At 51.4% G+C, this 57,263-nt stretch carries 55 protein-coding genes and 1 pseudogene (1 of these 56 cut by a window edge); 39 read left to right on the forward strand and 17 right to left on the reverse strand.

The features are described 5' to 3' along the window. Both accB and aroQ read right to left on the reverse strand, forming a co-directional pair. Positions 1-349, reverse strand: the 5' portion of a protein-coding gene (gene accB / locus CEK71_RS10215) for an acetyl-CoA carboxylase biotin carboxyl carrier protein (RefSeq protein WP_088619292.1). Its footprint begins 98 nt before the window's first position; the window shows 349 of its 447 coding nt (coding positions 1-349); its start codon is at positions 347-349; the stop codon falls past the left edge of the window. A 5-nt stretch (positions 350-354) separates the two neighbouring features. Then, positions 355-801 (reverse strand): type II 3-dehydroquinate dehydratase, encoded by a 447-nt coding sequence (aroQ, locus tag CEK71_RS10220; protein WP_088619293.1) that lies wholly within the window; start codon positions 799-801, stop codon positions 355-357. Positions 802-986: 185 nt separating this feature from the next. Here aroQ and ubiG point away from each other — a divergent pair, with 185 nt between their 5' ends. From ubiG to CEK71_RS10290, 13 genes are all read left to right on the forward strand, one after another. Then, positions 987-1,694: a bifunctional 2-polyprenyl-6-hydroxyphenol methylase/3-demethylubiquinol 3-O-methyltransferase UbiG gene (ubiG, locus tag CEK71_RS10225; RefSeq protein WP_198328553.1), complete on the forward strand. Its 708-nt coding sequence runs from the start codon at positions 987-989 to the stop codon at positions 1,692-1,694. A gap of 6 nt (positions 1,695-1,700) precedes the next feature. After that, complete coding sequence (locus CEK71_RS10230) at positions 1,701-2,381, forward strand: HAD family hydrolase (RefSeq protein WP_088619295.1); 681 nt, start codon at positions 1,701-1,703, stop codon at positions 2,379-2,381. Continuing rightward, a complete protein-coding gene (locus tag CEK71_RS10235; protein WP_088619296.1) occupies positions 2,372-3,100 on the forward strand; it encodes an SDR family NAD(P)-dependent oxidoreductase in 729 nt (242 codons plus the stop codon). The genes CEK71_RS10230 and CEK71_RS10235 overlap by 10 nt, the downstream gene beginning before the upstream one ends. A 25-nt stretch (positions 3,101-3,125) precedes the next feature. Then, positions 3,126-3,674: a putative Fe-S cluster assembly protein SufT gene (gene sufT, locus CEK71_RS10240; protein WP_088619297.1), complete on the forward strand. Its 549-nt coding sequence runs from the start codon at positions 3,126-3,128 to the stop codon at positions 3,672-3,674. A 244-nt stretch (positions 3,675-3,918) separates the two neighbouring features. Next, positions 3,919-5,670 (forward strand): bifunctional diguanylate cyclase/phosphodiesterase, encoded by a 1,752-nt coding sequence (locus CEK71_RS10245; RefSeq protein WP_088619298.1) that lies wholly within the window; start codon positions 3,919-3,921, stop codon positions 5,668-5,670. Between the two features lie 215 nt (positions 5,671-5,885). Continuing rightward, positions 5,886-6,905 (forward strand): beta-N-acetylhexosaminidase, encoded by a 1,020-nt coding sequence (nagZ, locus tag CEK71_RS10250; RefSeq protein WP_232463801.1) that lies wholly within the window; start codon positions 5,886-5,888, stop codon positions 6,903-6,905. A 9-nt stretch (positions 6,906-6,914) separates the two neighbouring features. Then, complete coding sequence (locus tag CEK71_RS10255) at positions 6,915-7,466, forward strand: hypoxanthine-guanine phosphoribosyltransferase (protein ID WP_088619299.1); 552 nt, start codon at positions 6,915-6,917, stop codon at positions 7,464-7,466. 4 nt (positions 7,467-7,470) lie between these two features. Then, entirely contained in the window at positions 7,471-8,211 is a 741-nt protein-coding gene (locus tag CEK71_RS10260; RefSeq protein WP_088619300.1) for an S-methyl-5'-thioinosine phosphorylase, read from the forward strand. Positions 8,212-8,232: 21 nt separating this feature from the next. Then, a complete protein-coding gene (locus CEK71_RS10265) occupies positions 8,233-8,718 on the forward strand; it encodes a DUF6882 domain-containing protein (protein WP_088619301.1) in 486 nt (161 codons plus the stop codon). A 340-nt stretch (positions 8,719-9,058) separates the two neighbouring features. Then, on the forward strand, positions 9,059-9,715 hold the full coding sequence (gene nth / locus CEK71_RS10275) for an endonuclease III (RefSeq protein WP_088619302.1): 657 nt from the start codon (positions 9,059-9,061) through the stop codon (positions 9,713-9,715). Between the two features lie 163 nt (positions 9,716-9,878). Then, a complete protein-coding gene (locus CEK71_RS10280; protein WP_088619303.1) occupies positions 9,879-10,490 on the forward strand; it encodes an HvfA family oxazolone/thioamide-modified RiPP metallophore in 612 nt (203 codons plus the stop codon). A 159-nt stretch (positions 10,491-10,649) separates the two neighbouring features. Then, positions 10,650-11,501: an HvfB family MNIO-type RiPP peptide maturase gene (locus CEK71_RS10285; protein ID WP_088619304.1), complete on the forward strand. Its 852-nt coding sequence runs from the start codon at positions 10,650-10,652 to the stop codon at positions 11,499-11,501. 8 nt (positions 11,502-11,509) lie between these two features. After that, positions 11,510-12,256, forward strand: a complete 747-nt coding sequence (locus CEK71_RS10290) for an HvfC family RiPP maturation protein (RefSeq protein ID WP_088619305.1) — start codon at positions 11,510-11,512, stop codon at positions 12,254-12,256. Between the two features lie 63 nt (positions 12,257-12,319). Here CEK71_RS10290 and CEK71_RS10295 read toward each other — a convergent pair whose 3' ends face one another. Both CEK71_RS10295 and thiO read right to left on the reverse strand, forming a co-directional pair. Next, a complete protein-coding gene (locus tag CEK71_RS10295; RefSeq protein ID WP_088619306.1) occupies positions 12,320-13,333 on the reverse strand; it encodes a quinone-dependent dihydroorotate dehydrogenase in 1,014 nt (337 codons plus the stop codon). 69 nt (positions 13,334-13,402) lie between these two features. Then, on the reverse strand, positions 13,403-14,503 hold the full coding sequence (gene thiO / locus CEK71_RS10300) for a glycine oxidase ThiO (RefSeq protein ID WP_088619307.1): 1,101 nt from the start codon (positions 14,501-14,503) through the stop codon (positions 13,403-13,405). Positions 14,504-14,859: 356 nt separating this feature from the next. Between thiO and CEK71_RS10305 the strand changes: the two genes are divergently transcribed. The 5 genes from CEK71_RS10305 (at position 14,860) to CEK71_RS10325 (ending at position 18,020) form a co-directional block, all read left to right on the forward strand. Further along, entirely contained in the window at positions 14,860-15,804 is a 945-nt protein-coding gene (locus tag CEK71_RS10305; RefSeq protein ID WP_232463802.1) for a porin family protein, read from the forward strand. A gap of 139 nt (positions 15,805-15,943) precedes the next feature. Then, entirely contained in the window at positions 15,944-16,198 is a 255-nt protein-coding gene (locus CEK71_RS10310) for a type II toxin-antitoxin system Phd/YefM family antitoxin (protein ID WP_088619308.1), read from the forward strand. Beyond that, positions 16,191-16,466 (forward strand): Txe/YoeB family addiction module toxin, encoded by a 276-nt coding sequence (locus CEK71_RS10315; RefSeq protein WP_088619309.1) that lies wholly within the window; start codon positions 16,191-16,193, stop codon positions 16,464-16,466. Before CEK71_RS10310 ends, CEK71_RS10315 begins: the two co-directional genes overlap by 8 nt. Before the next feature lie 22 nt (positions 16,467-16,488). Then, entirely contained in the window at positions 16,489-17,448 is a 960-nt protein-coding gene (gene pip / locus CEK71_RS10320) for a prolyl aminopeptidase (protein WP_088619310.1), read from the forward strand. Next, the gene (locus CEK71_RS10325; RefSeq protein ID WP_088619311.1) at positions 17,445-18,020 is read left to right on the forward strand and encodes a UbiX family flavin prenyltransferase; all 576 of its coding nucleotides are present in this window, start codon (positions 17,445-17,447) and stop codon (positions 18,018-18,020) included. The genes pip and CEK71_RS10325 overlap by 4 nt, the downstream gene beginning before the upstream one ends. A 423-nt stretch (positions 18,021-18,443) precedes the next feature. On the opposite strand, the gene CEK71_RS10330 is transcribed toward CEK71_RS10325, so the two are convergent. Beyond that, positions 18,444-19,901: a M48 family metalloprotease gene (locus tag CEK71_RS10330; RefSeq protein ID WP_088619312.1), complete on the reverse strand. Its 1,458-nt coding sequence runs from the start codon at positions 19,899-19,901 to the stop codon at positions 18,444-18,446. Between the two features lie 216 nt (positions 19,902-20,117). On the opposite strand from CEK71_RS10330, the gene tusD reads away from it, so the two are divergent. The 3 genes from tusD to CEK71_RS10345 all read left to right on the forward strand — a co-directional run bounded on the left by tusD (position 20,118) and on the right by CEK71_RS10345 (position 21,292). Then, entirely contained in the window at positions 20,118-20,507 is a 390-nt protein-coding gene (gene tusD / locus CEK71_RS10335) for a sulfurtransferase complex subunit TusD (protein ID WP_088619313.1), read from the forward strand. 1 nt (position 20,508) lies between these two features. Continuing rightward, positions 20,509-20,865 carry a sulfurtransferase complex subunit TusC gene (gene tusC, locus CEK71_RS10340; protein ID WP_088619314.1) on the forward strand — a complete coding sequence of 119 codons (357 nt, stop codon included), beginning with the start codon at positions 20,509-20,511 and terminating at the stop codon, positions 20,863-20,865. Positions 20,866-20,956: 91 nt separating this feature from the next. After that, positions 20,957-21,292 (forward strand): ASCH domain-containing protein, encoded by a 336-nt coding sequence (locus CEK71_RS10345; RefSeq protein ID WP_088621573.1) that lies wholly within the window; start codon positions 20,957-20,959, stop codon positions 21,290-21,292. Positions 21,293-21,387: 95 nt separating this feature from the next. Here CEK71_RS10345 and CEK71_RS10350 read toward each other — a convergent pair whose 3' ends face one another. Continuing rightward, the gene (locus CEK71_RS10350; RefSeq protein ID WP_088619315.1) at positions 21,388-22,938 is read right to left on the reverse strand and encodes an oligosaccharide flippase family protein; all 1,551 of its coding nucleotides are present in this window, start codon (positions 22,936-22,938) and stop codon (positions 21,388-21,390) included. Positions 22,939-23,061: 123 nt separating this feature from the next. Here CEK71_RS10350 and CEK71_RS10355 point away from each other — a divergent pair, with 123 nt between their 5' ends. The 7 genes from CEK71_RS10355 to CEK71_RS10385 all read left to right on the forward strand — a co-directional run bounded on the left by CEK71_RS10355 (position 23,062) and on the right by CEK71_RS10385 (position 30,455). Then, positions 23,062-23,685, forward strand: coding sequence for an acyltransferase (locus tag CEK71_RS10355; RefSeq protein WP_232463803.1), 624 nt, complete (start codon positions 23,062-23,064; stop codon positions 23,683-23,685). A 107-nt stretch (positions 23,686-23,792) separates the two neighbouring features. Beyond that, entirely contained in the window at positions 23,793-24,284 is a 492-nt protein-coding gene (locus CEK71_RS10360) for an SRPBCC family protein (protein WP_088619317.1), read from the forward strand. Positions 24,285-24,286: 2 nt separating this feature from the next. Then, positions 24,287-24,748, forward strand: a complete 462-nt coding sequence (locus CEK71_RS10365; protein ID WP_088619318.1) for a PAS domain-containing protein — start codon at positions 24,287-24,289, stop codon at positions 24,746-24,748. Between the two features lie 69 nt (positions 24,749-24,817). Next, entirely contained in the window at positions 24,818-25,666 is an 849-nt protein-coding gene (locus CEK71_RS10370; RefSeq protein WP_088619319.1) for a sterol desaturase family protein, read from the forward strand. A gap of 81 nt (positions 25,667-25,747) precedes the next feature. Further along, positions 25,748-27,013 (forward strand): glycosyltransferase family 4 protein, encoded by a 1,266-nt coding sequence (locus CEK71_RS10375; protein WP_088619320.1) that lies wholly within the window; start codon positions 25,748-25,750, stop codon positions 27,011-27,013. Then, positions 27,010-28,236, forward strand: a complete 1,227-nt coding sequence (locus tag CEK71_RS10380; protein ID WP_088619321.1) for a glycosyltransferase family 4 protein — start codon at positions 27,010-27,012, stop codon at positions 28,234-28,236. The genes CEK71_RS10375 and CEK71_RS10380 overlap by 4 nt, the downstream gene beginning before the upstream one ends. Positions 28,237-28,262: 26 nt before the next feature. After that, entirely contained in the window at positions 28,263-30,455 is a 2,193-nt protein-coding gene (locus tag CEK71_RS10385) for a hypothetical protein (RefSeq protein ID WP_157679127.1), read from the forward strand. A gap of 54 nt (positions 30,456-30,509) precedes the next feature. On the opposite strand, the gene CEK71_RS10390 is transcribed toward CEK71_RS10385, so the two are convergent. Beyond that, the gene (locus CEK71_RS10390) at positions 30,510-34,544 is read right to left on the reverse strand and encodes a beta strand repeat-containing protein (RefSeq protein ID WP_157679130.1); all 4,035 of its coding nucleotides are present in this window, start codon (positions 34,542-34,544) and stop codon (positions 30,510-30,512) included. 328 nt (positions 34,545-34,872) lie between these two features. Between CEK71_RS10390 and CEK71_RS10400 the strand changes: the two genes are divergently transcribed. Both CEK71_RS10400 and corA read left to right on the forward strand, forming a co-directional pair. Then, the gene (locus CEK71_RS10400; RefSeq protein ID WP_232463804.1) at positions 34,873-36,081 is read left to right on the forward strand and encodes a hypothetical protein; all 1,209 of its coding nucleotides are present in this window, start codon (positions 34,873-34,875) and stop codon (positions 36,079-36,081) included. Positions 36,082-36,090: 9 nt separating this feature from the next. Beyond that, entirely contained in the window at positions 36,091-37,080 is a 990-nt protein-coding gene (gene corA / locus CEK71_RS10405) for a magnesium/cobalt transporter CorA (protein ID WP_232463805.1), read from the forward strand. 467 nt (positions 37,081-37,547) lie between these two features. Here corA and CEK71_RS10415 read toward each other — a convergent pair whose 3' ends face one another. Then, the gene (locus CEK71_RS10415; RefSeq protein WP_088619327.1) at positions 37,548-37,928 is read right to left on the reverse strand and encodes a hypothetical protein; all 381 of its coding nucleotides are present in this window, start codon (positions 37,926-37,928) and stop codon (positions 37,548-37,550) included. A gap of 258 nt (positions 37,929-38,186) precedes the next feature. Between CEK71_RS10415 and CEK71_RS10420 the strand changes: the two genes are divergently transcribed. From CEK71_RS10420 to CEK71_RS10440, 6 genes are all read left to right on the forward strand, one after another. After that, on the forward strand, positions 38,187-39,125 hold the full coding sequence (locus tag CEK71_RS10420; protein WP_088619328.1) for a glycosyltransferase family 2 protein: 939 nt from the start codon (positions 38,187-38,189) through the stop codon (positions 39,123-39,125). Between the two features lie 120 nt (positions 39,126-39,245). Then, positions 39,246-42,503, forward strand: coding sequence for a response regulator (locus tag CEK71_RS10425; RefSeq protein WP_088619329.1), 3,258 nt, complete (start codon positions 39,246-39,248; stop codon positions 42,501-42,503). 220 nt (positions 42,504-42,723) lie between these two features. Continuing rightward, entirely contained in the window at positions 42,724-44,058 is a 1,335-nt protein-coding gene (locus CEK71_RS10430) for a hypothetical protein (protein WP_088619330.1), read from the forward strand. Positions 44,059-44,421: 363 nt separating this feature from the next. Further along, positions 44,422-44,751: a hypothetical protein gene (locus CEK71_RS23155; RefSeq protein WP_088619331.1), complete on the forward strand. Its 330-nt coding sequence runs from the start codon at positions 44,422-44,424 to the stop codon at positions 44,749-44,751. After that, a complete protein-coding gene (locus CEK71_RS22545; RefSeq protein WP_157679133.1) occupies positions 44,748-44,918 on the forward strand; it encodes a hypothetical protein in 171 nt (56 codons plus the stop codon). Before CEK71_RS23155 ends, CEK71_RS22545 begins: the two co-directional genes overlap by 4 nt. A gap of 11 nt (positions 44,919-44,929) precedes the next feature. Then, a complete protein-coding gene (locus CEK71_RS10440) occupies positions 44,930-45,445 on the forward strand; it encodes a YMGG-like glycine zipper-containing protein (protein WP_088619332.1) in 516 nt (171 codons plus the stop codon). 224 nt (positions 45,446-45,669) lie between these two features. On the opposite strand, the gene CEK71_RS10445 is transcribed toward CEK71_RS10440, so the two are convergent. From CEK71_RS10445 to moaC, 6 genes are all read right to left on the reverse strand, one after another. Beyond that, positions 45,670-46,026 (reverse strand): exosortase system-associated protein, TIGR04073 family, encoded by a 357-nt coding sequence (locus CEK71_RS10445; RefSeq protein ID WP_088619333.1) that lies wholly within the window; start codon positions 46,024-46,026, stop codon positions 45,670-45,672. A gap of 182 nt (positions 46,027-46,208) precedes the next feature. After that, positions 46,209-47,873 (reverse strand): glutamine--tRNA ligase/YqeY domain fusion protein, encoded by a 1,665-nt coding sequence (locus tag CEK71_RS10450; protein WP_088621574.1) that lies wholly within the window; start codon positions 47,871-47,873, stop codon positions 46,209-46,211. 563 nt (positions 47,874-48,436) lie between these two features. Beyond that, the gene (locus CEK71_RS10460; protein WP_088619334.1) at positions 48,437-50,014 is read right to left on the reverse strand and encodes a PhnD/SsuA/transferrin family substrate-binding protein; all 1,578 of its coding nucleotides are present in this window, start codon (positions 50,012-50,014) and stop codon (positions 48,437-48,439) included. After that, positions 50,001-52,103, reverse strand: a complete 2,103-nt coding sequence (locus CEK71_RS10465; protein WP_088619335.1) for a PP2C family protein-serine/threonine phosphatase — start codon at positions 52,101-52,103, stop codon at positions 50,001-50,003. The genes CEK71_RS10460 and CEK71_RS10465 overlap by 14 nt, the downstream gene beginning before the upstream one ends. A gap of 342 nt (positions 52,104-52,445) precedes the next feature. Continuing rightward, positions 52,446-53,495 carry a UDP-3-O-(3-hydroxymyristoyl)glucosamine N-acyltransferase gene (lpxD, locus tag CEK71_RS10470; RefSeq protein WP_088619336.1) on the reverse strand — a complete coding sequence of 350 codons (1,050 nt, stop codon included), beginning with the start codon at positions 53,493-53,495 and terminating at the stop codon, positions 52,446-52,448. Positions 53,496-53,563: 68 nt separating this feature from the next. Beyond that, the gene (moaC, locus tag CEK71_RS10475; protein ID WP_088619337.1) at positions 53,564-54,040 is read right to left on the reverse strand and encodes a cyclic pyranopterin monophosphate synthase MoaC; all 477 of its coding nucleotides are present in this window, start codon (positions 54,038-54,040) and stop codon (positions 53,564-53,566) included. Positions 54,041-54,114: 74 nt separating this feature from the next. Here moaC and CEK71_RS10480 point away from each other — a divergent pair, with 74 nt between their 5' ends. Genes CEK71_RS10480 through CEK71_RS10490 form a run of 3 tightly spaced genes read left to right on the forward strand, consistent with a single transcriptional unit; the run spans position 54,115 to position 55,372 of the window. Further along, positions 54,115-54,348 (forward strand): MoaD/ThiS family protein, encoded by a 234-nt coding sequence (locus CEK71_RS10480; protein ID WP_088621575.1) that lies wholly within the window; start codon positions 54,115-54,117, stop codon positions 54,346-54,348. A gap of 2 nt (positions 54,349-54,350) precedes the next feature. After that, positions 54,351-54,806, forward strand: coding sequence for a molybdenum cofactor biosynthesis protein MoaE (locus CEK71_RS10485; protein WP_088619338.1), 456 nt, complete (start codon positions 54,351-54,353; stop codon positions 54,804-54,806). Beyond that, complete coding sequence (locus CEK71_RS10490; RefSeq protein ID WP_332455537.1) at positions 54,806-55,372, forward strand: IMPACT family protein; 567 nt, start codon at positions 54,806-54,808, stop codon at positions 55,370-55,372. The genes CEK71_RS10485 and CEK71_RS10490 overlap by 1 nt, the downstream gene beginning before the upstream one ends. Before the next feature lie 83 nt (positions 55,373-55,455). Here CEK71_RS10490 and CEK71_RS10495 read toward each other — a convergent pair whose 3' ends face one another. The 3 genes and pseudogenes from CEK71_RS10495 to CEK71_RS24305 all read right to left on the reverse strand — a co-directional run. Next, a complete protein-coding gene (locus tag CEK71_RS10495) occupies positions 55,456-56,481 on the reverse strand; it encodes a hypothetical protein (protein ID WP_088619339.1) in 1,026 nt (341 codons plus the stop codon). A gap of 152 nt (positions 56,482-56,633) precedes the next feature. Continuing rightward, positions 56,634-56,834, reverse strand: a complete 201-nt coding sequence (locus CEK71_RS22550) for a hypothetical protein (protein ID WP_157679136.1) — start codon at positions 56,832-56,834, stop codon at positions 56,634-56,636. Between the two features lie 215 nt (positions 56,835-57,049). After that, positions 57,050-57,169 (reverse strand): annotated as a pseudogene (locus CEK71_RS24305) (IS701 family transposase); the annotation flags it as partial. Between the last annotated feature and the right edge of the window lie 94 nt (positions 57,170-57,263).

A 57,263-nucleotide genomic window follows, 5' to 3' on the forward strand; every position in this document is an offset into this window, starting at 1 on the left:
TAAGAATTTTCATCGCTTCGATAATGCACAATGTGTCGCCGGTTTGGACAGTTTGGCCAATTTCGACAAACACTTTGGTGCCGGGTGAGGCGGAACGGTAAAATGTGCCGACCATTGGCGATTTGACGACATGGCCGCTGACCGCCGTTTCTTCGGCAGGGGCGATTGCAGGGACGGCAGGAGCGGGAACTGGGCTGGCCGGGAGCATTTGTTGCGGGTAGGCAATCTGGGTAGGTGCGGCGGAATAGCGGCTGATGCGGATGCTTTCTTCGCCTTCTTGCACTTCCAGTTCGGCGATGCCCGATTTTTCGACCAACTCGATCAGTTTTTGAATTTTTTTAATATCCATTGTTTTTATTGTCTCTCGGCTAATAGTTGATGCGCGGCCTGCAAGGCCAATGCGTATCCGGTTGCTCCCAGTCCACAAATAACGCCTTTGGCAATATCTGAAAAATAGGAATGTTTTCTAAAAGGCTCACGTGCATATACGTTGGAGAGGTGAACCTCTATAAAAGGGATTTGCGTTGCCAGCAGCGCGTCACGGAGCGCGACGCTGGTATGGGTAAAGGCGGCTGGGTTGATGATGATAAAATCAACGCCGTCACGGTAGGCCTGGTGGATAAGCCCGATGAGTTCATGTTCGGCGTTGCTTTGGTAAAACGGCAAGCGATGGCCAAGCCCGTCGGCCTGCTCTGTTAAGGAGGCCTGGATATCCGCCAAGGTTTTGTTTCCGTAATGGCTAGGTTCGCGCAGTCCCAAAAGGTTGAGGTTGGGGCCATTTAGTACGGTGATGGTTGCCATTAAAGTAGGTGCTGGTTGACGGGGTTAGTGGGTCATTTAGCCCTACAATTTTACCGTTTTAGCAGATTTTGTCCATCTATTGTTTTTTGCCTAAAATAGCCCACCGCAAGAAAAACATCGCGTAAAATGACGAATAACCTAGCAATAGAGTAAACTAATGACAATTGATTATAGCGTTTGGCACAATGATGACAACAGATAACGTACACTTACATGAAATCCATAAATTCGGCGCTATGGCCGAGCGTTGGTGGGATCCGCAAGGCGAATTTAAAACCTTGCATGACATTAATCCCTTGCGGCTGGCGTTTATCCAACGCTATGCCAATCTGGCGGGCCAGCGCATCGTTGATATCGGTTGCGGCGGCGGCATTTTAACTGAAGCGTTGGCGCAACACGGCGCCCATGCTCTCGGCATCGACTTGAGCGAGGAGTTGGTGGATATTGCCGATTTGCATGGCTTGGAGTCCGGCAGTACCGCCAGATACCAAAAAATCAGCGCCGAAGCTTTGGCCGAACAGGAGCCGGCCGGATTTGACCATCTGACTTGCATGGAAATGCTTGAACATGTCCCTGATCCGGGTTCAATTATCACGGCGTGTAGCCGCTTGGTAAAGCCGGGCGGCAAGGTGTTTTTTTCGACATTAAACCGCCAGCCTAAGGCTTATCTGTTAGCCATTTTGGCGGCGGAGCATCTGCTGCAAATGGTGCCTAAGGGAACGCACGATTATAAGACTTTCATTAAGCCGTCTGAGTTATGCCAGACGGCACGGACAGCGGGTTTAAGTTTGCAGGGTATGGTCGGTATCGGCTATAACCCGCTGAATAAGCAATTTAGTTTGGGTAAAGACATCGGCGTGAATTATATCGCCGTTTTTGAGCGTACCGGGTAAACCGTTATGGCGACTGATTTTAAGCTCGCTTGTGTGCTGTTTGATTTGGACGGCACTTTAGTGGACACGGCGCCCGATTTGCTGGCTTGCCTTAACCAGGCTTTCCGTCAGCACGGTTTTGCCACGGTTGATCCGGTGGCGGTCAGGCCGTTCATCTCCTACGGTGCGGCGGCGATGATTAAAGATTGCCTAGGCGATAGCGCCACGGCGGCTGAGCAAGAGGCGTTGTTAAACACGATGCTGGAGTGCTACCAAAACAACATCGCCGAATACAGCGTATTTTTTAGCGGTATGGCCGAGACTTTAGCGGCACTGGAAGCGCGTGGCCTCAAGTGGGGAGTGGTGACTAACAAGCGCGAACGCTTCACGTTACCGTTAATGGCGGCCTTGCAATTGGCAGGACGTGCGGCCTGTATCGTCAGCGGCGATACCACGGCCCACCCTAAGCCCCATGCCGAACCGATGCTGGAAGCGTGCCGCCGGGCGGCCGTGCAACCGTGGGAGTGCGTTTATGTCGGTGATGCCCATCATGATATTGTCGCGGGTAAAAATGCCCAAATGAAGACGCTGGCGGCGGTTTATGGTTATCTCAAACCGGATGACAGGCCGGAAACATGGGGAGCCGACGCGCTAATTAGTGCTCCGACAGAACTTTTAACTTGGATAGATACCGCTTTATGTTACTGAACGATAATGTTATTTTGATCACAGGTGCGGGCGGCGGCTTAGGTTCGACAGCGGCTTTGGCTTTAGCCAAGCACGGTGCGCATATCATTTTGCTGGACAAGCAAATCCCCAAACTGGAAGCGGTTTATGATGCCATTACTGATGCGGGCGGACCGGAGCCGATTATGTATCCGTTTGATTTGGCCGGGGCGAATGAAAGCGACTATCAGGAGTTGGCGGATAGGATTGAGGAAAAATATGGGGCTTTGCAGGGCTTGCTGCATTCGGCGGTCGAGTTCAGCCATTTTACGCCGCTGTCACAAATCAGCACCAAGGATTGGTGGCAAAGCCTGCATGTCAATCTGAACGCGCCTTTTTTGCTGTGCCGGATGTTATTGCCGTTATTGGAAAAAAGCCCGCACGCTTCGGTAGTAATGACCTCCGATTCTTCGGCCCGCACTGCACCGGCCTATTCGGGCGCCTACGGCGTGGCCAAGATCGCTTTGGAAGGTTTTGCGAAAATTCTGGCCGAGGAATTGGAATCCGCCAATACCGTCAGGGTCAATACGCTGATTCCGGGGCCGGTCAATTCGCCGCTCAGAAAGCGGGCGTATCCTGCCGAAGATAAAAGCCGTCTGCCGGCTATGGAGTCGTTGGCGGCGGTTTACCTATACCTGTTTAGTGCGCAGAGTCTTGGGGTGACAGGGCAAACGATAGACGCGCGTACGTTCCATTTATAAAAACACGATTGAATAAGAAGCGACTATGACAGATAAAGAAAGCGTTGTTTTAACCCGTGATGTCGATATTGTCACCATCCCCGACGGTACCACCGGGATGTTACGGCAAGGGATGATGGTCACTGTCCATCAGGCCTTGGGCGATAGCTTTACCGTCATCACCGACTATGGGCACATGGTGCGTATTGCCGGAGGCGATGCCGATGCCTTAGGGCGGCAGCCGCAGCGGTTGCAAACCTTGGTGTCGGAGGACAGTGCCGAGGCGATCGAACAAAATTGCTGGGAAGTGATGCGTACGGTGTATGACCCGGAAATTCCGGTTAATATCGTCGAATTGGGTCTGGTCTATTATTGTAAGGTCACGCCCATGACGGACGGCCATTATGCCGTTGAGGTCATTATGACCCTGACGGCGCCAGGTTGCGGCATGGGGCCTGTGATCCAAGGCGACGTCGAGCGGGGTATCCGTGCTTTGCCCGGTGTCGGCAGCGTTAATGTCGAAGTTGTCCTAGATCCGCCCTGGTCGCGTGACATGATGTCGGAAGTGGCTAAATTGCAGTTGGGTTTGTATTGAAAAATAGGCCGCCCTGCGTAGCTCTTCAGATTTAAATCGTGGAGAGATTATTTTTAAGGTAGTTCTTATTTACTTGAGGAAAAATAAGTGCTAAAGTTTTTATATGCCGGGTATTTTAAGGGGTGCTTTGTCGGTAAGTGTGACGCAGTTGGCAGATCCCATGAAATTCTTGGTGATTTCTTGCTATTGCCGCCAACAAATTCTATCCTTAGCGCCTTTAGGCATTTACAATTAAAAACAGCAGATGTCCGCCTTACATGACGAATTAGTCAAGATCCTTGAGAATGAGCACCTGACACCTTATTTTCAGCCTATCGTTTCTGTTACGCACCAAAAAATTATCGGTTATGAGGCGCTGATACGCGGCCCTTCGGGTAGCCCGTTGTATACGCCTTTTGTGCTGTTCGCCACGGCGGATCAAGTTAATTTAAGCGGTAAGTTGGAATATTTGTCGCGTGAAATTAGCCTAAGGCATTATGCCGATTTGAATTTGCCGGAAAAGCTGTTTATTAATGTTAGCCCCAATGTCTTGTTACATCCGGATTTTAAGGAGGCGATTACCCGCCATTTCCATGCCCACCTGGGGCTTAAGCCGGCTTCGGTAGTGATCGAAATTACCGAGCATCAGGTTACCGATAATTATGAACGGATGCGCGACGTGATCCGGCACTGCCGTGACATGGGGTTTCAGATTGCCCTGGATGATTTGGGGGCCGGTTATTCGGGGCTGAGATTATGGACGGAAGTGCGGCCTGATTATGTCAAAATCGACAAGCATTTTATTGAAGGCCTGCACAATGATGCCGTCAAAACCCATTTTGTCCGCTCCATCCAAACTATTGCCAGTTCCATGCACTGCCAAGTGATTGCTGAAGGGGTCGAGACCACCGATGAGTTTAGGGCGCTGGAGCGTTTGGGTATCCGCTATATGCAGGGGTTTTATTTTGCCAAACCAGCTTCCGTGCCTTTAGGGGCGTTGGATGCGGCGTTATTTCAGATGACCGGAAGCCGGCGCGTCTCAATCCAACCTTTGCGGATGGTGGCGGTCGCACAGATTACCCAACATCTCAGCGCCTTGCCGTCTGGCACTTCAGTGGCTGATGTGCTGGACTGGTTTCAGCATAATCCAGAATTGAATTTTTTGCCGATAGTCGATGGCGTACAAGCGGTGGGGGTTCTGTTGCGCGAGCGGTTTTTTGCCAAACTGTTTTCTAGCCGGTATGGTTTAGAGTTATATGGCAAAAAAAGTGTCCGGTCGTTTCTCGATAAGCCGCCGTTAAGTTTTGATCAATATACTCCTGTGGAAATTGTCAGTCAGCAGCTTACCTCGAATGCCGACCATGATAAGGTGTTTATTGTCACGCATAACGGTGAGTATGCCGGTATCGGCACGGTTTGGGATTTGTTGGAAGAAATTACCCGCCAACAAATCCACCATGCCCAACATGCCAATCCGCTAACATTATTGCCGGGTAGTGTGCCGATTAATGATTATATTAACCGTTTATTGGCGGAACAGCAGGCTTTTGCGGTGGGTTATTTTGACTTGGACAATTTCAAGCCTTTTAACGATGTCTATGGCTACAATGCGGGCGACGGTATTATCAAAGCGGTCGCCGATACGTTACAACGCGCGGTGAGTAGCCGTTGTGGGTTGGTAGGTCATATTGGCGGCGATGATTTTATTGTCGTGTTCACGGGTGAAGATTGGCTGGGTTGTTGCGAAGAGATGTTGGCCAGTTTTGCCGAACAAGTGCCGCACCATTACCGTGCCGACGATGTTAAGGCAGGGGGGATCTATGCCGAAGACCGCGCCGGTGCCGGCTGTTTTTTCCCGCTGATCAGTTTGTCGGTAGGCGTTGTTGCCCCCAATATGACAGAGCGCTGCCAATCTCATGTCGAAGTTGCCGATTTGGCCGCCGTTGCTAAAAAGTCCGCCAAACAAATAACGGGAAATAGCTGTTTTGTTAGCCGCGGCCAGAAGGTTTTGCAATAAAAGCATTTGCCGCTGGTTATGTTGAACCTTTCAGCTTCTTGCAGGTAGTATTAAGGATGCAAAGAAACTTATCGCTATGAGGTTGCCTTCCATCGATAATGTGCTTAAAACTATGGCTTTCTAATATGTTTAGGTAGGCGATAAAACTTCACCGCCTATCTTGATATGGATAGGCTTGATACGACAAACATAATCTAATCTGTTAAACAATAACTATGAAAGAACCTCTCCCTATCGGGGCGGTCATGCTCGACCTTGCCGGCTTGGCCTTAACCGCACACGAACACGATTTGCTTGGGCATCCCAATGTCGGTGCGGTGATTTTATTCGCGCGTAATTTTCAAGATGCCGACCAAGTGGCCGCGCTTATAAGGGCTATCCGGGCGGCGCGGCGCGGGGATATTTTGATCGCGGTCGATCAAGAAGGCGGTCGGGTACAGCGGTTTCGGGACGGTTTTACCCGCTTGCCGCCGGTAGCCCGTTTTGCCGAAAATAAAGCCTTGGCGCAATCGGCAGGCTGGCTGATGGCGGCGGAATTGCGGGCTGTCGATGTGGATTTTAGTTTCGCACCGGTGCTGGATGTTGATTGCGGCATCAGCACCATTATCGGCGATCGGGCTTTCTCCCGCGATCCTTTGGAAGTCGTCGAGTTGGCCGGGCTGTTTCGCCAAGGCATGAAAGTGGCGGGCATGGCGGCGACCGGCAAACATTTTCCGGGTCACGGGGCGGTAGCGGCCGATTCGCATCTGGCCTTACCCGTTGATGAGCGGGACTTGGAAACTATCCGTATGCAAGATTTGCAGCCGTTCCGGCAATTGATTGCGGCAGGTATGGAGGCGGTGATGATGGCGCATATCGTCTATCCTAATGTCGATCCCTTGGCCGCAGGCTTTTCGCCGTTTTGGATAAAACAAATCTTACGCCAAGAACTGGCCTTTAATGGGGTCGTCTTTAGCGACGACTTAAGCATGGAAGGGGCCGCTTCGGTAGGGGGCTTCCCCGAACGCGCCCGCCTTGCCCAGGCGGCGGGTTGCGATATGATTTTGGTGTGCAATAACCCTAGCGCCGCCGAACAAGTCTTGGAGACATTGCCGGTCACCGATGACCCTGTCCGTGAGCAACGCTTATTACGGATGAAAGGCAAGCCGTTAATGGGCCGTGAACAACTGCACCAAGCGCAAAAATGGCAGATCATTAGTGGCCTTATTAAACAGTTTACCGAACAATTATCATAACTATCGCTCATGCTTAACGACATTCAATTTATCCAAGACCATGCCGAGCTACTGCACAGCCAACAAGAAGTCGAAGCGGCATTAGATGCTATGGCGGCGCAAATCAACCGCCAATTGGCCGGCACTAACCCTTTGGTGTTGTGTGTGATGAATGGCGGTGTGGTGGTGGCGGGACAGTTGCTGACCCGTCTGACCATGCCTCTGAATGTCGATGCCATTAATGCGAGCCGCTACCGGAACCAGACTTCCGGCGGTACGGTTGAATGGGTGCTGAAACCGCGCTTGCCTTTGCAAGGCCGCACTGTGTTGCTTATTGATGATATTCTGGATGAGGGTATTACCTTGGCGGCAATCCATGCCTTTTGTTTGGGACAGGGTGCAGTGGCAGTCTATTGCGCGGTCTTGGCCGATAAACTGTTAGGGCGTGCCAAACCGATTCGGGCGGATTTTGTCGGCCTTGAGGTTGTTGACCGCTATGTGTTCGGTTACGGTATGGATTATAAGGGCTATTTGCGCAATGCCCCCGGCATTTACGCTTGCCCAACAGACAATCAGGAGTAGATGTATGACGAAATTGGCTTTTATCGGCGGCACAGGCCTGACCCAGCTCAGCGGTTTTAATATCAGTCGGCGTGAAACCTTAAAAACCCCTTACGGCAATCCTTCCGCCGAGTTTCTTATTGGTGAGTTTAATGGTCATCCGGTGATTTTTTTGGCGCGGCACGGTAATCCGCACACCCTTGCCCCGCATAAAATCAATTATCGGGCGAATATCTGGGGCTTAAAGCAATTGGGTGTTGAGGATATTGTCGCGGTTGCCGCTGTCGGTGGCATTACCGAAGCGATGGTACCGGCGCATATCGCCTTTCCTGACCAACTCATTGATTATACTTATAATCGGATCCAGACATTTTTTGAAGACGAAAATTATCCGGTCACCCATATCGACTTTACTTTCCCGTACAGCCCCAGTTTGCGTAATGCCCTGATCGGCGCGGCCGCCCAGGCCGGTATCGCCATTAGTCCGCAGGCAACGTATGGCTGTACCCAAGGCCCGCGTTTGGAGACTATTGCCGAAATTGCCCGTATGGAGCGTGACGGTTGCGATGTAGTGGGCATGACCGGAATGCCGGAAGCGGCGTTAGCCAGGGAATTGGGGATGAATTATGCCTCGGTGTCAGTGATTGCCAATTGGGCGGCGGGGAAAAGTGCGGGCGAAATCACCATGGCGGAGATTGAGCAAAATCTGCATCTGGGTATGGCCAATACCGCCCAGCTTTTGCAGGCCTTTATTGCCGGGCAGTAGCTCCGGGTCTGGGTGATAGCGATGACTAACGAAGAATTTGGTGATTTGCTGACGCAAGCCTTGGCTGAGCTGACTGTCAAGCAAGATCACTTACAGGACGTTTATGACTTGGGCCAATGGGCGAGTTGGTGGTGTGACCAGGAAGCCGAGCTGTTGCAGTTTTTTGACGGTAATGACCGAGTTGCGGTTGAAGCGGACATTATCAATTTGGGCAGTTATTCTGCACCCAACCACAGTTGGAAATGGGGTTGGAGCAATCCGTCCATATTGAAGTCTTTGCGCGAAAAGGCCTTGCCCATTAAGGAGCTGGCAAAAATAACCGGTTTCCCCCTGTTTGCCAATGAAGCGGCGTTTGAGTTGGATGAGCCGATGGTGTGGGAAATGATGGCGATTGTCGTTAAGCATTTGGGGGCGATGGGCTGTTACCGCGCCCCTACCGAAAATGGTCTGTATATCTTTTTGGCGATCAACGCCTTGCGGATACTGACACCTAGGACATTGCACTGATGCCGGGTGTTTGTTTACTGATGTTGCACAGACCTATTCTGCGATTTAAAAAAACAAATAATGAGTCGCTATCGCGAGGTTTTTTAATCGGGTTTTCGCACCCGAAGGCGAGATACTTTCTTTTGCTCCGCCAAAAGAAAGTATCCAAAGAAAAGGCGGCCCGATTGCCGCTTGATCCTGCGCTTCTCGGTTTTGTCGGGGGTCGGCAGAGAGGGCTCCTGCCCACCTGCCGACGCGCGGCATCCCTGCCGAGCCCCTTCGGGCTGATCCCGACAAAACCTGCGATGCTCGGCGCGGCAAACGGGATAAAAGCGACGTTACTGCGTAACGTTAGTTATTTATGAACGCCAGCAAACGCTTGGCGTTGTTTGAGCGCCTCGCCGCCGCGATTCCTGAACCGGCCACCGAGCTGAATTACCGTACCGATTTTGAATTGCTGATTGCCGTAGTGCTGTCTGCGCAAGCGACCGATAAGGGGGTTAATAAGGCGACCGCGCAGTTGTTCCCGGTCGCCAATACTCCGGCAAGTCTGCTGGCGCTGGGGCTGGATGGCTTAAAAGCGTATATTAAAACTATTGGCCTATTTAACAGCAAGGCCGCAAATATCATGACTTTATGCCAGCAATTGTTAGACAGGCATGGCGGGCAAGTGCCAAATACCCGTGAGCAATTGGAAGCGTTAGCGGGGGTAGGGCGTAAAACGGCTAATGTGATTCTTAACACGGCGTTTGGGCAGCCGACCATCGCTGTCGACACCCATATTTTCCGGGTCGCCAACCGAACCCGTCTGGCAGTCGGCAAAAATGTCCTGCAAGTGGAACAAAAGTTAGATAAATCGACTCCAAAACACTATAAGCAAACCGCCCACCATTTGCTGATTTTGCATGGGCGCTATACCTGCACCGCCAGAAAGCCGCGTTGCAGCCAATGCGTGCTGGCTGACTTATGTGAATATCCAGAGAAAACGTCTGCCGCTCAGGTGCTTAGTGTCCATTAGCCTAGATTGGACAGGCATTTTGGCGGCGGATACCCCGATTTAAACATTGTAATTTTTTGCAATCCCCTTATATTTACCGCGTGTTCGGGTATACTTGGACATGCACGGCGACACGGGCCCCGTGCCGTTTTATTACACAACCCACTTTTAGGAAGGATTTACCATGAAAATAACTAACAATAAATCACCGTTGATCGCTGCTATGGGCGTAGCCATCATGTCCTCTTTTTCAGCCTCTGTCAGTGCGGAAACTAACCCTTTCGGCATGACTGAGTTGTCATCCGGTTATATGCAGCTTGCCGAAGCAAAGCCTGCTGAAGCCAAACCAGCGGAAGCCAAGCCAGCCGAAATGAAATGCGGCGCGTCCATGAATATGGGCGGTACGGCAAAAGCGGCCGAAGGCGCTTGTGCGGGTGCTAAAACGCCTGCGAAAGCCGCTGAAGGCAAATGCGGTGAAGGTAAGTGCGCGGCCATGATGGAAGGCGAAAAAATGAAAAAAGGCATGGAAGCCACTTGCGGTGAAATGATGAAAGGTAAAGAAGGCAAATGCGGTTCGGCTAACGGCAAAATGCCAGAAGGCAAGTGTGCGGCGCAATGCGGCGAAGCCATGCAAAAATGCCCAACCGAAAAAGCTAAAGACGGTTCTTGTGGTGCGCAAATGAAAGGTTGCGGTGAAGCGATGCAAGGCTGTGGCGAGATGATGAAAGGCAAAGAAGGCGCTTGTGCCGCCACTAAAGCTGTACCTGCCGTGCCTGCTGCACCTGCGAAACACTAAAAGGTTTATAAGCCAGGATGGTTTGGGGTAATTATATCGGTTAAGACTTTTCAGGTTACCAAAACTTGGATGGCTACAAATATTTCATGCCCCTTCCTAAATGGGGGGATAGCGGTTGCTGTCCTCCCTTTTTCCTTTAATTTTTGCACAGGTGTTCTGATGGACACGATACAACCCGCTTTGAAGGGGGCTGGCTTAGGCTTGCGGCGTAGTTTTTTGAGTGAAGTTGTCGGTTCGCCGCCTGCTGCGGTCGATTTTTATGAAGTCGCCCCCGAAAACTGGATAACCATGGGCGGTAAGCTCGGCAAGCAATTTCGTGCCATGACCGAACGCTGTGCTTTTGTCTGTCATGGTTTGTCGCTGTCTTTAGGCAGTACTGACCCGCTCGATGAGACCTTTGTTCTGGCTGTTAAGCGGTTCATGCGTGAGCATGGCATCAGGCTTTATAGCGAACATCTGAGCTATTGTAGCCAAGGCGGGCATTTGTATGATCTGCTGCCTATTCCTTTTACCGCTGAGGCTGTCCGTCATGTCGCGGCACGCATCAGGCGCGTACAGGATATTCTTGAGCAAAAAATGGCGATTGAGAATGTGTCTTACTATGCCGCCCCCGGTCAGGAAATGACTGAACTCGAATTTTTTAATGCCGTTGTGCAGGAAGCCGATTGTGACGTGCTGTTAGATGTGAATAATATTTATGTCAACAGTGTCAATCACGGCTATGATGCCGAGGCCTTTTTAAAGGCCATTCCCGCACAGCGTATTGTCTATGCCCATATTGCCGGGCATTATGTGGAAGCCGAAGATTTTTTGGTGGACACCCACGGTGCGGAAATTATCGACCCCGTGTGGAAATTGCTGGGCAAGGCTTACGAATGGCATGGCGTGTTTCCGACCTTGCTGGAGCGTGATTTTAATATCCCTCAGATGGCCGAACTGATCCGCGAAGTCGATACGATCAAATCCATACAAGCGGCATGGCAGCACCATCATGCCCAACAATCCGCTTAAGGGCTGCGATGAAAACCGATTTTGCCGCGACGCAACGCAAATTTGTCGCCCATATCCGCGACCCCGACCACCAGCCTGTGCCTGCCGATGTGCCGCCACCGCGTATGGCGATGTATCGGGAGTTGTTGTTTAATAATATCGACAATTTTTTGGCCAGCAATTTTCCGGTGATAAGGCAATTGCTTGATGATGCCCAATGGTACGCGTTGGCGCAGGATTTCTTCGCCCGCCATGCTTGCAGTTCGCCGTATTTCTCGCAGATACCTGAAGAGTTTTTGGCTTATCTGCAACAGGAGCGCGATAATGCCGGGGACTTTCCGTTTTTGCTGGAGTTGGCGCATTATGAGTGGGCGGAAATGGCGGTCGCCGTTGCCCAAGAACCCAATCCGGCCATTACCCTGCTGCCGGACGACTTGGCGAGGCAGGTGTTAGCCTTATCACCCGTCGCTTGGCCTTTAGCCTATCAATACCCCGTCCATAAAATCGCCCCGACGTTTTTACCTACCGAAGCCCCCGCCCAAGCGACGTTTTTAATCGTCTACCGTAACGTCTTGGATGATGTCCAATTTCTGGAGATTACGCCGATGACCTACCGCCTGTTAGCGCTCTTGCAGGATAATGGGCAAAGCCCAGCCATTGCCAGCCTTGAGCAAATTGCCGCCGAAATGCAGCATCCCCAACCTGAGTTGGTGATTAACGGCGGTTTGCAGATATTAAGGGGCTTGGCGGAAAAGGGTATTGTAATTGCCGCTTAGCGTGGTTTAAGCCAGCCGTTCACGGTACGGCAAGGTTTTTCGCCTTGCCGTAATGGCAGTAGCCTAGAGTCCTGCTAGCACGTCCGCCACTAGCTGTGGGCCGCGATAAATTAATCCGCTATACACTTGCACCAAGCTTGCGCCTGCCGCGAGTTTTTCTTGGGCATCTTCCGCACTGATAATCCCACCTGCCGCGATGATCGGCACCGTCCCATTCAGTTCTGCCGCCAAGCCGCGCACGACATAAGTCGCCTGCTCCTTAACCGGCGCACCGCTCAAACCGCCGGTTTCCTTCGCTAAGGCATGGCCCGCGATGTTGGCGCGGGCGATGGTGGTATTAGTGGCGATGACCCCGTCAATGGCGTAGCTTTTTAAGAGCTGGGCGATGTGGCGGATTTCTTCGTCGCTTAAATCAGGGGCTATTTTCACCACTAAGGGCACATAGCGGCCTTGTTCTTGGTGCAGCCTGAGCTGCTCTTCTTTTAGGTGGGCGATGAGGTTTTTGATCTCGTCGCCTTGCTGTAACTGGCGTAAGTTTTGGGTGTTGGGTGAAGAGATGTTAATGGTGATGTAACTGGCGAGCGGGTAGGCTTTGCGTAGTCCAATCAGGTAATCGTCCGCCGCATCGGCAATCGGGGTGTCAAAATTTTTGCCGATGTTAATGCCCAATATGCCACGGTACGCGCTCTTGCTGACTTGTTGCAGCAAATGGTCTATGCCCAGATTATTAAAGCCCATGCGGTTGATGATGGCTTGGTGTTCGGGAAGCCGGAACAGGCGCGGCTTGGGGTTGCCGGGTTGGGGGCGCGGTGTGACGGTGCCGATTTCGATAAAGCCGAAGCCTAAGGCGGCGAGGGCATCAATATAATCGCCGTTTTTGTCTAAACCTGCGGCCAGCCCGACCGGATTTTTAAAGGTTAAACCCATAATTTCGACGGGGTGGTCGGCCAAGCGAGGGGTGGTTAGCTGGGCTAGTCCGGTGCGGTGTGCGGTTTGGAGCAGTTTTAAGGTGACTTCGTGGGCGGTTTCCGGGTCTAGCGCAAAGAGCAGGGGACGTAATAGCGGGTAAAGGTTCATAAGGTGGGCTTATAGGTAATACGGGGGCAAAAGACGATGCTGTTGTCCCCGTTGGTTTTAAAAAGGGGGTTATTGCAACCTGCCGAATTGGTATAGCTCAGGGTTGACGTGGGGCTGGCGGTTTAGCACTAAATCGGCCAGCAATTGTGCCGAGGCCGGCCCCATGACCAAACCATTGCGGAAATGCCCGGCATTGATGCTGACGTTATCAATATCAGGGTGTCGGGCGATATAGGGTATGCCTTGGGTTGTGCCTGGGCGTAAGCCTGCCCAATGTTTGACCAAAGGGTAGTTGTGCAGCGCGGGCAACAGGTTTAAGGCAAACTGGTTCAGGTCGGTTTTGGCGGTGGCGGTAGTGGTTTTGTTAAAGTCGTCATGTTCGACGGTACTGCCGACCAGAATTTTGCCGTCACGGCGGGGGATCAGATAATGGTCGCCTTCCAGCACCATAAACGGCAAGGTGTCGGGCTGGGCATCGAACAGCAGCATCTGGCCTTTAATCGGGGCAATATCGGGTAAGGTGTCGGTAAGCCCTGCAAACAGGCGTTGGTACAGGCCGCCGCTCCACGCGCCGCTGGTGATGGCCAGATGGTTGACGGCAAAGCGTCCGCGCGTGGTGTCAATGGCTTCGACGTGCTGGTTACGGCAGTGCAGGCCGGTCAGTTCGCAGTGTTCATAAACCGTGATGCCTTTGTTACGCAAATCTTGTTGCAAGGTTTTTAGCAGCCGGGGATTGCGTACTTGGGCAATGTCAGGTAACCATAACGGCTTACTGGGATTGCTGTTGAGATATGCAAAGTAGGCTTCCTCCGGCGCACTATAAGTAACGCCATAGCGTTGGCACCAGCTTATTGCCGCCTGATCATCGGGGTTTTGGGTGATTAACATGCCGCAGGGGGTCCATTCGGGATCCAGTCCGGTATCGGCGAACAATTGCGCCATCAGATTAGGGTAGATTTTCAGGCTTTGCAATACCAGGTCGCTAATGGCTTCGGCTTGTCGCCAAGGGTAGATTGGCAGTAAAATGCCGCCGCCGGCCCAAGAGGATTCTTGGCCGATAAAGCCTTTTTCAATGAGCGTGACGCGGGCGCCGGCGTTATGGAATTCGCGGGCGGTCAGTAAGCCGATGATGCCGCCGCCGATAAGGGTAATGTCTGGAGTTAGGGTCATGGATGTCTGTAAGTGTAAGTGTGCCGCCCCAGTGGCTCTGCTTGGCGTTAAGGCCAAAGTTAGTAAAGTAGTGGGGTAAAGGCGCGTTCAGTGCCGATTATAAGCCAAACTGACAGTGTCCGAAAAAGTATTGCGGGCCTTGGGTGGGGGGATTATTTGTTGTTTTTCGCAGACATAAGGCTTGTTTTAGCTGATTTTTGCTGTTACCTGTTGATAAATAATAAAATATTTGTTAATAAAAAGTTACGTTAATGCTTGTGGGGAAATAGATTTACTGCTAACATGTGTTCCGTCACAGACATTTTGTTGTATTTTAACAAAAGATAACTATAAACAACCTTCACGAGGTCGAAACGATGATGAAAAAAACTAAATTAGTTCTTGCTATCGCTACCGCAACATTAACCATGGCAGGCCTGTTAGTTGCGCCGCAAGCGGATGCAAAATCTAAAGCCAAAAAATACAAACGCAGTGTCACCAGCAGCTACTCCACTAGCAGCTCAGTGCAACGTTATGCAGTGCCTAGCTCCAATGCCCGTGTTGAAGCCTTAGAAGCGCAATTGCAAGCCATGCAATATGAAGTGCAATCTTTGCGCTCACAAGTTAACCGCCCTGCGGTTGACCCAGATTCTGCCAAAGTCCAAGAGTTGGACCAATGGATGAACACGGTTAAGGCTGAGCCTAAGTCTAACGCCAAAAACAATATGGTATTCTTCCGTGGCGGTTATGGTCACGCAGACAGCAACAGAGGCGGCACATTGGATCCTACCGCAGCAGGCGGCAATTCAGGTGGTGTATTGAATGGCGCGATCGGCAATCAAGATGCATGGTACTTTGGCGCTGGTTTTGACTGGAGCCTGAATGACAATCTGTTTGGCATGATGAGCGGCACTGAAGTGTTTGCTGAATTGATGTTTGATTATAAAGAATTGGGCGACCGTGCCGCTAACGGCATTACCCCAGCGATAGGCGCTGCTACAGGACTGCCTGGCGTTAACACCCAAACCGCAACTGTCAACCAATTGACTTTAGCGGCTTCACCAAAAATCAAATTCTTCAAAGGCCAAGCGTTCAGACCATGGGTAGTGCCTGTCGGTTTCGAACTGAGCGTCATCAGCCCACCATCTGACGCGATTACCGTATTAAACCCAGGTATGCAGTTCGGTCTGGGTGCTGACTATAAAGTCTGGCAAAACCTGTATGTCGGTGCGGATGCCCGTTACCACTACGCCCCAGACAATGTTGACGGCATCAACACCAACGGCGTAACTGCTGGTGGTTACCTCGGTATCGGTTTCTAAGCACAACGCTTAAAACCCGGCCAACAAAGGAGGGCGTAACAGCCCTCCTTTTTTTATGCCCGCAAAACAGGTTTTTATTGAGCTGTCGTGTGCTTTGCTTTAGACTTGTACAGATTAAAGTACAACTACAAGGTGGGCTATGCGTATCCTCTCGTTTACCCAAGCAAGAAATAATTTAAAGTCCGTGCTCGATGATGTCATCAACGATGCCGATTGTACAGTTATCACCCGCCGTGATGCCGCTGATGCTGTGGTGATGTCTTTGGATTACTACACGAGTTTGATGGAAACTGTCCACCTGCTCAAATCCCCAGCCAATGCGGCTCATCTCGCCAAATCAATTGAGCAATATCAGGCCGGACTGCTAACCGAGCGTGAGTTGCCGGATGAATAGGCCGGCCAACCACTGTTTGGCGTGGACAGATGCGGCTTGGCAAGATTATTTATATTGGCAGGAACAGGACAGAAAAATCCTAAAACGCCTCAACAAACTCATCGCCGATACGCAAAAAAAACCGTTTACCGGCATAGGCAAGCCGGAACCGCTGCGCGAAAACTTAGCCGGCTTTTGGTCACGGCGCATTGATGAAACCAACCGCTTGGTCTATGTGGTTAATGATAGCCACTTGACTATTCTTGCCTGCCGCTATCATTATCAATGATTAACTGACTCTCCTTTACCTCATGAAGACTCTCTACCCAGAACTCCAACCTTTCCGCACCTTTTTCTTAGAAACCAGTTCGCCGCATTCGGTGTATGTCGAACAAAGCGGCAACCCTGACGGTATTCCGGTCGTTTTTTTACACGGCGGCCCCTGTTCCGGCACCAAGCCCGACCATCGGCGGTTTTTTAACCCCGAACGCTACCATATCATTTTGTTTGACCAACGCGCTTGTGGGCAATCGTTGCCGTTTGGCGAGTTGGAGGGCAACACCACGCAGGATTTACTGGATGATATGGAGCGTATCCGCCAGCATTTAAAATTAGAACAGTGGCTGGTGTTTGGCGGCTCTTGGGGCGGGGCGTTGGCCTTGTTGTATGCCCAACAGTACCCGGTGCGGGTGTCCGGCCTGGTTATCCGTGCGGTTTTTCTGGCACGGCAACAGGATTTGGATTGGTATGCCAAAGACGGCGCCAACCGGATTTTCCCTGAGCAATGGCAAAAGCTGCTCGACAGTTTGCCGGACTCACACACCGGGGATTTGTTGGCGACCTTGTATGTGGTCTTTTGGGGTGAGGATACCGCACTGCAAACGCGGGTCGCTAAGGAATGGTTGGCTTGGGGGGCGTTGACTGCCTTAGGGACAGCTTATCCGTCTAGGGATATGGAGATCACCGGACGCACGTTTGAGCAAATCCGCATGGAATTGAATTTTGCCCGCCACCGTTATTTTATAGCAGAAAATCAGATTCTGACGCGGTGCGGGGTATTGCAGGCCATACCGACACGGATTATTCATGGCCGCCAAGATTTTCTCTGTCCGCTGGAAGCTGGCCATAAACTGCATCAAGCCTTGCCTAACGCCGATTATGTTATCCTGCCCAACGCAGGGCATGTCGCCCAGCATGAGGAAATGATCGACGCGCTGGTCACCGCCACGGATGACTTTGTCCGCCAAGGTGATTTTGGTACGCCGTTATGAGCGCGAAAAAACGTCTGATTATCGCCATGACCGGGGCGACTGGAGCCATTTATGGGGTTAGGATGTTGCAAGTGTTACAGGCGCAGGAACAGTGGGAAACCCATCTGATTATCTCGTCGGCGGGGGTGGTCAATCTCAAGCACGAGTTGGACATGAAACGCGCCGCCTTGTATGCGCTTGCCGATGTCACCCACGGCATTAATGATATTGCCGCGAGCATTTCCAGTGGCGGCTTTAAGACCGAGGGCATGATTATCGCCCCTTGTTCCATGAAGACCTTGGCTGCCGTTGCGCACGGTTTCGGCGATAACCTGATTTCCCGGTCTGCCGATGTGGTGCTGAAAGAGCGGCGGCGCTTGGTGGTGATGCCGCGCGAAACGCCGTTGAACCTGATCCATATCCGCAATATGGCCAGCGTCACCGAAATGGGCGGCATTATGTTTCCGCCGATGCCGGCGTTTTACAGCAAATCCGACTCGATGATGGCGATGGTGAATGAAACGGTCGGGCGGGTGTTGGATATGTTTGGGGTTGACGTGACGGGGTTGTATACGCCTTGGGAGGGGCTGTAGCGGTAGCTAGGGGCGAGGTTTTTAGTGGTTTGCAGGATTGCCCGGCAAAAATGCCGGGCAATAAAAAGCCCGCATAAAGCGGGCGTATTGAGTCGTTATTATTGTTATTATTAGTTAAAAAATTTAACTTAACCCAACTAAATTGACTGATTTTTATTATTGTTATATTGAGCCTTGCGGCTCCTCCTCCCCCTTCTTAGCCAGCTTTTTATGCTGGTCTAACTCTCTAAAAGGTGAGCTATTGTATCCTGAGGAAAACTACCCTGTCTATAAAATGGAAACAGTTTATTTGTAAAAAATCTGTAATAAATAAAAAGCCTAATAAATAGAATTTGTTAGCGAGTCGATAAAATAAAAAAATTTAAAAGTCGGCGGCAAAGACTGCGTTTTGTTAAGCTTGCGTTCAGTTAACGTCATAATGCTTTAGCGGTTTTGTCGCGCTTGTATTTCCTCGGTCATGAAAAAATTAAGCCGTTCGGCCAAAATCGCCGACAATCGTTCGGTCAGGCCTTTGGATTTTTGCGCCAGACGGATTTGCAGGATAGCATCGCGCACTTGTCCGGTCGCATAATAATATTCTGCCAGATAGCGGTGCGATTCGGCGGGTTGGTTGAGGCGGCTATAGACTTGCGCCAGCAGTTCCCAATAAATCGGCAACCGCTGGGTGTTGAGGTTGAGTTGGCTTAAGTTGTCTTTGGCCTGTTCGGCTTTGCCGACTTTAATCAGGGCGCTGATATAGTCGAGCTTGAGGGCTTCATTTTCGGGGTATTGTTCCGACAGTTGCCTGTAGCGTAGCACCGCCGTGCTGAAATCGCGTGCCTCTAAGGCTGTCCGCGCCAGTGCCGTGGCATATTGCATCTGGTTGGGGAAGTTTTTGTGCAATTCTTGGAAAATGGCTTCCGCGTCTTTAAACTTCTGCAATTTTAGAATGCTTAAGCCTAAGCCATAACGGGCGACCAAGCGTTGGTCGGCGGTACCTTGGTTGAGATGTGACTGGAAATATTTTAGGGTATCGGTATCATCAGTAGAGGTGATGACGCGGATTTTGGCTTTGATGAGCTGATACGCCAGCGAATCGGGGTATTGTTTATAGGGATAGGTTTCGGCGCGGCCACGCGTATCGGAAATCCGCGAGGTGGTGACCGGGTGGGTGCGTAAAAATTCCGGCACGTTTTGGCCATAAAAGCGTGTCGATTGCTGCATCCGCTCAAAAAATGTCGGCATACTGCGCGGGTCAAAGTCCGCACCCGCCAAAGTTTGCATTCCTACCCGGTCGGCTTCGGCTTCGTGTTCGCGGGTAAAGTTAATTTGGAATTGGGCGTTGCCCGCTTGGACGGCGATAACGGCCGCCTGTGCCGCCGCAGCGGATTGGGTGCCGAGTAAAATCGCCGCCAGCGTCGCGGCCATGGTCGGGATGGACATGCGGCTGGCGGCTTCCGCGCTACGGTATAGATGCCGCTGGGTAACGTGGCCGATTTCATGGCCGATAACCGAAGCCAGTTCGCTTTCGGCTTCGGTCATTAAAATCAGCCCCGAATTGACCCCGATATAGCCGCCTGGGCCGGCAAACGCATTGATGTCGTTTTCCATAACCACAAAAAAATAAAACGGGTAGGCGGGCGCGTCGCTGTGTGCGACTAAGCGCTGCCCTAAGGTTTGGATATACTGTTGGATTTCGGCATCTTGGCTGACGGTGATTTGGGAATGCAGGCTACGGAAAAAAGCTTGGCCCAATTCTTTTTCTTCTTCGCCAGTCAGCAACGAGCCGGAAGAGTCGCCCAGTTCCGGCAGGTCGATTTTGCCGTTTTCCAACGCGTAGTGGGTGCTGGGAAAAAGGGCGAGGCTTAGCCCTAACAGGAGTGTGGCAGGTTTCAGTGTCATGGTGGAGTATCGGCAAGAGGGGTGGAACATAACGTTAAACTAACAGACCGCTGAGGCCGGAGATAGTTTTTAGGATGCGCAAACGGGTAAAATAATAAGTTCCGATTATAAATCATCCCCACCCTTGTCGCCACTGCCATTACGGTAGTTAATTGCCATTAAAATCATATTATTAGGCTTTTGTTAATTCAGGCTTGCCGCCGTATCGTAGAAATTATGAAATTTGTTTTGCAAATCAATTCCAGCCCTTACCAAGCCAATGCCGGGCGTAGCGCCTGCGCGTTTATTAACGCCGCCTTGGCACAGGGCCATCAGATCCGGCAGGTGTTTTTTTACCATGACGGCATTTACCATGCCCTGAAATATGCCACACCGCCCGATGACGAACCCGCGCAAACGCTGCAATGGCAGGCTTTGGCGCGGGAACACCAAATTGATTTAGTGGTGTGCATTTCCGCCGCGCAACGGCGCGGTTTATTGTGTGCCGATGAGGCGTGGCGGCAAGGCAAGCAGGATGATGATGTCGCGGAGGGCTTCCGTATCGGCGGCTTGGGGCAATTGCTGGCCGCGACCTTAGAGGCCGACCGTTTTATCGTCTGGGGTTAAGATGAAAAAGTATTTGTTTGTGTTGCGCAAACCCGCCCATAGCGGCGCGTTTGTCCAAGAAATGCTCGATATTATCCTCACCACGGCGGCGTTTGACCAAGCTGTCAGTGTGTTATGGTTGGACGCGGGGGTGTTTGCCCTTAAGCGGCATCAGCAGCCTGAGGGTTATGGTTTTAAGGATACCGCCGCTAGTTTGGCGGCGTTAGCCTTGTATGATGTCACCGATCTGTACACCGAAGCCGAAACCTTGGCGGAATATGGCTTGGTGGCCGATGATTTGGCCTTGCCTGTGCAAGTGTTGCCACGTCAGGCTATCGCCGCGTTTATGCAGGATTTTGAGGTGATTTTTTCGGCTTGATCTAACATCCGTACTGATAAAAATAAGCCTTTATGGGGATTTGCGCCATAAACCTTTTATAATGGCTGGTTTTATTGACAAGGAATCCGCTATGGAAAATTTACCGCCCAAAACCTGTGCAATTGAGCGTCTGGTCACTCAGCCTAAATTAGTCGCCGCCGTTAAGGCAGGCGCTAAGACCCAACAACGCCGTGATGGTGTGTATGGTTGGGTTGGCGAGTGTTTCGACTTGGAAGGCATGGCCTTTATTATCACCGATTTAAGCCGCCAACGTCTGGGGGATATGACCGATGAGGATGCCCGTGCGGAAGGCTTTCCGGGTTTGGCCATGTATAAAGACATTATCTTAAAAATGCACACGGGTATGAGCTGGGATGACGACCACTTGGTGTGGGTGCATAGCTTTGCCGCCAAACCGGAAGTTTGACCGATAAGCATTGGTTTTGTAATAGGCGGTGTTAGCGGTAGCCAAGGCTAAGGCCGTTGCAGGGGTGTTTATAGCGGGGCTGTCGCCGCTAACCATCACCCTCGCCGCCGTAATTTCTGCCGGATTTGCCCTTGTTCTTCCGGGCCGCACATAAAGGCATAGAAAAAGCCTGCCGTCAGCAAAACGTAAGCCACGCCCAGCACCCCTAAAATACCTATCCATTGCCAGCGGTTGGCCTGTAATAACCCTAACCACGGCAGCAGTGCGGCCATTAAGCCATAGCCGAACAGGTAGGGTATGATGCCGGGCATGAGTACCGAGCGGATAAAGCGCCAGAGCGTAAGCTTTAAGCGGAAATTGCCGACCAACAGGTAAATCAAGGCGCTGAGGATACGCGCAGCCATGACCAGTACGGCGATGGTGACGACAGTAAAGCTAAAATACTGCCAGACGGTGATTAAGCCGACCCCGACAAAAGCCGCTTGCCAGCCGATGTAGCCAAAGGTGCGGGCAGGGTGGTTGATGCCTTGATAATACGCCGATAAGGGGCCGGTCAGGACGTGCAACTGATAACCCGCACAAGCACAGGCCAGCACTTTGACGGTGTCGGCCATGTTCATTGTGGTAGAGTTGCCTATCCACGCAATAATCAGCCAGGTTGCAAACGGGGCGAGAAAGCCCATCGCCAAGCCATTGAGCAAGTTCAGGTAACGTAAACCTTGGGTGTACAGGCGTTGGATGTCTTCCTGTTTGCCTAAATGATGGGCTTCGGTGATGGCGGGTAGGAAGCTGGCGTTCATGGAGGAAAACACTTGGCTGGCCATGACCGGAAATTTTTGCCCCAAATCTAAAACGGCAATCGCCGCCAAGCCGCTTAAGTAGCCCGCCAGTACCCGTTCAATGGAATACATAGCGACACTCAGCAAGCCGGACACTTGCAAGATGCCGCCATATTTTAAGAAGGTGCCGAAAAATTCGCGGTTGACCAGCCGTAGGCTAATGCGCAAGTCAGGAATGGCACGGTAACACAGGGCGATATAGATCAGCGTGGAAAATATATACCGTGCGAAAAACGCCCAGAGCAACGCTTCGATACCGTAATGCAGGAGCAGTAAGGTGACGATTAAGGCGGTTTCCAGTAAGAAGCTGATAATCCAGACCAGGGTTTGCTGGGCGATTTTTTGTAGCCCGTGCAAGATATAGGCAAACGCGCCGAGGGTCATATCCAGCAACATGGTCGCTAAGGTGCCGAGGATCAGCACTTGCGCGGTGTGCTGTAAGTACGGTGCGACCTTGAAGGTTTGCAGCAGCCACGGCATAGCCAGCCAAATGCCTGACAACGCTAGCACGCTGAAGGTGAATGTTAGCAGTAAGCCGGTGCTGACTAGGCCGCTAATGGCCTCGTGCTGGTTTTTGGCGTTGTATTCGGCGACATAGCGGATATAGACGTTAGACACACCAAACGCGCCCATGCTGACGTAACTTATCAATAAAAAACAGGTCGCCCACAAACCGTATTCTTCCAGTGACACATAATGCAGAATTAACGGCGGCAGGCCGACGCGCGTTAACAGGTATAACAAACGGCCTGCGGTTTGCGCTAAGGTGTTACGGAAAAAAGAATTGCCTGAACGGGGCTTTTTCATAGTCGTCACTGTAATTTTAATAGGCGTTGGCGTAGAGTATAGCCTTGTTGCCCGGTTATCAATACAGGCGGGATTAAGATGCCGTAAAGTTGCGGCATAACAATAATTATAAGGGGGTTACTGATGCGCTTACTGTTGCGTAAATTATGGTGTGCTTTTTTGAGGAAAAATGCCATGCAGTCGGGGCGTTTTGTCGGCCTGTACCGCAAGTTTTGTCGGCCTGACGGCGAGGAATGGGCGCAGTTTTTAAAGCGCCACCATGTCCTGTATCAGATGGGTGAGGATTGTGTCGTTCAGATGAATGTCGAAATCACTGACCCTAAGCATGTCCGGCTAGGTAATAATGTGCGGATGACCGGTTGCACCTTGTTCGGGCATGATGGCTCTATCAATATGTTGAAAAAAATGACCGGACGGTGTTTGGATAGCGTCGGCAAGATAGACATACGCGATAACGTGTTTATTGGCCATCGGGCGATTATCATGCCGAATGTGACGATAGGCCCTAATGCCATTGTCGCGGCGGGTTCGGTCGTCACCCGCGACGTGCCGCCCAATACTATCGTCGGCGGCGTACCGGCCAAGCCTATCGGTACGGTCGATGCCTATCTTCAGCGTTGTGAAGAGCGCACCGAAGCGTTGCCGTGGCGGCATTTGTTGGCGGCGGATAATTTTGCCCCGGCTACGGAGGAATTGACCCGTTTACGTTGTGCGTATTTTTTCCCGCCGGAGGAAAGTGCCGGGTAGTTGGGGGGATACGCTGAAGGTCGGGCTTGCTATTGGCGAAGTTAAGGATAGAATGAAACGACAGCCGAATAAAAATTAAAAATGGCGTTAAGCTAGGAGAAAAAAACATGTTTCCGTTTGACACGACAAAGCCCGTAGTGGGTGAGGCCAGTGTGCTGATTAATCAGCCAAGCACCGATATTTTTATTTTTATTGGCGAGCGTTTTTTTGAAAATTACCCAAAATGGGCGTTGGAAGTTACGCAATTCCAACCCCTTAACGGTTTGACGGTGTTTGTCGGCGCTAAAGCCGAGCAATTGCGCCGTGACCAAGGGCAGGAAATAAAATCCGTTTTTGAAATCACCGAATTTCATCCCTTCATCAAGCTGACCTTCAAAGGCCTTACCGCGCCGTATCAGAATACCTATTATCTGGAGCCGGACGCTAGCGGCGCAACCTTATTGACTTTTAGTTTCGCGCTGTTGGAACTGGAATTGTTCATGCGGCCATTTGAAAAGCTGATCCGTTCCGCCATTGAAGAAGGCGCGGAAAACACCGTCGAAAATATTAAAAAACTCTTATCGGATGATATTGAGGCTTATCACAATCTTGGAGCGTAACCATGAGTTTTGTTGTTGAAAAAGATAATGGCTTAATACCACAAATCCTCTCCGCCATTTTAGACGAGTGCGTCAACGGGGTGACTTTGGCCGACCCGGATATTGAAGGGGCGCCTATTGTCTATGCCAATAAGGCCTTTGAGCGTTTGACGGGCTATGGTAATGACGACATCATCGGCCATAATTGCCGTTTTTTGCAAGGCGTGGACAGGGAGCAGCCGGAGCGTTATCTGATTGCCGAGGCGATGAAAGCCGGGCAAGGCGTTGAGGTGACGTTACGCAATTACCGTAAAGACGGCCAGCTGTTTTATAACCACCTGAAAATAAGCCCTTTGTATGACCGTAAAGGCCGGGTGATTTATTATCTGGGCGTGCAGTACGATGTGACGTATCAAGTCAATGCTAAGCTTGAGATAGCGGAATTGACTAATTTGTTAGGCGCCCTTTCGGGTAAGGGCGAGTAACGGGGCAATGCCAGGTAACGGCTTGGTATTGGCTAAGCCGACACAAACCATCATCCTATAGGTATCATAATGAGTCCGGCAGAATCCCCCGCGCTATTGGCAGAAGCCAGCCAACAGGCCAGTTTGTTGTTTAATGAAGTGCTGTTTGGCTTGGCGATGCTCGCCTTTGCTGTGTTGATGGTCATGGAGCGTGTCCAGCCTTACCGAAAATTTACGAATAAAATCAGTAAGGAATCGTTTGTCACCAATACGACGGCATTTTTGTTCAATAATATTATCCTGACCGCTTTACGCGCTTCGTCGCTGTTTTTTATTGCCCAACGCTTTTCCGGCTTTGGCTTGTTAAGCGAGATGGCGAATGGCCCGTTAAAATGGCTGTTATCGTTTGTCTTGTTCGATTTTTCGATTTATCTCTGGCATCTGCTCAGCCATAAATATGAATGGCTATGGCGTTTCCATAAAGTCCACCACAGCGACAAAAGCTTTAATGTGTCGACGGGCTTCCGTTTTCATGTCTTTGACCTGTTCTTGGAAATTTTATATAAATGCCTGTTTGTGATGATTATTGGCGTGGATGCCTACTTGGTCTTGGCGATTGAGATTATCGAACTGTTTTTTATCTTTTTTCACCATGCCAATTTGGCCTTTAAATACGAAAACCTGATTTCCCAAGTCATCATCACGCCGTCTTTGCACCGTGTCCACCATTCCGCCTTACGCAAAGAGCATGACAGCAATTATGGCATTGTCCTGTCGGGTTGGGATAAACTGTTCGGCACGCGTAAGGAATTGGTGCCGGAAAAAATTGGTTTGGATACGATTGTCGCGGAAAATTTTTTACAGTTGTTTTTTCTGGCTTTTGTCACCGAGCGGCATATCCGGCGGCTGTTGCAGATTATCCCTAAGGGGAAGAAGTAGTTTAAGTGGTTGATGAAGGCAGAAGACGGATAAGCTTAATCAGTATAAATTTTTAACGCCTTTTCAATAAATAGGCAGTCCATGAATAATAACAATAAAATCCGTCTGTTACTGTCGGCTTATCAATGTGGTGTCGGGATGGGGTCGGTATCGCAGATTGGCTGGGAGTGGTATAGCCGCTTGAGCGAATCTTGCCATGTTACTTTGCTGACCCATAGCCGCAACCGTCCGGCTCTGGCCGCTGCGGGTGCGCCATTGGCGGATTCCGAGATTATTTATATTGATAGCGAATGGTTTGCGGGGCCGTTGTACCGCTTTGCGGGCTGGTGTTTTCCGCGTAGTGAGCATCCTAAGTTTCTGATCGCTTCGTTAGATTTTTTCGTTTATGACTGGCTGGCTGTCCGGCAGATGCGCCAACGCCTGAAAGCGGGGCAAGCGTTTGATATTGTCCATGCGGTGACCCCAGTTTCGCCGTTGGCGGCTACCCGTTTGTATAAGCTTGGTTTGCCTTTGGTGCTGGGGCCTTGGAACGGCGGTTTGGCATCGCCTAATACGTTCCCGGAAATTATGCAGGCAGAGTCAAAATGGCTGTATTCCTTACGCAATTTGGGGCGGGTGTTTGATAGGTTGGTGGGGTCTACCCGTCATGCGGCACTGATTTTTACCGCCACCCAAGCCACTTTTGCGGCGATACCCGTACAATATCAGAGCAAATGCCGCTATTTGTTGGAAAATGGCGTTAATTTGGACTTATTCCCGCCCGCACCCTATCCGCCCACCGCTTCCGCCAGCAATCCGTTACAAGTGGTGTTTACCGGGCGGTTGTTGCCGTTTAAAGGTGTGCCGATGTTATTGGAAGCGGTAAAGGCTTTGGTTTTTCCGGTGCAATTGACGATAGTCGGCGAAGGTTCCGAGCGGGGCCGCTTGGAGCAAATGACCGCAGAACTGGGTTTAAGCGATACTGTCCGTTTTACGGGGAATTTGCCCTTAGCTGAGGTTGCGCAGATTATGCAGCAGGCGCATGTGTTTTGCTTGCCTTCGGTGCGCGAATCCGGCGGGGCAGTGTTGCTGGAGGCGATGGCGGTGGCGCGTCCGGTGATTGCTGTTGATTTTGGTGGGCCTTCGGAAATTGTCGATGCGGCGGTGGGAGTAAAGTTGCCCGCCACAGGTAAGGCGGCGGTGGTGGAGGGTCTGATTGCCACATTGACGGATGTCTATGAGCGTCCGCAACATTGGCAAGCTTTGGGGGCAGAAGGTCGCCGCCGGGTTGAGGACAATTTCAGTTGGGCGGCGAAAATCGCCGCCGCTATCGGGTTTTACCGTCAATTAGTGGAAGTACGCCAATGAGCCATTCTATCGCCTATTTAGTCAGCCAATATCCGGCCTATTCGCACACCTTTATTTTGCGTGAGGTGTTGCAATTGCGCCAAGCGGGTATGGCGATTGCCGTCGCTTCGATTAACGCCCCTGATCGCCCCTTGGATAAGCTGACCGAGATTGAACGTGGCGAAGCGGAACAGGTTTTTTATGTTAAAGCCCAAGGGATGTTGAAAGCGGCCTTGGCGTTAGGCAAAACGTTGTTTACCCATCCGGGCGGTTTGTGGCGCGGCGTACGCCATGCCATTAAGTTGGGCGGTTGGGATATTAAGCGCTTGTTGTATCATGGTTTTTATCTGGTCGAGGCCGTACTGGTCGGCCAGTGGTTGCGTAGCCGCCAGCTTAAGCATCTGCATGTGCATTTCGCCACCCCCGCCGCGTCGGTGGGGATGCTGGTAAAAACGGTGTTCGGCACGCGGTTTTCTTTTACTGTCCACGGCCCTGATGAATTTTATGATGCGGCGGGCTATAACTTGCCGGAGAAAATTTTGGCGGCGGATTTTGTTTTCTGCATCAGCCATTATGCGCGTAGCCAAGTGATGAAGCTGTCGCCTGTGCAGGCATGGCCGAAGTTTGATGTCTGCCGTTTGGGGGTCGATACCCAACGTTTTACCCCCAATCGGACTTCGCGCCCTGCTACGCCTTATTTGGCCGAATTGTTGTGTGTCGGGCGTTTGACACCTGCCAAAGGCCAAGCGATTTTACTGGCGGCGGTGGCGCAATTGCACAGCCAAGGCTTTCCGGTCAAGTTGACCTTGGTCGGCATGGGGCCGGATGCCGAAAGCCTGCAAGCTTATGCCGAGCAATTAGGGATTAGCGGTCAAGTCGAATTTACTGGCGCGGTCGATCAAGACCATATTTTGGCGTTTTACCAAGCGACTGATATGTTTGTCCTGCCCAGTTTTGCCGAAGGTTTGCCAGTGGTATTGATGGAGGCGATGGCGGTGGAAATCCCTTGTATCACCACGGCGATTACGGGTGTGCCTGAGCTGATCCAAAACGGTGAGGATGGCTTGTTAGTCGCCGCTTCGGATTGTGATGGTTTAGCGGCTGCTATCCGTGCTTTGGCGACCGATGCCCGGTTGTGTGGCCGCTTAGGAGCAGCCGGACGGCGTAAGGTGTTGGCGGAGTATGATTTATATAATAATACGCAGCATCTGTTGGCGGCTTTTGACAAGCGGCTTAAGGGGTAAGCTTGTTGCCTCTGATGTTGGAAAGCATGGGTAGGACGCACTTTAGCCGCTATGGTTATGCTTTTTGCTGCGTGGTTTTCTGCTGTCCGGTGCTGGCGGCTAGTCCTGAGCGGCATTATCAGGTCGAACCTCAGGCGATCAGTGCCCAAGTGCCGCGTCTGGGCGTTAATTTGGGTGAATGGGTGGCTTGGGGAGCGGGGCAGTTATCCGCGAATGTCTTAAAAAATCCGGGCTTTGAGGGCATTATTGACCGCGCCATTGTGCTGGTGAAGGCAGCGGACGGTGTAAGTTTTAGCGATGATACCGCCTGGACGAAACGCCCCGATGGTTTTTGGGCGGGGGCGCGTTACGATGTGCGTAGCGGCGGGGCGGTCGGACAGCAAGGGTTACTGTTCGATTCTAAAGCGGTAGGCAAAATGGGCTTGCCGGAATTTACCGTCATCGGTAATGCCCCGCCGTTAAGTCCCGGCGATGTGGTCAGCTTGACCCTGACCAATGATAGGCGTTTGCCTAGCCAGTGGTGGTTTGATAACGGCTTATTGCCGGGGCAGTTGACAGTAGTCTCGGAGGATGTCCGCCCGGACAGCCCTGGCTTAAGGTCGCTGGCGCTCAGTCCCTTGCCGGGCAAACCTGTGGAGGTGTTGTCTTATCTGGATAGCATCGGCGACAGGGCAGGGAAGCTGTTGCCCGTTAACGGTAAATGGCAATTGCGCTTGTGGCTGAAACAAAAGTCCCCTGGGGCTAAGTTGACGGTCAGTTTCCGCCGCTTAAACGGCGGGCCGGCTTTTTTTCAGGAAACCCTATCGGCTAGTGGGCAGTGGCAGCAGCTTGAGCGTGAATTTACCGCTCAAGATGTCGGCGCGGCGGGTACTTTATCGTTAAGCTTGCGGGTTGAGGGTACGGAAGGCCAGATAATTGTCGATGATATTGAGTTGGGGGCTGTGGTTAACGCCGCTGAGGGGGCGTTCCGCCCGGAAGTGGTCGCGGCTCTTAAACGTTTGCAGCCGGGCTATTTGCGTGATTGGCAAGGCCAATTGGGCGATACCTTTGCTAACCGCATTGCCGATAGCTTTGCCAGACGCGCCAGCCGTTACCGTCCTGGCGCGGAAAGCACCTTTAGTTATGGTTTGCCGGAATTTTTGCAGTTAGCCGCGACGGTGGGCGCACAGCCATGGGTGATTGTGCCGCCGACGCTAGGGGATGAAGAATTGCAGCAGTTTGGACGTTATTTGGCTAGCCAAGCCGACGTGTGGCATTTTAAAGACGTGCTGGTGGAGTTCGGCAACGAAAATTGGAATTCCGTGTTCCGTCCGGCGGGTATTCCCGCCTATCAGGCGCATGGCGAAGCTGCTACCCGTGCGTTCCGGTATTTGTTGGAAGGGGCAAACCACCATCCCGCCTTACATACCGTGGTCAATGGCCAGTATGTCAACCCGTGGCTATCAGCCAAATATCTCGGCGGTGTCAGTAATGCCCAAACCTTGGCGGTCGCGCCGTATTTTTTGTTTAAACTCAATGCTGATGATGACCTGTTAAGCAAATTGTTTAGCCAAGATGATTTTTACCGTGAGACCCGCGATGCCACACGGATGCAGGGTAAGGAGCTATCGGTTTATGAGGTCAATTTGCACACCACCTCAGGTACGGCCTCTGTAGCCAGCCGCAATACCGCGACCACCAGTGCGGCGGCGGGGGCAGCGTTGGCCCAGCGTTTGTTGACCGGGCTAAATGCGGGCATATCCCGACAATGTTTATATACCTTGGCGCAATACGATGCGTTTGTCGAAGGTCAGCAAAACCCGCGTGAGTTGGTCAAATTATGGGGGATTGTCCGTGATCTGGGGGCTAGCCCCCGCCTGAGGCCGACGGGCTTGGCAATGGAAATGCTGAACAGGGTGTTACCTGCGGCAGTGTATCCGCTTAGGCCTTTAGAGCCGGAAGATAAGACGCTGACCTTGACGGCGTTACAAACCCCTAAAGGCTGGGCGTTAGCCGCCGTTTCCGCTAAGCCGGCCGTGCAAACGATTAAAGTCCGGTTTCCAGATGGGGCAGACAAGCAACATTGGCGGTTGTTAACGTTGGCGAGTGCGGCACCGACTGATAATAACGAAGATGCTGAGCAGGTGCGGATTTTGGAAACGCCGTTGGCGGCTCAGGGAGGGGAGTTGGGTTTTGCCATACCTGCGTATGGGTTTGTGGTGGTGTCGGCGGGGCAATGAAGGGCAGTGAGGCGTTGCCAAGCAACGCCTTACCGCCAGCCGTGGGTTTTTAGGTTACAGAATAAAATCAGCGGCGGTCAGGTTGGGTATTTGGCCTGACAGGTGGATGATGAAATCGCTAGAATAATCGCCATCGACATCACCGTCAATCTCTGCACCGTTCTGCACTAATTGTCCGGCAACACCGGTAAAATAAGGTGAATTGTCATGAAATGTGAAGGCTTGGTTGCCTAGTGTTGTGGTATCGGCATCTGCACCCGACAGGTCGATTTTGTCGCCTGCCGTAAAATCAACGATGGTTTTTTGCGGAGAACCGCTGGTTACATTACCCAGTTCGTCTAATGAACTGAACTTGAACACATCATTGCCTGCGCCACCCGTTAGGCTATCGGCACCTAAGCCGCCGTTTAACGTATCATTGCCGTCACCACCATTGAGAGCGTCCGCGCCATAACCGCCGTTGAGGATGTCATTGCCGGCATTGCCGTTTAAGGTGTCGTTACCGTCACCACCCGTCAAGATGTCATTGCCAACGGCGCCATTTAAGATTTGGTTACTGATGACATGGTAGATATTTGAGCTTGGGGCCGTTTCTTCGATGGTCAGATTGCCAGTAATATTCAGGCTATAGTCGACGGTGCGGTTGCCATCGGTGTCAATTGCCAATTGGGTGGTGTTTGTGTTCGTATTGTTGGTGATGATCAGTTGGTTGGCCACTCCGGTAAAACCCTTGCCCAGTCCGGCAAAGGTGAGTCCGGCTATCGCGCTCATGTCGATAGTATCTCCTGCGCTCAGGTCAGTAATGGTATCGCCACCGCTGTAGTTGTAGCTATTATTGCCAATTTCCTCGGCGGAGGTGTATTGGAATATGTCATTACCCGCACCGCCAGTCAGTGTATCTATACCTAAACCGCCGCTCAGCGTATCATTGCCGTCACCGCCATTGAGTATATCGGTGCCATAGCCGCCGCTGATGCTATCGTTGCCGCCATTGCCGCTTAAGTGGTCGTTGCCGTTACCCCCTGTTAAGATATCGTCACCAGCCGTGCCATTGCTTGCTTTGTCTGCGGCGACTTGGAAAATAGAGGAGCCTGGGGCGGTTTCTTCGATAGTTAGGTTGTCGGGAATGGTCAGCTCATAGTCGGCAAAGTTGTCGCCGTTGGTATCAACCCCGATAGAGCCGTTAAGGCAGGCGAGTTGGTTGGCTACCCCGCTAAAACCGTTGCCTACGCCTGCAAAATTGAGGCCTGCTATTAAGCTGAGGTCAATCCTGTCGCCTACCGCCAGATCGGTGAGGGTGTCACCGGGGCCGTAATAGGTGTGGTTGTAATAATTGTTATGCCCAATTTCCGCTAAGGAGCTATATTTAAACGTATCATTACCCGCCCCCCCGGTCAGGGTATCGGCACCAAAGCCACCTGTTAGGGTGTCGTTACCGTAACCGCCGCTCAATGTATCTGTGCCATAGCCGCCTATCAAGATGTCATTGCCCGCCAGACCGTTTAAAGTGTCATTGCCGTTACTGCCAGTTAAGGTGTCATTGCCCGTTGTACCAGCTAAAGATTTATTGGCGGCAACTTGGTATATCCGCGAGCCCGGTGTGGTCTCTTCAATAGTCAGGTCAGAGGATAAGTGGAGGCTATAATCGCTTTGTTGGTCGCCGTTGGTGTCGACTTGAAAATAAGTCCCATAATTATAGTCATTAGTGATGGCTATTTGATTGGCGACACCTGTGAAGTTTTTACCGACCCCGGCAAACGTGAGTCCGGCAATCGCGCTTAAGTTGATTTGGTCGCCCACGGAAAAATCGGTTATGGTGTCACCCCATTCGGTTAAGGAAAAATATTTAAAGACATCGTTACCTGCCCCGCCTGTCATAATGTCAGCACCTTGGCCACCGACTAAGGTGTCGTTGCCGTCGCCGCCGTCAAGGGTATCGGCAGAGCCGCCGCTTGCGAGGTAATCATTACCCGCATTGCCATTGAGGATGTCAGTACCGTTGCCGCTAATTAAGGCATCATTGCCCGTGCCGCCATTTAACACTTTGTTGGCGGCGAGCTGAAAAATCAGCGAACCTTTGGCGGTTTCTTCGAGTACCCCGTTGCCTTGCAATACTAGGGTGTAATCTGCCGATTTATCGCCGTCAGTATCAATTTGTAAAAAAATGCCCTGTGAAGTGTAGCCGTAGTTAGCCCGTACTTGATTGGCAACGCCGCTGAAATTATTATCCACCCCGACAAAACTGAGTCCGGCGATGGCGCTCAAGTCGATTTGGTCGCCTACCGTAAAGTCTGTGATGGTGTCGCCGTTATAAGCAGAGGAGAGGCCAAACTCGGCTAACGAGCCGTATTTGAAGCTATCATTGCCTGCCCCGCCCGTCAGGGTATCCATGCCTAGGCCGCCAATTAAGGTATCGTTACCCGCGCCACCTAATAGCTTATCCGTGCCATAACCGCCAATCAGTGTATCGTCGCCGCTATTGCCGCTCAAGAAGTCATTACCGTTAGCGCCGGTTAAGGTGTCATTGCCCGTCGTGCCGCTGAGCATTTTGTTGGCGGCGACTTGGAAAAGCAATGTCCCTATGGGGGCTTTTTCAATGTTCAGGTTGCCCTTGATATCGATGGTATAGTCCGCCACTTTATTGCCGTCATTGTCAATTTGGAGCAGGGTATCGGTGTCGGCATTAAAAATACGGATTTGTTTGGCGGCACCGCTAAAATCCTTGCCGATGCCGACAAAGCTTAGCCCTGTTAGCGCACTCAAATCGATGGTATCGCCGACTGTCAAATCAGTGATGGTCTCGCTGTTGACAGAATAGCCGTTATTAGTGCTCATATCCGCTAGGGAGGTATAGGTGAAGGTATCATTGCCCGCACCGCCCGTTAGCGTATCCGCTCCTAAACCACCGACCAAGGTATCGTTGCCGTCACCGCCGTTCAGGGTGTCGGCATAAGCACCACCTGATAAATAATCGTTGCCCGCATTACCGCTGAGGTTATCGTAACCGTTACCGCCGAGTAAGTTGTCATTGCCCGCCGTGCCGATTAAGGTCTTATTCGGGGTGATAATAAGCCGATTAGAGCCGGGCGAGGTTTCCGCCAAGGCAATCCGCGCGGCGCTTAGATTGGGTAAGTAAATATTGGTATCAACGGTTTTGTCACCGTCAAAGTCAAACTGTAAAAAGTCACCGCTGACATTATATTGTCCTGGCGTGCCGGTAAAAACACCGGCGCCTATAAAGCTGAACCCTTGAAAGGCAAAGAAGAGCTGGTCGCCGCTATCATGGCCAAAATCGGTGATGGTGTCACCATGAGAAATGCCGGGGCCGATAAAATAATCGCTACCCGCGTTAGGGGAAAAGTCAGCCGTGTCGGTATAACGGAATATATCCGAGCCGTTACCGCCTGTTAAGGTATCGAAGCCCACCCCCCCGGTAAGGGTGTCGTTGCCGTCACCGCCTGAGAGGCTGTCGTTACCCTCTCCCCCATTGAGGGTATCATTACCCGCCAAGCCTAAAAGGGTGTCATTGCCGACTCCACCTGTTAAGGTTTCGGCATTATCGGTGCCGGTTAGGGTTTGGTTGGCGGCGATTTTTAAAATTTTTGAGCCGGCTACGGTTTCGGTGAAATTGAATCCGCCGTTAAAGGTTAAGGTGATGTCGCCTTGGGCATCGCCATTGCTATCAATGATGATGTAGCTATAGGGGGGATAGGTGTAGAAAGATGAAGAATCGGGATAATAGCTATAGGAGCGGATTTCTCCCGCCACGCCATTAAATTGGGCGTTGCCGATAAATTTAGCATTGGCGATTGCGGACAAGTCAATGCTGTCTTCGGCGGTCAAGTCGATAATTTTGTCGCCATTGACATCGTCAAAGCTGGCGTATTTAAAAATATCTGTCCCCGCCCCACCGTTTAAGGAGTCGGCGCCTGCGCCGCCGCTTAAGGTGTCGTTGCCGTCGCCACCGGATAAAATATCATTACCCGTACCGCCCACTAGAATATCATCGCCTGCTAGGCCATAGAGCGTATCCCAACCTGCTGTGCCTGTTATCGTGTCATTACCTGTTGTGCCTAATTTGATCGCCATTATTAAACCTAAATTATTGAATTGATAAAGGGAATACAGTTTATTTATCGGTCACTTGCCGAAACCTGAAATATTAATGCTATATTATGACGGCGGTAACTATAACTGATTTTAGCTACTAATTGTAGTGCTAGGCTTATCATTAAGCCAGAGGTATTGAAGGGCGCCGTCTAAGGGATGATGCCAATTCCAATAACGGTGTGGATAGGCGGCTAAGATTAACAGAAAGTAAGCGGTGGTTGGATATGCCTGTTATGCTTCAAGAGCAGGCATCCTATATAATGGGCGACATATCTGTTTTTGGGCGCTTTCCTATTCTTAACCCGCCATGATGACTTTGTTTTGCCAACACCCTAGCAAGAAACTGCAACGGTTAGTGTTATTAGGCTGGTTTTGCTGTTTGCAAGGCTGCGTGTCTTCGCCCGCCTTGCTCGATGATGCGGTGATTTCTTATGACAAATCCATTACCGAAACCCTATCTAAGCAATTGTTGCTGAATATCGCCCGCGCCCATCAGCACCAACCAATGCACTTTACGGGCATCTCTAATATTGCCGCGACCTTCGGCTTTCAATTTACCGCCGGGGCGGGGCCTGCATTTACGGGCGATAGCGGGGCTTTATTGGTGCCGTCGTTTGGCGGCAGTATCTCGGAGAACCCGACCATCAGCATCGTGCCGATGGAGGGGGAGGAGTTTACCCGCCGTTTGTTGGAACCTTTGCAAGAAGCTAAGCTTACTATGCTGTTGCGGCAGGGGGCGGATGTGGATTTGATCTTGCGCCTGCTGATTGATGAATTGCGCCTTACCGATGCTACGGGTGATCGGGTTTATCCAAACCAGCCTGCCGATGCGCCAGGTTATCGGACATTCCGGCAAGCCATGCTGCATTTGTCGGCGATACAAGACCGCCATGCCTTATATGTGAATCCTTTGCTGTTTGATAGGAGCTGGGTGTTGCCAGCGGCGACCTTTAGCACCGACCAATTTTCAGACCTGCAAAACGAATTTACCGTACACTACGATATTGAACACCAGCAACTTAAGCTGACTAAACGCGTTACCGGACATATCATCTTAAGCAACTACAATCCGGTCAGCCTGAGTAATGCGGAACGCGGGCAATTGCAACAAGAAGCGGACAGCCTGCACAGCAATGAAATTATGGTTGATATCCGTTCGGGCTATCCGGGTGGCGAGTGGCCTTGGCACGGGACATTGCGCCTGCGCAGTTTTCATAATGTCTTAAACTTTATTGGCCAAGGCATCAGTGACAGCCCCGAATACGCGGTTGCCCAACATCCGCAAACGCCGCCCGTTAAAGAAAACCCTGCCCAGACCTTGGCGGTTATGGTATCGGATAACGAGCCAAAGCAGGCGGATTTAAGCGTTAAATTTGCTGGCCGTTATTATGCGGTTAAGCCGGAGGTGGGTTATCAATGGAACCGCGAGGGTTTTCGCCTGTTGTATCAGGTGTTTCAAATGACCATGAGCGAATTGTCGCAACAAGACGCGCCCAGTATCACTATTGCCAAATAAGGAGGCTTTTTGAGTTTTAATACGGATCCCAGTATGATTATGAAATGTGTAGCTTATCGGCGCGGCATCAGTCTTGGCGATGTCACCATCGAAGATATTAGCGAAGTGCTAAAACACCCGGAAACCTTTGTTTGGCTGGGGTTGCGGGAAGCCGACACTGAGTTGTTGCTGAAAATACAAGAAGAATTCGGCTTGCATGAATTGGCGATTGAAGATGCCTGTGCCGCCCATCAGCGGCCTAAGATAGAAGAATATGGCGACTCGGTGTTTTTGGTTTTGCATACCGCGTTGTTGACGGTGGACAGTGTCGAGTTTGGCGAAACCCATATTTTTGTCGGGAGCCGTTTTGTCGTCACCGTCCGCCATGGCGCGTCGCTGGATCACCGGAAAATCCGCCAGCGTTGCGAATCCATGCCGCACCAGCTCGCCAAAGGCCCCGGCTTTGTCTTGTATGCGATCATGGATTTTATCGTCGATAATTATATGCCGGTGATTGACGGCCTACAGCAACGCTTTGAAGGTTTGGAACTGGCGATTTTTGAGAACCGCTCCAGCCGTCAGACCTTGGAAGATTTGTATGAGTTAAAACGGGAATTGCTGCTGCTGAAGGCGGCGATCATGCCGATGATTGATATTTGTAATGAGCTGATGCGCTTTCACAGCGGTATTGTGCCTAAGGACGTGCAAGTGTATTTCCGTGACATTGCCGACCATATTAAACGTGTCGACCAAGCTATTGACGGTATGCGTGAGATGCTGGTTTCAGCCATGCATGTTCATCTGACCTTTGAAAGCGTCCGGCAAAACGAGGTGGTGAAGGGCTTGGCGGGCTGGGGGGCGATACTTGCCATCCCGACGATGGTGTTCAGTTGGTATGGGATGAATTTCCGCTATATGCCTGAACTGGCGTGGGAGTACAGCTATCCGTTGGTGATGGGTAGCGTTTTGCTGGGTAGTTTGTTGTTATATCGGCGTTTGAAGCGGTCGGGATGGCTGTAGGTGTTATTGGGGCTTGCTTATGGTGTGCTAGGTTAGCAAGCTGCGGTATAAATAGAACGGCTGTTTGCTTTTATCGTGGCGAGGATTATTTCTGCCCGTTTCTCGCCCGTGTTGGGGCGGCTAGATAGTGTGAGGACACAGATTAACTGCCGAAGAAACCGCAAGCAGCCACCAGATAAGCTAAGTGATGATGCAGAAGCTTTTTGACATAAGTTTTTGCAAGGCTAACGCCCTAATATTTTCATCAAAAAATTAAGGAAGCGTCGTCATTCCGGCATACCCACGGGGCATAAGATGCGGTTTTGCGTATGGTCTACATTTCCGAAATTGTTGGTGTCAACGCTTTTCTGGTTCACGCGCTTTCCGGGCAAACGGCGTGCTTTTATGATGCGAGTGGATTTTATCCGTCACCAATCAATGCCAAAGCGCTGTTTTTGCCCTTATCCGAAGTATAGGCGCTACGTTGATCACTTAATTTTTACCAACCAGCCATCCGAGCCTTTGCAGTTGTTTTGCGCTTCGGCGTTGATCACAATCCGCGCATAGGTGTTGCTTAAGGCGGCGGGGAGGGTGCCGCTGACTTGGAAGCTGCCGTCGTTATCGGGAGTGATGCTGAGTTGGGCGGGTAGGTCTTTGACGGTGGCGGTCAGGGTGCTGGGATAGGTGTTTTTTGAGGCGCTAAAGCTAAAACGGCTTTGTGCCGCCACTTCGGCATTGTCCGCTGGCGCAAACGCGGTGAATTTGGGTTTGCTACAGGCTTTGGTGCTACTGCTGCTGCCGTAAGGCCAAGCGGCGGTGCTGGCTAGCATCAATACTAAAAATCCTAGGCTGTGTTTGGCGTTCTTCATTGTGTTGCTCCGGTTGTTGTTATTATGTGGGGTGCGATGACTGTCAGCTTATCGGTTTTCGTGCTATTGTCAAAATTTAGGGGTTGCGCGGTATTCTGCGCTATTGCAATTTTTAAGGTGAAATGGGATATTTGCCTTGTCAGTTTTGGCAAGTAGGGTCTTAGGGGGGGGGGCGTGACCGCTAATAGCGGTGTAAAAACTCATGGGTTATGCTATACAGATATTCCCGTTTTACTATCCGCCTGATAAGGGGAATTTATGATTACTGCTTCTGTTTTTATTGTGACGCAGAATAGTGCGCCGTATTTGCGGGCGTGTTTGGAGAGCTTACGCGCCCAATCGTTGGGGGATTTCGAGCTGATTGTGGTCGATAACGCGTCGTCTGACAATACCGTTGATCTTATCCGTCATGCTTATCCTGAAGCACAAGTGTTAGCGAATAATTATAATTTAGGGTTTGCTAATGCGCATAATCTGGCCTTGACTTTGGCGCGGGGGCGTTATGTGATTTTGTTGGATCCGTCGGCGGCACTGCCGCCCGACCTGTTACAGAGTGCTGTTAAGTCTATGGAAAAAGTGCTTGATGCCGGGATAGGCGGGGCGCTGCTGCAAGACCGGCATGGGCAAACATTGCTGTCGGCACAGTTGTTTCCGTCGTTATTCAATGAAATTTTGGCGTTAGCTGATTTGTCTGCATCCCATTTTTGGGGTCGGTTTGTGCGTTTTGGGGCGAATCCTGCCGAGGCGGCCGCCGTTGATTGCTTGCCTTGCGGTTTTACGATTTTACGCCGCAGCCTATTGACCGAAATTAGGCTGTTCGATTCGCGGTTTTTTATGTATTACGGTATGGTTGATTTATGTCGGCGTATCCATGATGCCGATTTTAAGGTGTATTATTGGCCGGATTTACAAGTGACCCTTTTGGGCGACGCTAGGGCGGGCACTAGGGTGGACGGTGATAAGCTGCTGGCTTTGTGGCGGATGCGTAGCCAACTGTTGTATTACCAGAAATGGCATGGTGTATTGTATGCGCAGTTAGTGAAAGCATTGGCGCAAAATTGCTATAGGTTTAAGGCGTGGCGTAATGGCCGCCGTGCTCCGAATGCCGCCGCTGAAGCGAGGCTGATGGTGCAGTTATGGCGGCAAGCGTGGCAAGAGACGAAAGGCGGTTTGATTTCTCCGCCGCAGCCGTGGTGAGTGCCCGGATTGTTTGCCTTGGTGTGGGCCGCTTGCACGGTGCGGCTATTTAGGCTGGTTGTCAATAGCCGTTGTCGGGTCGGTTGGTGGCCCAAAATTTTTTTAAAATAGCCTAAAACCATGATCCGTTCTAAACTCATTTGCGTGCTGTTAGTTGAAGATGACCCTATAGCGGCACAGCGTGTCCAAGTATGCCTGCGGCAATTTAAAGAAATTCCTTTCGAGGTCGTCCGTGCGGGCAGTGCCGAGCAAGCCCCCACCAAAACCGTGGATTCCAGGGCTAGGGATATGCGTTTTGAAATTGTTTGGGTGCAGTCTTTAGACGAGGCTTTGCCTAAATTGGCTGAATTTCATTTTGATGTCATTGTTTTGGCCTTATCGCTGGCCGATTCCCAAGGTTTGCCGACTTTACAGGCCTTCCATCAACAGAATCAAGCTTTACCTGTCATTGTGTTATTGGGCAACGATGATGACCCGCTTGCCCAAGCGGCGTTGAAGGCGGGCGCAAAAGCCCATGTCGTCAAAGATGATGCGGGTTACGAGGGCTTGGTACGGTTAATCAAGTATGTTTTGCACCGTGCCGATATTGAAACCCGTAACCAATTGCTGATTGCCGCTTTAAAAGCGACCTCCAACGCTATTATCATCACTGACCGCGACGCGCGGATTGAATGGATAAACCCTGCTTTTACCCAGTTGTCCGGCTATAGCTTTCAGGAGTCTTTAGGCCGCCGTCCTATTGATTTGCTAAAGTCTGGTGTCCATGATGCCATTTTTTACCAGCAAATGTGGGCTAAGTTGGCGAATGACGAGCATTGGCAAGGCGAAATCGTTAACCGCCATAAAGACGGCAGTCTTTATAATGCCGATGTCGGCATTTCTCCAGTCTTCGATAACGCTGGCGTATTGTCTGGTTATGTGCAGATACAACGTGATATTACCGATAGTGTGGTATTGCTGAACGTCTCTGAAGTGTTGCAGAAAACCATCCCTTTAGCGACGCGCTTTGGGCAAGTGTTGCTTATTCTGTTCAATCTTAAGGCCTTCGACTTGGCTCATAAGGGCTGCGTGTTGTTACGTTCAGCCGATGATCCGCTGGCTCTGGTTGAGTTTGTGTTGAGCGGCGACTTAACCCCAGCGTTTCTCGATAGGGAAAAGCGCCTCGATCACCGAGCCTCTTTATCGGGACAAGTATTGCAGAGCGGCGAAGTATTGGTGGCCGATGACTGTTATTGTAGTGTCAGCGACCAGTATCAACTGCTGGATATGCAGGCGCATGGGCATTACGTTGTGCCTTTAGTATTAGGTAATGAAGTTTTGGGTACGCTGTTTTTATTTACCGACTGTTATCCTTTACAGACTGAAAGCCGTTTGACCATGTTAAAGCAAGTGGGTGAAATGATGGCTTTAGCTGTCCGGCAAGAAGAAACCAAAGTGGCTTTGGAAACGGCCCGCGACTTGGCGATGCAGGCTTCATTGATAAAAAGCGAGTTTTTGGCGAATATGAGCCATGAGATCCGTACCCCCATGAATGGGGTGTTAGGTATGTTAGATTTATTGCGCGAGACCAAACTGAGCCCTACCCAACAAGATTGGGTGGATACCGCGTGCAGCTCCGCCGAAGCCTTATTGGATATTATTAATGATATTCTCGATTACTCTAAGCTGGAGGCAGGTAAGTGTGCGGTTGAGCAGATCGAGTTTAATCTGGCCGATTTGGTTGATGATATTTGCGCCTTATTGGCTGTGCGGGCGTACGGCAAAGGTTTAGAACTGAATTGCGCCTTACCCGTGCCTATGCCTTTACAGTGGCTTGGCGACCCTATGCGCATTCGCCAAGTATTGACCAACTTGGTGGGCAATGCCGTCAAGTTTACCGAACAGGGTGAAATTTATATTAAGGTGAGCCGTACGCCACTGACAATGAATCAAGATGAAGTGCGTTTTGAAGTCCGCGACACGGGTATCGGTATCTCTCTGGAGGCGCAACGCCAGTTATTCAAACCTTTCTCGCAGGCGGACAGTGCAACGTCACGGCGCTTCGGTGGCTCCGGCTTGGGGCTGTCGATCAGCAAGCGCTTGGTCGAGCTGATGGGGGGGCATATCGGTATGGATAGCCATCCGGGGGCTGGCACTTGTTTTTGGTTTACCTTACCGCTGACCTATACCCAAACTCAAGAGACGCGGCAGTTGTCTTGCGATTTGTCCGGCAAGCGCACATTGGTGGTCGATGATAATGCCACTAACCGCGAAGTGTTGGCTAATTATTTGGCGAGTTGGGGATTGGCCGTTTCGGAAGTCGATAACGGTAGTGCCGCGCTGATGCAATTGCAAACCTCGGCCTTGCATGGGATTATTTATGACTTGATCTTACTCGATGTACAAATGCCTATTATGGACGGTTTGACGTTGGCGAAATGTCTGGCGCATATCCCCACGTTAGCCGCCATCCCTATTATTTTGATCTCTTCAGGGGATCAGTTTAATAGCGATGATTACCAAAACACCGCGATTGTGCAGCGTTTGTTAAAGCCGGTCCGGCAGCTGCAATTGTTTGACGTTATCGTTAATGCCCTGCACTGTGTCGATGCGCCGCCGACGGAGGCTGCCGCTGAGCCGCCTGTACCCTGTTATCGGGGTAAAAATATTCTGGTTGTTGAAGATAATAAGATTAACCAAAAAGTCATTACGGCTAAGTTGGCAAAATTTGGCCTAGTGCCTGAAATTGCCGAAAACGGGCAGGTCGCCCTTGATAAACTGGCCCATCAGCCGTATGACCTGATTTTGATGGATTGCCAGATGCCTGTGCTGGATGGCTATAATGCCACCCGTGAACTGCGTTTGTTGGAACACCGTCAGGCATGGCCACGCCAGACGGTTATTGCCTTGACCGCGAATGCCTTGGAGGGCGAGCGGGAAAAATGTCTGGCGGCGGGGATGGATGATTATTTGACCAAGCCCATTGTGAGTGAACAATTACAAGCGGTTTTGGCGCGGACTTTAGGTGGCTCTGATGATGGCGGCGTACCCGACCCGGGTCTTGCCGCCACACAAGCGCCTGTCTGGGATGAAGCCCGCGCTCTGAAGCAGTTGGATGGTGATCAGGAGTTGCTGGATGAGATGATTAGCTTGTTTTTGGAAGAAGGCGCTAAGCAATTGGCCGTGTTAATGGCAGCGCAGGGGCAAGCGGTGGCGGTGGCAAATGCCGCGCATACCATTAAAGGGACTTTAGGGCATTTTTGTGCCGATACGGCAAAAACGGCGGCCAGTATATTGGAGAATGCGGCGCGTAGCGGCGAGGTAGCCGATTTAAGCGATCTGGTTGAAACGCTTAAGCAAGCCGTTACTGTGCTCATTGGCCAATTGCAAAATCGCTAGGGGCGTTAACGCGTGGCACTGGCTGGTTTTTCTACGGGTTGAGAATTAGGTGCTTTAGTTAATAATCCATTCATAATAGGGTCTGTATAATAAAGCTGGGATTTACACGAGTAATAGGCCGTAGTATAGTAGTAAGGTAACAATAATTTGACAAAGTAAACGGTATTTTACCCCTTCCCATAATCCAGCATATTTTTCACCTTTAAACAATAAGGCAGACATGGCGACCCAACTTAAAAATCTGGCTGATGCGACAATTATTTTCGATAGCCAAACACCGGCTCCACAGAATAATACCGATACGGCGTTACCCAGCATTATCCCCGCAGCAACTGACAGTGCCGATACTACGGACAACAGCACGATGAATACCGGACAAACGGATACCGTTGCTACAGCGGCGGCTGATAATGCGGCAACCAGCACTGCGCCAGTTATTGGTAGTGACAGCACAGCGGATGAAGTGGTGGCAGGTAACGATAGCCCTGTTGATGCTACTGGTGGGTCGCCTTCCGATATAAATGCAACTGTGATTGATAGTGGTGCGGATACCATTATGATGTCTCATGGCGCTGTTTTTGAAATGGTTAATTTTTATTCGTCCGTAATCGTGACTGATATGCCCGATACCACCAGCACGGACGGCGGCACGATAACCGACCTGACCGACCTCGGCAGTGTAGACGGCACGGACGGCGGCGCTATGACCGACCAAAACGACACCGTTAGTGCGGACGGCACGGACGGCGGTGCTGTGACCGACCAAAACGACACCGTTAGTGCGGACGGCACGGACGGTGGTGCTGTGACCGACCAAAGCGACATTGTTAGTGCGGACGGCACGGACGGCGGTGCTGTGACTGACCAAAACGACACCGTTAGTGCGGACGGCGGCGCGATAACCGACCAGACCGACACCGTTAGTGCGGACGGCACGGACGGCGGTGCTGTGACTTACCAAAACGACACCGATAGTGCGGACGGCACGGACGGCGGCGCGATAACCGACCAGACCGACACCGTTAGTGCGGACGGCACGGACGGCGACGCGATAACCGACCCGACCGACCCCGGTAGTGTGGGCGGCACGGACGGCGGTGCAGTGACTGACCCGACTGATCCTGCTATAGTGGACATTACGGATGGCGGCACGGCAACTTATGGCATAATATCTTGGGTTATTTTTGATGAGCCCATAGAGATAAGCAGTCTGGTAGATGTTTCTTCTGACGGGGATGGTGCAGTTGCTGCGGATGCTGGTACTGATACGACAGACAGCAGTGTGGCAACCGATGACACCATTATTTCGCTAGACGACGGCAATATAGATTTATCGGCTTATACGCCTGATTATAGTAGTACCTGGGGTACTTATGCTTGTATATTCACGATAGCACAAGTTGATATGTTTATATCTTTTGATGCTAATGGCACGGCCTTACAAGATTCAACCTCTTTGAGTGCTGATGCCAGTCTGCCGTTAGTCGGAAATGATGCCTCCTTAAGCTATATTGGTGTTGCGGATGCCAGCAGTGTCATACCGTTAATCGCCTAGTTTCGGCCTATTGCGGTTGCGGTCAAAAAGCCCCTTTTTTAAGGGGCTTTTTTATGGGTTTTGCTGAGTAATTCCCACTTGAGCCCCTACATTAACACGGATGCTTTTTGCAATGGTGCAAAAATAATGCTTCTCCGTTTTGAGCGTCTTATGGTCACCTGTATTTTTACACGCTTGCCATTTTTAGCCTAAAAATCTAGCTTATGCAGTTTAGTTGATCCGCGAAGGCACTTGTATAGCCTATTGCTGTCGATAGGTCACGGTGGTTTAAACAAGAGTAGGCGATGAAAAAATATACCTTGGCGGTAGTGTTACTGGTTGTACTGGGCGGCTTGTCCAGTGAGGGTTGTTGGGCAGAAGGTCATGGCGGAGGCCATGGTGGCGGGGGCGGTGGAGGCGGTGGGCATGGAGGTGGAGGCGGTTATGGTGGAGGCGGTGGACATGGTGGCGGAGGCGGTGGAGGCGGTGGCCACTTTGGGGGTGGTGACCATGATCATGGCCATTTCGGTGGCGGTCATTTTGGCGGATATGGAGGTGGTCGCTTCGGATACGGCGGGTATGGTGGCCGTTTCGGCTATGGCGGCTATGGCTATGGCGGTAACCGTTTGGGCTTTTATTTTGGCGCACCGTATTATACTTATCCCTATTACGGCTATCCGTACCGCAATTATTATGCGCCGCCGCCTGTGGTGATTACTGTGCCGCCCACGCCGCCCGTCTATATCCAGCAGCAAGCGGCCCCGGATTATCCGTCCGGTTCTTGGTATTACTGCGACGATCCGCAAGGCTATTATCCTACTGTCAGAGAATGCCCGGACGGTTGGCAGCGTGTGCCGCCGACAGTCCCCCCGCCCCGTTAAGGAGTTTGTTTATGTCTATAAAGTTGAAAAGTGTGCCGATACTGTTGTTAGCGGTCAGTGGTTGTGCCAGTGTGCCGGAAGGGCCCAGTGTGATGGTTTTGCCGGGTAATGGGCTATCTTTCGAGCAATTCCGTAATGATGATGCGGTGTGCCGCCAATTTGCTTTTTTTCAGTCGGGTGGGGTAGACAGCAATTCGGCTGGGATGAGTAGTGGGGTCACCAGTGCGGTAGTCGGTACGGCGTTAGGCGCAGCGGCGGGAGCGGCGTTTGGTGGTGGGCGCGGGGCGGTGATTGGGGCGGGTAGCGGGTTGTTGTTGGGCAGTGTGGTCGGGTCGGGTGCGGCTGGCGATTCCCAATCGGCGGCGCAACAAGCTTATGATAATGGCTATGTCCAATGTATGTACGCTAAAGGCCATCAAGTGCCTATGGACGGGCAGATTATGCAAGCACCGCGTTCGGCGGCGCCGGTAGCTGACGACATACCGCCACCGCCACCCGGATTGCCACCGCCGCCGCCTGTGCGCTAAAGCCGGGTAACATTGCCGATGGCCTTATAGGAATGTGCATGAAATTAAGTAGGCGTTCCATTGCAACACAGCGTGTTGAACCCCACCCCAGCCCTCCCCTTGGCAGGGGAGGGAGTTTATGCCTTTCCCGTCGTACAGGCGAAAATCAAGGGGAAAACGCCCCTCTCCCTGCCAAGGGGGAGTCCTTCGGCTTCGCTCAGGGAACGCGGAGGCTGGGGGGTATTTTAACGCAGTTCCCACTTAGGCCGGAAAGAGGTTTCTTTATCGAAATCCTGCCAGATATAATCGGGGGTGACGATGGGTTTGGTGGGGATGAGAAACGTCGCCATATCGTAAGCGCCGTTTAATGTACGCGCTACCATGTAAACCATGCCGGTGAAAAATCCGGCGGTGGCCGCATAAGCCCAGCCTTGTCTGCGCTTGGTGATGATAATGGTTTTAGGCACTTCGGCTATGCCTGTTACGGCATTTGCAACGCCGTTGCCGAATTTGCTGCTAAAGCGGGCAGGGTAGCTGGAGGCATTGGTATCGTAAGCACTGAGTAAGGCCAGTACCAAAAGAATTTTTAACAGAGGTTTCATAAGGGCTTCCAAAAGGGTAAACAGGCGGGTGGTGAGAGAGGTTAATGTCAGGGGGCATAAACCCTAACCGTACAGCCGTAGCTCTTTTTTAAAACGCGGTTTCGGCACCAATGAGAAGAAGGCCACAGGTTGGGCAAGCGCCAGCGGTTTGCCCAACCTGTGGTGTTATGCCGATTTGCCTATCAGTCCTTAACCCAGCCGTCGCGTAGGGTGACCGTGCGGTTAAACACCTTTTTGCCGTCCACGCTATCGACGGTGTCCAAGCAGAAATAGCCGGTACGTTCGAATTGGTAGCGGTGTTCGCCTGTGGCTTCGGCAAGGCTGGCTTCGATGCGGCAATCTCTCAAGACTTCTAAGGAATTGGGGTTTAAAGCATCCAGGAAGTTGGCCTCGTTATCCGGTTGCGGGACGCTGAACAGGCGGTTGTATAAGCGTATTTCAGCGGGCAGGGCGTGGGCTTCGGAGACCCAGTGGATAACGCCTTTGACTTTCCGGCCTTCGGGGTTTTTGCCTAGGGTGTCGGGGTCGTAGCTACAGCGCAGTTCGGTGATATTGCCGTCGGCATCTTTAACCACCTCATGGCAGCGGATGACATAAGAGCCGCGTAGCCGCACTTCTTCGCCCAGCACCAAACGTTTGTATTTGGGCGGTGGGTTTTCGGCAAAATCATCTTGTTCGATCAGGATGGTTTTCGCAAACGGCACACTACGCTTGCCCAGTTCATGGCGTTGCGGATGGTTGCTGATTTCCAGGTTTTCGGTTTGGCCGTCGGGGTAGTTGGTGATGACTACGCGCAATGGCGCCAGTACGGCCATGACCCGCAGGGCGTTTTCGTTCAGGTCTTCGCGGATGCAGTATTCCAGCACCCCCATTTCTATCCAAGAATTTTGCTTGGTCAGGCCGATGCGTTCGCAAAAATCGCGGATGGCTTTGGGGGTCACGCCTGCTCGGCGCAAACCCGCCAAGGTCGGCATCCGTGGGTCATCCCAGCCGTTGACGTGTTTTTCTGTGACCAGCAAATTCAGTTTGCGCTTGCTGACGATGGTGTATTCCAACTGTAAGCGGGCAAATTCGATTTGTTGCGGATGACTGGGGGTTTCCACTTGCTCCAGCACCCAATCGTAGAGCGGGCGGTGGTCTTCAAATTCTAGGGTACACAGCGAATGGGTGATGTGTTCGAGCGCATCCGAAATGCAGTGGGTGTAGTCGTACATCGGATAAATGCACCACGCGTCGCCGGTGCGTTGGTGGTGGACGCGGCGGATCCGGTAGATGGCGGGGTCGCGCATATTGATGTTAGGCGAGGCCATGTCAATTTTGGCGCGTAACACATACTGCCCGTCGGCAAATTCGCCCGCCCGCATCCGTTGGAACAGGTCGAGGTTTTCGGCAATCGGGCGGTCGCGGTCGGGACTGGGTTTGCCCGGTTCGGTCAGCGTGCCACGGTAGGCGCGGATTTGTTCGGCGGACAGGCTGTCGACGTAGGCCAAGCCTTTTTCGATCAGAACGACGGCGTAGCCGTACAATTGCTCGAAATAGTCGGACGCGTGACGCAGTTCGCTCCAGCTAAAGCCTAACCATTGCACGTCGCGCATGATGGATTGCACATATTCGTCGCTTTCTTTTTCGGGGTTAGTATCGTCAAAGCGCAGGTTGCAAGTGCCGTTGTTTTCTATCGCCATGCCGAAATTAAGGCATATCGATTTGGCGTGGCCGATATGCAGGTAACCGTTCGGCTCCGGCGGAAAACGGGTGGCGACCCGGCCTTTATGTTTGTCGGTTTTCAGGTCATTGGCAATAATTTGCCGGATGAAGTTGGGGGCTAGTGAAGGTTCGTGTGTAGACATGCAAATGTTATTATTAGTTATTGATGTTACGCAGACATTTTCTGCGATTTGAAAAACAAATAATGAGTCGCTATCGCGACGTATTTTTAATCGGGTTCTCGCACCCGAAGGCGAGATACTTTCTTTTGCTCCGCCAAAAGAAAGTATCCAAAGAAAAGGCGGCCCGATTGCCGCTTGATCCTGCGCTTCTCGGTTTTGTCGGGGGTCGGCAGAGTGGGCTCCTGCCCACCTGCCGACGCGCGGCATCCTTGCCGCGCCCCTTTATGCCCTATGGGTATTCGGGCTGATCCCGACAAACCCTGCGATGCTCGGCGCGGCAAACGGGGGTAAAGCACGTTACTTCGTAACGTCGGTTAGTTATTGAAATAATTCAAAAACTTGTCATTGAGGGTTAATGGGGGGCGGAACGCTGTGGAAAGTCCGCAAGACGGGTATCAATACTACTGTAATCTGTCAAGCCAGTAAAGCGTGAGTCTTGATATTGGCTGATTTTGCTGGGGGGAAAGCTAGGTATGCCCGCTGCCCAAAGGCTTGGGTAGCGGGTTTATGGGGGCTGGACTTTGTTACGCGGCGACTGGGGCGTAGCGGTTGAACAGCATCGCCAGCATATCGCATTCGTCCGGGGTGGGTTTGACCCAGCCAGGGATACCTAAATCGGCTAAGACCTGTCGGCCTTGGCTGTCTTGGTTCATGTCCAGCAGGACTTCGGCCAAGGCGGTGCCTACGGCTTCGCAGCGGGGCGAAACGCTGAAAACATGGAAAGCGAAGGCGGTTTCGCTTTGGTCGATTTCGCGGAGCATTTTGCGGGTCAGGCCGGATAGGCCTTGGTAGGTATCGCTGAGCATGAACAGGATGTCCGCCGAGCCTTTCAGTAACATTTGCAAGGCTTTAATATCATGGCCGGAGAAAATGTACTCCATGTTACTGAGTGAGCTTTCGCTTTCTTCCAATAAGAAGCGGCCCAGCAGATAGACAAAGTTGTCTTGGGCGGCGGTGACGATCTTGCCGCCTTGATAGTCCGCTAAAGTGACCCGTTTGTCTTCGCTACGCACCAGAAGGGTGACTTCATCGGTTTGGTCGATAGGCCGCAGCAGGGGCTTATACTGGTGTTCCAGCATCAGGCGCGTCGCTTCAAACGGTTTGGTGAAGACGATGTCCATTTCTTCAATTTTTTTGCGCCGCTCCGTCATAGCGCCGTGGCTGAGTTCCAGATGCACTTCGCGGCCTAAATGGCGTTGCAGGTAAGTGTTGAAGAAATACCAGCCGTTCATTTGTTGGCTGCTTTGCGCACTGACCCAGAGGTTCAGTTTGTCGCTGGTGTTGGCTTGGATGATAGCAGGGGCATCACTGATGCGGCGTTGCACTGGGGCGGCAACGCTGGACTCGGTGGCACGGGCTTGCGGTACGGCACTGCCTGGCGGCACGATAGTGGCTTTGGAAGGGGCTTCATCAGCCAGAAAACGGGTCAGTCCAGTCATTTTGAACAATACGCCGATCATTCGGTTGGCATTGACCACGCGGATGCTAATATCCCGCTCTTGCCAATGCTGAAACAGTTTGAGCAATTGTGCCAAGCCCATCGAGTTGACCCGCGCGACCTCGCTAAAATCTAAGGTTACTGAGGCGTTTAGCGGCACTATATACAGGGTTTGTAAGGCATCAACAGCGTTAACATCGACCATGCCATACAGTTTGAAACGTTGCTCAGGGTTGGTGCGTGAGGGCTGTGGCTGGATTTGCAGTTTTTCTGACGTTAAGATAGTCGGTGGTACGGCGGCAGGCTCAGACGTAGCTACGGCGGGAGTTGCTTTGGCAATTTCCATACCTAGGTCTTCCGCCAAAAATCGGGTCAGGCCAGTCATTTTAAACAATACGCCGATCATGCGGTTGACATTGGTGACGCGGATTTGGTTATTGCGGTGTTGCCATAGTTCAAACAATTTCAGCAGTTGTGCCAAGCCCATCGAGTTGACCCGATCCACTTGGGAAAAGTTAAGTTCTACGGTACAGTCGGGGGGGAGGATATAGAGCGTCTCCAAAATATCGACGGCTTCGATATCGACAGTGCCGACCAGAAAAAATTGTTGCGACAATTTGTCGGCAGACGGTTGCGGCAGTATTTTTAACTTAGATGTATTCATGGTTAATCGCCTCAAATAATTCGGTATGGTAAAGGAATTGGAAACCTTTATCCGCCTCTGGGTCAAAAGGATTGTACAAATCAAGGAAAACGCATACTTGGGTTTGCCGGTTTGGCAGTACCCGCATTTGCAGGTAATCGGACATGCGCCAGATCAGGTACAGGCCACCGCCACCTATGCCGGCATCCAAACCTAAGCCTTCAATATGACGGGTCAGACGGTTTAAAAAGACTTGGGGGGTTAACGTTCCCCAAGAATCCGTCAGAGAGATGCCCAATAAATTGCCTTGTAGTGAGACATCTAAGCGTAATTTTTCATCTTCGGCCAATTCGCGCGAAGTGCCTTTGGTGTATAAGGCGCGGCCTTTGCCGTCACGCGGAGCGGCGCACAAGCCATTTTCAATCAGTTCGTCCAATAAGAACACGGCGGCATCTAGGCGGTCAGGGTCACCTGTCGCCATTTCTTGTAACCATGCATCCACTTCGGCAATTATAAATGCTTTGTCATCGCTATGGGTGAAATCAAATTCGCGGCGTTGTTCGGGGTGGCGCAACAACATGGCTAAATCATCTGGCCAAGGTTTCTCATGTTGGCTGAGTAAAATATCCCAACCGAGTTGGTGGTTAATGGGACGGTCTTGGGGGAGAATCCGCCGGATGCCCTGTTGGGATAGGCTGGGGATTAAATCGGCAAAACGGTTATTTGCCAAGAACACCACTTCTTGGCGGTTAAGCTTACTGGACACGGCGACGGGATTGGCGCGGTAATCGGCATCGAACAGATAAGTTTGCTCCGAATCTTGGGCTTTAGCGGTAAGGGTGTTTTCAGTGGTGGCAGTGTCGTAGGTTTTTTCCAGATAGTCAACGGAAAATAAGGTCAAGTCGTCTTCAAAAGTGCTGCGTTGTAAAAAGTTAGTCAGCTTAAGCAAAATAATGTCGTGTAAAGTGGCAATGTCGCTGTCGGCATGGTCGGTCAAGAGGGCTTCTAGGCGTTCATAACCGAAACATTCGTTGGCGGCATTCTCTTCTTCGACAATGCTGTCGGTATATAAAAATAAGCGGTCGCCCACATCCATTTCGGTGGCCGCTTGTTCGTATTCGGTGTCGGCATTTTTGCCTAAGGGCAAGCCGCCGATTTCCAGGCAGTCTAAAATTCCCAGCATGGGTCGGTAGAGGTAGGCGAACTGGTGGCCGGCATTGGCGTAGCGCAATTCGCCGGTTTGGGTGTCCAAGCAGATGGCGAACATGGTCATCAGCAAAGATTGGTGGGCGGTGTTAAAGATGATGTGGCTAAGACGGCTAAGGATTTTATGCGGTTCTTTTTCCTGCTCGGCTTCTAAGAAGTTGACCGCCGCTTTGGCGGCGCAGACGATAGTGCCGGCGGCGATACCGTGGCCGCTGACATCGCCGACTAAAATAATTGCCCAGCGCTGAGCGACGATGTAATAGTCATAAAAGTCACCGCCCACTTCGCTGGAGGTGAGCATGGTGGCCAGCCCGGTTATGCCTTGTAAGCGGATATGTGCCGGGCGTAATAAGTTTTGCTGTAGGGCCGCCGCATTGGCGACTTCGTCATTGAGCCGTGCGCTTAATTGCTGCATGGTCTCGATCAGGTTGCCTTGGGATTGGGAGATTTTCAGCATCATATCGGCGATCTTAACAACGCCGACGATGCCTTTGTCATCAATAACGGGCAAGGCTTCGTAACGGATGCTGGGGTCTTTGTTGAGGAAGTTGGCGATGACTTTGTCGATACGGTCGTTGACATCGACGATCATGGGGGCGACAAAGATGTCGCTGTTGCTTTCCAGCAAGATGGCCAGCGGCTTACGCGCGTACAATTCGCGGGCGAAGGCGCGGGTCATCAGGTTAAGATAGTTGCGCCGCGAAATAATGCCAAAAAACAGTTGCTCGTCGGTGACGACGGGTAATGCCGCCAGTTCCGGATTTTCCTGGAATAAGCCCAGCACATCCAGTATTGCCATATCCAAGGTGATAGGCTTAACAGTCTGCGTCAATTCCATAACGCTAGGGGCTGTGAAGGTGACGGAACCGTTAAGGTCGCGTTTGTTTTGGGTACGACTAAGCATAGACAACCTAAAAAACTGTACAAAAAGCAGGAGAGTGAGTCATTCACCCGCTATTTTATAAGGTTTAGATGACAGCTTGGTTACAGGAGGGGGGTAAATAAGAATAGTTCGTATTTGAGAATAATCAAAGGTAAGGCCAGTTATTAAATAGTTGTTGGGCGTATCGTCTATAGCGGGCTATATCCGCTCAATTAGAGGGTTTAAGCGCTAATATTGCCTTTTTATCATGACATTAGCGGATAATTGCGCTATCAATGGTAATCAATTGCGGCCGGTTAAAAAGATTGGGTGCCGTCCTGATGCGGTCGTATTAGCCACATCAGGCGGTAACGGCAACCGTAACTAGCGGCTCTCGGTTTGCGGTTGCAGTTGCTCTAGCTGCTCTTCCAAGTATTTGACTTTTTTCAGTAACTCCGGCAATTTGCTGAGGGCAACCTGTTCTTTATAAGCGACGCGCTTATCTTTAGCCGGGCTACCAAAGACTTGGGTTTGGGCGGCTATGTCTCCCGCCACGCCTGCGCGGGCCATCACCACCGCCCCTTGGCCAATATGGACATGGTCGGCGATGCCGGCACTGCCGGCGAGTATGGCGTAGTCGTCAATTTGGCACGAGCCGGATACGCCGACTTGCCCGCACATGATGACATGGCGGCCGATTTTGTTGTTGTGGCCAATCTGTACCAAGTTATCAATTTTGCTGCCTATACCTAGCGTGGTACTGCCCAATGCCCCCCGGTCGATACAGGTGTTGGCGCCGATTTCGACATGATCGCCCAGTACCACGTTGCCGACTTGCGGGACTTTGATATGCTGGTGGTTGCGGAATTTATAGCCAAAGCCATCGGCACCGATGACTGCCCCGGCATGGATGATCACATGATCACCAATGACCACATCGTCATAAATAACCGCGTAAGGATGGATGCGGCAATGCTTGCCGATGGTGACATGGGCACCGATATAAGCTCCGGCCAGCACCGCGCTATGGTCGCCAATTTGGCTATGCTCGCCCAATACCGCATAAGGGCCGATGGATACGCCTATACCTAGGCTAACGGTATCTGCCAACACGGCTTGCGGAGCAATGGCGGGTGGGTAATGGCGTTCCGGGTGCAGCAAGGTGATGGCATGGATAAAGCCCATTTCCGGGTCGGCACAGACCAATAAGGCCATTGTAGGCGGCACGTCGGGCAGGGCGAAGCCTTCGGCGACAAAACAGGCGCTGGCCGCCGAGCCTTTGATATATTTGTTGTAGCGGCTATTGGTCAGTTGCGTGACTTGCCCGTGTTGTGCGGAGCTAATGTCTGCCGCCGAGGTCAGCAAAGCCGTAGGGTCGCCGCCTTCAATACGGGCGTTACACGCTTGGGCGAGTTCTTCTAAAGTCATTGGCATAGGGAATCCCTGTGATAAGTTTTAAATAGGAGGTGAGCGGTCAGGATACGGATGCTGGTGGCCGGGCTTCACGTCCGTTGCCAAGTTCCCGATTTGCCGCCCGCTTTTGCCAGCACTTGTAGCGAATGGATAACCATGCCCCGGTCAACTGCCTTGCACATGTCGTAAATGGTCAACAAGGCGCAGGCGGTGGCGGTTAACGCTTCCATTTCCACGCCGGTTTGGCCTTGAGTTTTGACGGTGGTTTGGCAGCGGATGTGGTTAAGTTCGGTATTGGGGCTTAGGGCAATATCCACATGGGTTAAGGCTAGCGGGTGGCAGAGCGGGATCAGGTCGGCGGTTTTTTTGCTGGCCATAATCCCGGCGATGCGGGCTATCCCTAAGACATCGCCTTTTTTGTGGCCGCCGCCGATAATCAGCGCTAAGGTTTCCGGCTGCATGTCGATGTAGCCTTCGGTAATGGCGGTGCGTTGGGTAACGGCTTTGTCGCCGACATCGACCATGTGGGCTTCGCCAGCTTGATTAAAATGGGTGAGTTGGGTCATTTGTCGGTAAAATTAGCGCAAAATGTTGGTTGTGTCTGACATTATCCTTAGATTTTGTAGCCGCGTGAATGAATATGTCAATTAAAGTACGTTATTTCGCCAGTTTAAAAGAACAGTTGGGGCGTTCGGATGAGACCTTGCCCGCCGTCGGCATCGCGTCGGTACGGCAAGTCTGGACTGCCGCCAATCCCCAACAACCCTTGCCGGACAATATCTTAGCGGCGGTCAATATGGATTATGCCGACTTGGACAGCCCTGTCCGGGCAGGTGATGAAGTGGCCTTTTTCCCGCCCGTCACCGGAGGCTGATGATGGCGGTTATTGTGACGGGAGCTGGCTTCGACCCTTGGCAAGAACTCCAAGCCTACCAACAAGCCGCGCAAGGCCTGGCCGGGCAAGTTGGCGCGACCAGTGTTTTTGTCGGTACGATGCGGGATTTTAACGAGGGCAGCGGTGTGCAAGCCATGACCTTAGAACATTATCCGGGTATGACCGAAAAGCAGTTAGCGGCGATTGTCGCCGAAGCGGGGCGGCAATGGCAAGTGCTGGATGCGTTAATTATCCATCGGGTCGGCGAGTTGTTGCCCAATGACCCGATTGTGTTGGTGGCGGTATGGACATCGCACCGGGGGGATGCCTTTGATGCCTGCCGTTACATTATGGAGGCGTTAAAATCTAAAGCCCCGTTCTGGAAAAAAGAACGCTTGCTGTCAGCCGACGAGCGTTGGGTGGGTAAGAATACCGATGGCTATCATCGCGCCCCTTAATGATGATTGCCGTTAAAAATCCCGCCAGTGTAGAGATTGTCCTGAAAAAATCCCGGTTTATTGGGGCATTGATCCCGTGTGCTGATGAGCAGGACGTGCCGCGCCATCTTAAGGGCTTTGCCGATGTGCATCCCCATGCCAGCCATATTGTCTATGCGTACCGCATGAAAACCGCCAATGGCATCATCTACCGCTTCCATGATGCGGGTGAGCCGACCGGCACGGCGGGCAAGCCGATTTTTCAGCAATTGGAAGGTAAGGAACTGATTAACGTCTTGCTGGTGGTGGTGCGCTATTTCGGGGGCGTTAAGCTGGGAGCAGGGGGCTTGACCCGCGCCTATAGCAATACCGCCAGTCAAGTGATCGCCGCCGCCGAGCTGTGTCCGTATATCGATTGGGTCACCGTGCCGTTGACGTTGGATTACAAGCAAATCCAGCCCTTGGAATATTTGTTGAAAAAGCTCGACGGGCGCATTGTCGCGCAAGATTTCGCCGGGCAGGTCAAGGTGCAGGTGCAGGTGCCCGCTGGGCAGGTGGCGGTGTTGTTGGCGGCTTTTGCGGGATAGTTTGGGTGATGTTTTCCGGCACTTGGGAATGCGTATAAAGTTATCGGACAGGATTTTTTGTGAATTTCGTACAGATGTTATAACTAGGGCATTGCTTTCGGACGGATTAAATTAGCTCGTACTGTCAATTTACGAAATAATGCCATAAACCCTATTCCTACCAGCCAAATTGTTGAAGGAATTGGAACTGAATTAATCGGATCGATTTCAGATAGGCCATAAGTGCTAACATTTCCAGCAATGCCGTACAAAAAATCAAAGTTAAGCCCAGTCCCCGCTGTTTTTGTATGCAGTGAAAAATCAAAAGTCGTTAAAGCTCCTGTGAAATTATTGAATACCCGGTCGTCAAAGAAAGCGTGCGCTAATTCCAAATCATTAAATGTATATGTTTCATTTGTAAATACATCGGGCAAGTCATGATGTGTTATGACTGTACTCACCATTAAGGTCAGCGTTTCATCTGGCGAGGTAAAATTGTGTGTTCCTATAATCGAATCCAGCAATCCAATTGACCTTGTAGAATAAGGAGGTAGATTATTCGTTAGAATACTATCTTTCGTGCCAACAGGAAGAGAGGAAGTAATTTCTATTTTGCTTTCATAGTCATGAAATAATCCGTCCGTGGCCGTATTCAACAACTCCATATTGCCCATTGCAAACACCCGCTGGTCGTCATGTAAAGCAAAAGCTTGGGCGACATTATGATGGTTAGCCAATACTGCATTAATGTCCGCAGTCAATGGCAATAAGGTTGCATTAGTATAAGCTTGCTTGTCCGGCGCATTGAGCGTGGTTAACATAGACTGAGAAAAACTAGCGTGTCCTTCGCTAACTCCAGCAGCTCTGCCTGAGCCATGAAACAAATCCACATTTGCAGTACTGTTCAATTGATTGTGGCTCGTGATCCCATTAGACGAATTCGTCGTATTGTATAAAGCTATTGCCTGAGTTCCAGTACCTGCACCCCCGTTGGCAATCGCATCGCTTTCGATAATTGGCATTGCTTTCCCCTCGCCCCCAGTAGCGTAAGCAAAGGACTGGGCGTAGTCGCCAGTGCTTGTTGCATTACTATAGGCGATGGCATTGCCCCCTTGCCCTTGTTTTTGCATATTCCCGTCATCATGGCTGGCACCGCGCCATTGCCACCAGTTGCGTAGGAAGTGGCGTTAGCGTCCCTATCCCCATTATTAACGACCACAATACTGGAATAGGCATTGCCGCCGTTTCCTGCCGTAACTTGACCCGATGGGATGCCGTTATTCTACCCGGCAACACCGCCATCTCCGCCTTGTGCATCATTTTGCGAACGATTTAACTCATTGATAATATTGGCTCCTGGCGGTACGCTCATGGCAGAGTTAACTACAGTTGTACTGACGGCATTGCCACCATTTCCCCCATTACCATTTGTTGTATAGCCACCACTACCGCCACGTGCTAAGTTGTATGTATAAATCGGCATGACAACCGTATTATCATTTACTCCCGTTGTGCTTATTGCTGTGGTTGCAGATGCATTTCCACCATTCCCTGCATCAACTTGGGTGCTTCCTGATGCGTAGTTATAATGCCCCCATCCACCTTGTGCAACATTACTTGTATCGATTTCATCTTCAACTAAATTCGGTTGGATAATATTTGAAGCCGCATCGCTACCATCCCAATTAACAGCTGATGTTACGCAGCCCTTAGTTTTTGCAACTCTTCATAAGCCATTTGGTTGGCCTTGACGAACAGCTTGGCCCGCATAGCGAAATGATTGGTTTTATGTTTTATCTTCAGGCATTCGAGCTTGAACTCGCCGACAAGCCCGTCGCCGTTGCAAAGCCTTGATTGCAGATCAGGTAGTCTGTGTAGAGTTCTATTTTTTCTTTTTCCATCCGTCAATGAT

Origin of the sequence: Methylovulum psychrotolerans, assembly GCF_002209385.1 — a bacterium.
Lineage (GTDB): Bacteria > Pseudomonadota > Gammaproteobacteria > Methylococcales > Methylomonadaceae > Methylovulum > Methylovulum psychrotolerans.

Coding starts and splice junctions, on each gene's coding strand:
- CEK71_RS10265 (WP_088619301.1), top strand. CDS start 8,233: ATGACTAACGAAGAATTTGGTGATTTGCTGACGCAAGCCTTGGCTGAG.
- CEK71_RS10465 (WP_088619335.1), bottom strand. CDS start 52,103: ATGCTTAGTCGTACCCAAAACAAACGCGACCTTAACGGTTCCGTCACC.
- CEK71_RS10285 (WP_088619304.1), top strand. CDS start 10,650: ATGGACACGATACAACCCGCTTTGAAGGGGGCTGGCTTAGGCTTGCGG.
- CEK71_RS10230 (WP_088619295.1), top strand. CDS start 1,701: ATGGCGACTGATTTTAAGCTCGCTTGTGTGCTGTTTGATTTGGACGGC.
- nth (WP_088619302.1), top strand. CDS start 9,059: ATGAACGCCAGCAAACGCTTGGCGTTGTTTGAGCGCCTCGCCGCCGCG.
- CEK71_RS10380 (WP_088619321.1), top strand. CDS start 27,010: ATGAGCCATTCTATCGCCTATTTAGTCAGCCAATATCCGGCCTATTCG.
- CEK71_RS10495 (WP_088619339.1), bottom strand. CDS start 56,481: ATGCAAAAACAAGGGCAAGGGGGCAATGCCATCGCCTATAGTAATGCA.
- CEK71_RS10325 (WP_088619311.1), top strand. CDS start 17,445: ATGAGCGCGAAAAAACGTCTGATTATCGCCATGACCGGGGCGACTGGA.
- CEK71_RS10485 (WP_088619338.1), top strand. CDS start 54,351: ATGGCGGTTATTGTGACGGGAGCTGGCTTCGACCCTTGGCAAGAACTC.
- CEK71_RS10430 (WP_088619330.1), top strand. CDS start 42,724: ATGGCGACCCAACTTAAAAATCTGGCTGATGCGACAATTATTTTCGAT.
- CEK71_RS22550 (WP_157679136.1), bottom strand. CDS start 56,834: ATGCCGATTTATACATACAACTTAGCACGTGGCGGTAGTGGTGGCTAT.
- CEK71_RS10235 (WP_088619296.1), top strand. CDS start 2,372: ATGTTACTGAACGATAATGTTATTTTGATCACAGGTGCGGGCGGCGGC.
- tusC (WP_088619314.1), top strand. CDS start 20,509: ATGAAAAAGTATTTGTTTGTGTTGCGCAAACCCGCCCATAGCGGCGCG.
- CEK71_RS10355 (WP_232463803.1), top strand. CDS start 23,062: ATGCGCTTACTGTTGCGTAAATTATGGTGTGCTTTTTTGAGGAAAAAT.
- CEK71_RS10280 (WP_088619303.1), top strand. CDS start 9,879: ATGAAAATAACTAACAATAAATCACCGTTGATCGCTGCTATGGGCGTA.
- CEK71_RS10420 (WP_088619328.1), top strand. CDS start 38,187: ATGATTACTGCTTCTGTTTTTATTGTGACGCAGAATAGTGCGCCGTAT.
- CEK71_RS10450 (WP_088621574.1), bottom strand. CDS start 47,873: ATGTCTACACACGAACCTTCACTAGCCCCCAACTTCATCCGGCAAATT.
- nagZ (WP_232463801.1), top strand. CDS start 5,886: ATGAAAGAACCTCTCCCTATCGGGGCGGTCATGCTCGACCTTGCCGGC.
- moaC (WP_088619337.1), bottom strand. CDS start 54,040: ATGACCCAACTCACCCATTTTAATCAAGCTGGCGAAGCCCACATGGTC.
- CEK71_RS10445 (WP_088619333.1), bottom strand. CDS start 46,026: ATGAAACCTCTGTTAAAAATTCTTTTGGTACTGGCCTTACTCAGTGCT.
- CEK71_RS10490 (WP_332455537.1), top strand. CDS start 54,806: ATGATGATTGCCGTTAAAAATCCCGCCAGTGTAGAGATTGTCCTGAAA.
- CEK71_RS10480 (WP_088621575.1), top strand. CDS start 54,115: ATGTCAATTAAAGTACGTTATTTCGCCAGTTTAAAAGAACAGTTGGGG.
- CEK71_RS10295 (WP_088619306.1), bottom strand. CDS start 13,333: ATGAACCTTTACCCGCTATTACGTCCCCTGCTCTTTGCGCTAGACCCG.
- CEK71_RS10415 (WP_088619327.1), bottom strand. CDS start 37,928: ATGAAGAACGCCAAACACAGCCTAGGATTTTTAGTATTGATGCTAGCC.
- CEK71_RS10310 (WP_088619308.1), top strand. CDS start 15,944: ATGCGTATCCTCTCGTTTACCCAAGCAAGAAATAATTTAAAGTCCGTG.
- CEK71_RS10305 (WP_232463802.1), top strand. CDS start 14,860: ATGATGAAAAAAACTAAATTAGTTCTTGCTATCGCTACCGCAACATTA.
- thiO (WP_088619307.1), bottom strand. CDS start 14,503: ATGACCCTAACTCCAGACATTACCCTTATCGGCGGCGGCATCATCGGC.
- CEK71_RS10245 (WP_088619298.1), top strand. CDS start 3,919: ATGTCCGCCTTACATGACGAATTAGTCAAGATCCTTGAGAATGAGCAC.
- CEK71_RS10290 (WP_088619305.1), top strand. CDS start 11,510: ATGAAAACCGATTTTGCCGCGACGCAACGCAAATTTGTCGCCCATATC.
- CEK71_RS10460 (WP_088619334.1), bottom strand. CDS start 50,014: ATGAATACATCTAAGTTAAAAATACTGCCGCAACCGTCTGCCGACAAA.
- pip (WP_088619310.1), top strand. CDS start 16,489: ATGAAGACTCTCTACCCAGAACTCCAACCTTTCCGCACCTTTTTCTTA.
- CEK71_RS10260 (WP_088619300.1), top strand. CDS start 7,471: ATGACGAAATTGGCTTTTATCGGCGGCACAGGCCTGACCCAGCTCAGC.
- aroQ (WP_088619293.1), bottom strand. CDS start 801: ATGGCAACCATCACCGTACTAAATGGCCCCAACCTCAACCTTTTGGGA.
- CEK71_RS10385 (WP_157679127.1), top strand. CDS start 28,263: ATGGGTAGGACGCACTTTAGCCGCTATGGTTATGCTTTTTGCTGCGTG.
- CEK71_RS10370 (WP_088619319.1), top strand. CDS start 24,818: ATGAGTCCGGCAGAATCCCCCGCGCTATTGGCAGAAGCCAGCCAACAG.
- CEK71_RS10365 (WP_088619318.1), top strand. CDS start 24,287: ATGAGTTTTGTTGTTGAAAAAGATAATGGCTTAATACCACAAATCCTC.
- lpxD (WP_088619336.1), bottom strand. CDS start 53,495: ATGCCAATGACTTTAGAAGAACTCGCCCAAGCGTGTAACGCCCGTATT.
- CEK71_RS10390 (WP_157679130.1), bottom strand. CDS start 34,544: ATGGCGATCAAATTAGGCACAACAGGTAATGACACGATAACAGGCACA.
- sufT (WP_088619297.1), top strand. CDS start 3,126: ATGACAGATAAAGAAAGCGTTGTTTTAACCCGTGATGTCGATATTGTC.
- CEK71_RS10330 (WP_088619312.1), bottom strand. CDS start 19,901: ATGACACTGAAACCTGCCACACTCCTGTTAGGGCTAAGCCTCGCCCTT.
- CEK71_RS10255 (WP_088619299.1), top strand. CDS start 6,915: ATGCTTAACGACATTCAATTTATCCAAGACCATGCCGAGCTACTGCAC.
- ubiG (WP_198328553.1), top strand. CDS start 987: ATGATGACAACAGATAACGTACACTTACATGAAATCCATAAATTCGGC.
- CEK71_RS10400 (WP_232463804.1), top strand. CDS start 34,873: ATGATGACTTTGTTTTGCCAACACCCTAGCAAGAAACTGCAACGGTTA.
- CEK71_RS10350 (WP_088619315.1), bottom strand. CDS start 22,938: ATGAAAAAGCCCCGTTCAGGCAATTCTTTTTTCCGTAACACCTTAGCG.
- CEK71_RS10440 (WP_088619332.1), top strand. CDS start 44,930: ATGTCTATAAAGTTGAAAAGTGTGCCGATACTGTTGTTAGCGGTCAGT.
- CEK71_RS10360 (WP_088619317.1), top strand. CDS start 23,793: ATGTTTCCGTTTGACACGACAAAGCCCGTAGTGGGTGAGGCCAGTGTG.
- CEK71_RS10375 (WP_088619320.1), top strand. CDS start 25,748: ATGAATAATAACAATAAAATCCGTCTGTTACTGTCGGCTTATCAATGT.
- tusD (WP_088619313.1), top strand. CDS start 20,118: ATGAAATTTGTTTTGCAAATCAATTCCAGCCCTTACCAAGCCAATGCC.
- CEK71_RS10345 (WP_088621573.1), top strand. CDS start 20,957: ATGGAAAATTTACCGCCCAAAACCTGTGCAATTGAGCGTCTGGTCACT.
- CEK71_RS10425 (WP_088619329.1), top strand. CDS start 39,246: ATGATCCGTTCTAAACTCATTTGCGTGCTGTTAGTTGAAGATGACCCT.
- CEK71_RS23155 (WP_088619331.1), top strand. CDS start 44,422: ATGGCGGAGGCCATGGTGGCGGGGGCGGTGGAGGCGGTGGGCATGGAG.
- CEK71_RS10315 (WP_088619309.1), top strand. CDS start 16,191: ATGAATAGGCCGGCCAACCACTGTTTGGCGTGGACAGATGCGGCTTGG.